At 62.4% G+C, this 49,724-nt stretch carries 17 protein-coding genes (1 of these 17 cut by a window edge); 7 read left to right on the plus strand and 10 right to left on the minus strand.

The window, feature by feature from the left end:
* The 3 genes from def to HU766_RS14745 all read right to left on the minus strand — a co-directional run.
* A protein-coding gene (def, locus tag HU766_RS14735) for a peptide deformylase (RefSeq protein ID WP_033699698.1) crosses the window boundary here: on the minus strand, positions 1 to 222 show its start. It extends 315 nt beyond the left edge of the window; the window shows 222 of its 537 coding nt (coding positions 1-222); the start codon lies at positions 220 to 222; the stop codon falls past the left edge of the window.
* Positions 219 to 1,178 carry a YihY/virulence factor BrkB family protein gene (locus HU766_RS14740; RefSeq protein WP_186658118.1) on the minus strand — a complete coding sequence of 320 codons (960 nt, stop codon included), beginning with the start codon at positions 1,176 to 1,178 and terminating at the stop codon, positions 219 to 221. Before HU766_RS14740 ends, def begins: the two co-directional genes overlap by 4 nt.
* A gap of 198 nt (positions 1,179 to 1,376) precedes the next feature.
* Entirely contained in the window at positions 1,377 to 1,556 is a 180-nt protein-coding gene (locus HU766_RS14745; protein WP_033699700.1) for a CsbD family protein, read from the minus strand.
* A gap of 244 nt (positions 1,557 to 1,800) precedes the next feature.
* Between HU766_RS14745 and HU766_RS14750 the strand changes: the two genes are divergently transcribed.
* Both HU766_RS14750 and HU766_RS14755 read left to right on the plus strand, forming a co-directional pair.
* Positions 1,801 to 3,273, plus strand: coding sequence for a NosD domain-containing protein (locus tag HU766_RS14750; protein WP_186658121.1), 1,473 nt, complete (start codon positions 1,801 to 1,803; stop codon positions 3,271 to 3,273).
* Between the two features lie 118 nt (positions 3,274 to 3,391).
* Positions 3,392 to 3,772 carry a hypothetical protein gene (locus HU766_RS14755; protein WP_186658124.1) on the plus strand — a complete coding sequence of 127 codons (381 nt, stop codon included), beginning with the start codon at positions 3,392 to 3,394 and terminating at the stop codon, positions 3,770 to 3,772.
* On the opposite strand, the gene HU766_RS14760 is transcribed toward HU766_RS14755, so the two are convergent.
* On the minus strand, positions 3,773 to 4,609 hold the full coding sequence (locus HU766_RS14760) for a S1-like domain-containing RNA-binding protein (protein WP_033699704.1): 837 nt from the start codon (positions 4,607 to 4,609) through the stop codon (positions 3,773 to 3,775).
* A gap of 129 nt (positions 4,610 to 4,738) precedes the next feature.
* Between HU766_RS14760 and HU766_RS14765 the strand changes: the two genes are divergently transcribed.
* Positions 4,739 to 5,599 (plus strand): DUF6279 family lipoprotein, encoded by an 861-nt coding sequence (locus HU766_RS14765; protein ID WP_186658130.1) that lies wholly within the window; start codon positions 4,739 to 4,741, stop codon positions 5,597 to 5,599.
* A 29-nt stretch (positions 5,600 to 5,628) separates the two neighbouring features.
* Here the strand turns inward: HU766_RS14765 and aceK are convergent, their stop codons facing one another.
* Complete coding sequence (gene aceK, locus HU766_RS14770) at positions 5,629 to 7,344, minus strand: bifunctional isocitrate dehydrogenase kinase/phosphatase (RefSeq protein ID WP_186658133.1); 1,716 nt, start codon at positions 7,342 to 7,344, stop codon at positions 5,629 to 5,631.
* A 149-nt stretch (positions 7,345 to 7,493) separates the two neighbouring features.
* On the opposite strand from aceK, the gene HU766_RS14775 reads away from it, so the two are divergent.
* Positions 7,494 to 8,369, plus strand: coding sequence for a DMT family transporter (locus HU766_RS14775; protein WP_186658137.1), 876 nt, complete (start codon positions 7,494 to 7,496; stop codon positions 8,367 to 8,369).
* 13 nt (positions 8,370 to 8,382) lie between these two features.
* Entirely contained in the window at positions 8,383 to 8,841 is a 459-nt protein-coding gene (locus tag HU766_RS14780; RefSeq protein WP_186658140.1) for a DUF4265 domain-containing protein, read from the plus strand.
* 4 nt (positions 8,842 to 8,845) lie between these two features.
* On the opposite strand, the gene HU766_RS14785 is transcribed toward HU766_RS14780, so the two are convergent.
* The gene (locus HU766_RS14785) at positions 8,846 to 9,727 is read right to left on the minus strand and encodes a DMT family transporter (RefSeq protein WP_047583795.1); all 882 of its coding nucleotides are present in this window, start codon (positions 9,725 to 9,727) and stop codon (positions 8,846 to 8,848) included.
* Positions 9,728 to 10,169: 442 nt separating this feature from the next.
* Between HU766_RS14785 and HU766_RS14790 the strand changes: the two genes are divergently transcribed.
* Both HU766_RS14790 and HU766_RS14795 read left to right on the plus strand, forming a co-directional pair.
* Positions 10,170 to 11,030, plus strand: a complete 861-nt coding sequence (locus HU766_RS14790; RefSeq protein ID WP_186658143.1) for a formylglycine-generating enzyme family protein — start codon at positions 10,170 to 10,172, stop codon at positions 11,028 to 11,030.
* Between the two features lie 129 nt (positions 11,031 to 11,159).
* Entirely contained in the window at positions 11,160 to 13,619 is a 2,460-nt protein-coding gene (locus HU766_RS14795) for a TonB-dependent siderophore receptor (protein WP_186658147.1), read from the plus strand.
* Between the two features lie 411 nt (positions 13,620 to 14,030).
* Here HU766_RS14795 and HU766_RS14800 read toward each other — a convergent pair whose 3' ends face one another.
* The 4 genes from HU766_RS14800 to HU766_RS14815 all read right to left on the minus strand — a co-directional run bounded on the left by HU766_RS14800 (position 14,031) and on the right by HU766_RS14815 (position 49,647).
* Positions 14,031 to 31,679: a non-ribosomal peptide synthase/polyketide synthase gene (locus HU766_RS14800; protein ID WP_186658156.1), complete on the minus strand. Its 17,649-nt coding sequence runs from the start codon at positions 31,677 to 31,679 to the stop codon at positions 14,031 to 14,033.
* A gap of 22 nt (positions 31,680 to 31,701) precedes the next feature.
* Positions 31,702 to 35,055, minus strand: a complete 3,354-nt coding sequence (locus tag HU766_RS14805) for a non-ribosomal peptide synthetase (RefSeq protein ID WP_186658166.1) — start codon at positions 35,053 to 35,055, stop codon at positions 31,702 to 31,704.
* Between the two features lie 260 nt (positions 35,056 to 35,315).
* Positions 35,316 to 43,169 carry a non-ribosomal peptide synthetase gene (locus HU766_RS14810; RefSeq protein ID WP_186658181.1) on the minus strand — a complete coding sequence of 2,618 codons (7,854 nt, stop codon included), beginning with the start codon at positions 43,167 to 43,169 and terminating at the stop codon, positions 35,316 to 35,318.
* Between the two features lies 1 nt (position 43,170).
* Positions 43,171 to 49,647: a non-ribosomal peptide synthetase gene (locus HU766_RS14815; RefSeq protein WP_186658191.1), complete on the minus strand. Its 6,477-nt coding sequence runs from the start codon at positions 49,645 to 49,647 to the stop codon at positions 43,171 to 43,173.
* Positions 49,648 to 49,724: the final 77 nt, after the last annotated feature.

Here is a 49,724-nt window from a genome sequence, read left to right on the forward strand (position 1 = left end):
GGCATCGGGGTAACGCTCGCTGCGTTCGAAGCCGAAAATCACCAGTTGCAGGTCGATGCCAATCTGCGGTGCGGCCAGGCCCACACCCCCGACATGGCGCATGGTCTCGAACATGTCGTCGATCAACTGCTGCAGTTCGGCGCTGCCGATCAGGTGTTCGGGCACGGGCGGGGCGATGCGCAGCAGGCGTTCGTCGCCCATCTTGAGAATGTCACGGATCATCTGGGGTTCGGCTCGGAAGGTTGATGCTGGCTCGGTTGCGGGTGTTCGTGGCCCAGCACGGTAAGGGTTTCCTGGGATTTTTCACCGTCGAAATCCTTCTCGCCAGGGTTCTTGCCCTCGGCCGACATGTGCTCGATCACCGCGTTCATTTCCGCGCCGAGCAGCAGCACAGCGGCGGAAATATAGAAATACAGCAACAGCACGATGATTGCACCGATGCTGCCGTACATGGCGTTGTAATCGGCAAAGGTTTTGACGTAGTAGGCAAACCCCAGGGAGGCGACGATCCACACCACCACCGCCAGCACCGAGCCTGGGGTGATGAAGCGAAACTTCTGCTTCACATCCGGCATCACGTAGTAGATCAAGGCCACCGCTACCATCATCAAGATGATGATCGCCGGCCAGCGCAGGATGGTCCAGACCGTGACGATGACCTCCTGCATGCCGACCTGGGCGGCAATCCATTCCATCACCTGCGGCCCGAGCACCATCAGCGCTGCCGCAGCCAGCAGCATGCCGGCGATGCCCACGGTGTAGAAGATGGACAGCGGTATGCGCTTCCACACCGGGCGGCCTTCCGGCACATCGTAAGCGGCGTTCATGGCGCTCATCATCAAGCGCACACCCGCCGAGGCGGTCCACAGGGCAATCACGATACCCACCGACAACAGCCCGCCCTTGGACTGTTGCAACTGGTCGATCACCGGGTTCACCTGCTCCAGCGCCTGGGGCGGCAGCACCAGTTCCGATTGCAGGCGCAACCAGGAGAAGAAGTCTGGCAAATGCAGGAAACCGATCAGGGCAATCAGGAACAACAGGAAGGGGAACAGCGAAAACAGCATCTGGTAAGCCAGCGCGGACGCATAGGTGGACATCTCGTCGTCAAGGAACTCCTTGACGGTGCGCACCAGCACGCGGTGCAAGGGCAGGCCCTGCAGGGCGGAAAATATCATAGCGTCTCCTTTCGCCGCTCGATCGATACAACAGGCAAGTCTAATAGACCACGCCGTTGCTGTGCTGCTCCCGAGGGTTATAAAGAAAATGCCTACGTAACTGGGCCCAGGCATTCACGGGCAAGCCCGCCCCCACCGGCTACGTGCTACCTGCAGGGGCGGGCTTGCCCGCGAATCGATGGAACGCTCAATACGGCATCAAGGCTTCTTCACGGCATCCTTGACGTCACCCTTGATCTGCTGCGCTTCACCCTTGAGTTCCTGGGCCTTGCCTTCAGCCTTGAGCTTGTCGTTGTCGGTCACCTTGCCGACGCCTTGTTTCACGTTACCGATTGCTTCGTTGGCCAAGCCTTTCGCTTTGTCTTTAGTACCGCTCATGGCAAAACTCCTGCAAATGGAGACACGTGAACCGTGTCGACAGTCTGTGGACCCAGGGCCTTTCGCAAGAGTTTCAACCAATTTCACCCGAACAAGCCGAGCGGCAAATCTGCGTGCGAATATCGCACCCATTTACCCCGCCCAACTGCCCAGTACCTGCCGGCTGCCCTAGAATCGCGGCATACGCCCGCCCACATAGGGCAGGCCAGTCATAAAAACAACGATTTTCGGAAAACCCGCCCCCATGCGTCTGATGCCTGTGCTCGTGGCCCTGCTGCCACTGCTTCCCCTGCCCGCCCTTGCCGCCTCGCCGGCCGTAACCGAAACCCTGCGCGTCGACCGCTATGCCGACGACGGCCAACCCGGCAGCCTGCGCTGGGCAATCGAGACCAACAACCAGAACCCCGGCCACTACCGCATCGAAATCGCTGCGGTCGGCCAGGCGCCTTATGTCATCCGCCCGACGCGCGCGCTGCCTGAAATCAAAGGGCCGGTGCGCATCACCGGCCAGGCGTGGGCCCGCGACGGCCAGTACATCGCCATCGACGGCTCGGGCTACATCAAGGACCAGGGTGTGCACACCTGCCCCGGCGCTCTGCCCGGCCAGTTCGGCACCAACGTGCGCACCACCACCCACCCTGGCCTGGTGCTGCGCGACACCCAGGGCGTGCACCTGAGCGGCCTGGAAGTGCGCAACTTCTGCATTGGCATCCTGGTCAATCGCGCCAGTGGCAACGTCATCGAAGACAACCGCGTCATCGCCAACAAGGGCGGTGCTGGCATCATGCTGACCGGCGACGACGGTGCCGGCAACCCGACTGCAACCACCACGGTCAACAACAAGGTGCTGCGCAACCAGCTGATCGACAACGGCGACGGCCTGGAACTGACCCGCGGCGCAGCCTTCAACCTGGTGGCCGACAACCTGTTCCGTTCCACGGCGGCCAACCCCGAGCCCTCCCAGGGCATCGAAATTCTGCTGGGCAACGACAACAGCGTGGTCCGCAACCGTTTCGAGAACTACTCCGACGGCCTGCAGATCAACTGGGGCAACCGCAACTATTTGGGCGCCAATACCTTCAGCGGCAACTCGATCGGTGTCAGCGTAACCGGCGAGGGCAACATGCTCGATGGCAACCTGATCCACGGCAACCGCATCGGCGTGGCCCTGCGCCCGGAGCCGGCAATCACCGCCACCCGCCTGAGCGCCAACCGTATCTGGGGCAACAGCCAGGACATCCGCCGCTGCGAGGCTGGCGGCTCTTGCGTACCAGACCAGCGCACCGGCGCTATCGTGTTCGGCGTGCCGGCGCAGGCGCATGCGTTGTACGTAGGGTCGCGCGGGGTGGGCGCGGAGCTGGCGAAGAAGGACCAGGCAATCATCTGCAATGCCCAGGGTGAACCCAAGCCGTGCCAGCCGTTGCCTAATCACAACCAGCAACCACCACGGCTGATGGCGCTGGAGGGGAATGTGATCCGCGGTGAGGTGCAGGGGCCGGCGTCGAGCCTGTTGCGCGTCGAGTTGTTCGGCAATGCGCAAGCAACGGGCAGCGAGGCGGAGCAGTATCTCGGGGAAGTGCTGGTGAACAGCGATGCCAAGGGGCAGGCGCGGTTTGCCCAGGTACTGGAGAACAGTGCCGGGCTGCACAGCTTCACGGCGACCGTGACCACGGCCGACGGGGCGACTTCCGAGTTGAGCCTGCCGGTTCGTCGCTGAGGCAACCGGCCTCTTCGCGGGTTTACAGACGAAGAGGCCGGCCCAGGCAAACCTTGCTCAGCCACCCGCCACCCCTCACAATGCAGGCCTTATCAAGCGTCAACCCGCAGGAACCTGCATGAAACTCGACAAACCCGCCGCCATCGCACGGCGTAACGAAGCACTGGCCCGGCCAGTACTGACCAGCAGCAACACCCTGTTCGCTATCCTCGACCCGAAACGCAACCTGTGGTGGTTCGAGGTGCCGGTAGCGTTGCTGGGCAAGGGCCAGCCCGATTGGGTCAACCTGCTGCTGCACACCCCCGACACCGATGAGCTACAGCACCTGAAGGTGCCGACCAACTTCCTCAAGGCTCACCTGGAGCAGATGGAAGTGCGCAAGCCCGGCAAGCGCCGCTCGACCATCAGCCTGGCCCTGAGCGCCGACCGCGATTCGCTGCTGCGCGACACCCGCCCAGGTGGCGAGCAGCTGGACTTCCGGACCTTCGTGCAGGCCTGATCAGGCCCGCTCGATGCGATCGTCATGGATGACGATGCGGCCTTGCTTGAACAACGCACCAATGGCCTTCTTGAAGTTGCCCTTGCTGACGTTGAACAGCTTGCTGATCACTGCCGGGTCGCTCTTGTCGCACACCGGCAGCATGCCGCCTTCGGCTTCAAGGCGCTGCATGATCAGCTCTTGCAGGCTGTCCGCCAGGGCGGCGCCCACTGGCTGCAGGCTCAGGGCGATCTTGCCGTCGTGGCGAATCTCTTTGATGAAGCCCTTCTCGTGCATGCCCGAGCGCAGGAACTTGAACACTTCGTTCTTGTGGATCAGGCCCCAGTGGCGGTTGTTGATGATCGCCTTGAAGCCCATCGGCGTCTCGCCCGCCACCAGCAGCTCGACCGGCTGGCCCACCTGGTAATCGGCCGGGGTGCGGTCCAGGTAGCGGTCCAGGCGCGCCGTTGCGGTGATGCGGCGGGTGCGCTTGTCGAGGTAGGCGTGCACCACGCAGTAGTCACCGATCTTTAGCGGCTGCAACTCTTCCGAGTAGGGCATCAGCAGGTCTTTGGGCAGGCCCCAGTCCAAGAAGATGCCGGCGCCGTTGATGTCCTTGACCTTGAGGCTGGCGAATTCACCGACCTGCACCTTGGGCTTCTCGGTGGTGGCAATCAGCTGGTCTTCGCTGTCCAGGTAGATGAACACGTTCAACCAATCGTCGACCTCGGTCTCGGCGTTCTTCGGGATGTAGCGCCCCGGCAGCAGGATCTCGCCATCGGCGCCGCCGTCCAGGTACAGGCCGAATTCCACGTGTTTAACGATTTGCAAACTGTTGTAACGCCCAAGCAGAGCCATTTCCGATGTTCCTCAAGACAAGACGGCTATTCTACACCCGAAGCCGCCGCGCTGCCTGACCGCTGATTCGGTGGAACCGCCACCTTACCCTTGCGTCTACTGATTGGCAGCCACTGCAAGGATCAGCACATGCTTTCACGCCTGTTCAAGCCCCTGCTCATCGCCGTGGCGTTCGCCCTGGCCCTGGCGGCGTGCAGCCGCATAGACTTGGCCTACCGCAACCTCGACCGCCTGGTGCCGTGGTCGCTGGGCGACTATCTGGACATGAACCGCGAGCAGAAAGTACTGCTCGACGAGCGCCTCAAGCAGCACCTGGCCTGGCATTGCAAAACCCAGCTGCCCAGCTACCTCGACTGGCTGGACCGGGTGCGCACCATGGTCGCCGAGGACCAGGTGACCGACCAGGCGTTGCAGCAACGCACCCGCGAAGCGCGCGCGGCCATAGGCCGTGTAGCCGAAGAGATCACCCCTTCCGCTACCGAATTGTTACGTGGCATGAGCGACGCCCAGGTGGCAGAAATGCGCCAGGCGTTCCGCGACGACATCAGCGAGCGACAAAAGAAGTATGTCGACACGCCCTTGCCCAAGCAGATTGCCCGCCGTACCGAACGCATGGAAAAACGCCTGACGCCGTGGTTGGGTGAGCTCAGTGCGGCGCAGCGGCTGCGGGTGCAAGCCTGGTCACAGGCGCTGGGCGACCAGAACCGCCAGTGGATCGCCAACCGCGCGCATTGGCAGCAACAGCTGGTGCTGGCAATGGACCAGCGTAGCGACGCCAGCTTCGAACCACGCCTGGCGCAATTGCTACAGCGCAAGGAGAGCCTGTGGACGCCGGCATATCGCATGGCCTACCAGAACACCGAGCAACAGGCGCGCACGTTGCTGGTCGACCTGATGCAACTGAGTACCCCAGCGCAGCGCCAGTTGCTGCAGCAGCGGCTGGGCAAGGTGCGGACTGACTTCAGTGAGTTGAAGTGTTTGAAGGGCTGACATGCTGGGGCCGCAAAGCGGCCCCGGGTTCACCGCAACTTGCGCCGATACGGAAACACATCGATCACCCTCCCCTCACGAATCGTCGCCTGCAGCCCCTTCCAGTAATCCGCGTCATACAACTCCCCATGCAACCGGCTGAACAGCCGCCGCTGGCCCATATCGGCAAACAGGAACGGCGGAAACTCCTCGGGGAACACATCATGCGGCCCGATCGAGTACCACGGCTCGCCCGACATCTCGTCCTCCGGGTAGCGCGGCGGTGGAATATGGCGGAAGTTCACCTCGGTCAGAAAGCAGATCTCGTCATAGTCGTAGAACACCACCCGGCCATGGCGGGTGACGCCGAAGTTCTTCAGCAGCATGTCGCCGGGGAAGATATTCGCCGCCGCCAGTTGCTTGATGGCCAGGCCGTAATCCTCCAGCGCCTCGAGCACCTGCCCTTCACTGGCGTGTTCCAGGTACAGGTTGAGGGGCGTCATGCGCCGCTCGGTCCAGCAGTGGCGGATCAGCACCGTGTCACCCTCCAACGCGACCGTGGACGGCGCCACCTCCAACAACTCGGCCAGGCACTGCGGCTCGAACTTGCTCTGCGGAAAGCGGAAATCAGCGAATTCCTGGGTATCGGCCATGCGCCCTACCCGATCGACACTCTTCACCAGGCGGTACTTGTCGATCACGGTGGCGCGGTCGACCGTCTTCGACGGCGCGAACCGGTCCTTGATGATCTTGAACACCGTATTGAAGCCCGGCAGGGTGAACACGCTCATGACCATCCCGCGCACCCCCGGGGCCATGATGAAACGGTCGTCGCTGCTGGCCAGGTGGTTGATCAACGCCCGGTAAAACTCCGACTTGCCATGCTTGTAGAAACCAATCGAGGTGTACAGCTCGGCAATGTGCTTGCCCGGCAGGATGCGCTTGAGGAAGTTGACGAACTCCGCCGGCACCGGCACATCGACCATGAAATAAGACCGGGTGAAGGAGAAGATGATCGACACCTCGGCCTCGTCGGTGATCAGCGCATCGGCCTCGATGCCATGGCCTTCGCGGTGCAGCAAGGGGATCACCAACGGCCACTGCTCGTCGGGGGTGTACAGGCGGCCGACCAGGTAAGCGCCCTTGTTGCGGTACAGCACCGGCGAGAACAACTCGACCGCCAGGGCCGGGTCTTTGCACACCCAGTCCGGCAGGCATTCGCGCAGTTGTTCTTCCAGGCGCGTCAGGTCGCCTTCCAGGTCACCATAGGGCACATCGAACGGGTAGTCGGCGAAGATCGCCCGCAGCAAGCCTTTGAGACCATCGCCAAGTGCGTAGGTGCGGGTTTGTGCGGCGCGCTCGTGGCTGCGCATCGACGGCCGGGTGGTGTGGATGAACATGCAGCCGTCGCTGATCTGGTCATGGCTGAACAGGCTGCAGAACAGCGAGTTGTACCAGGTCTCGGATAGCTCGTCGTCGAGCCGTGGGTCGATCAGGCGAATGTAGGCGCTCTTGACCAGCGGCCACTGCTCCACCTCCAGCAATACATCCTCGGCGAAGCGCTGGCGTAGCCAGCCGTTGGCCTCGGCCACCTTCTCTTCATACAGGTTGATACGCGCCGCTGCTGCGCGCTGGATGTCTTGCCAGCGCGCTTGCTCGAAGCGCTCACGGGCACCAAGGGTGATGCGCCGAAAGTGCTCGCGGTAGTCATCGAAGCCGTCGAGGATCATCCGGGCGATTTCGCCGGCGGGCCAGTGCTGGTGCATGCGAGGCATCTCGTTGCAGGGTGAGATACACAGCTTAGCCGGTCCCTTGCCCGCGAAAGGGCGCGCACCGATTCACTGCGCAAGAAAGCACAAGAATCCCGCTCCCCCCTGGCGTAAACTCGCGCCCTGCCCAAACCCCGGAGACCGTTGTGAGCCCCATCGCCCTAGCCCGCCTGCTGACCCTTGCCGCTGTCTGGGGGGCGAGCTTTTTGTTTATGCGCATCATCGCCCCCGAACTCGGCACCGTGCCGACTGCGTTTTTCCGGGTGTCGATTGCCTGCCTGGGGCTGATCGCCATCCTCGCCGCCGCGCGGGTACGCTGGGACTTCCAGGGCAAACTCGGCGCCTGCCTGGTATTGGGCATGATCAACTCGGGCATCCCGGCCACTTTCTACTCCGTGGCCGCGCAAGTACTGCCCGCCGGCTACTCGGCGATCTTCAACGCCACCACACCGCTGATGGGCGTGCTGATCGGCGTGCTGTTCTTCCGCGAACCGATGACCCTGCCCAAACTCTGCGGCATCTTCCTGGGCCTGTTCGGCGTCGGCATCCTCAGCGGCGCCGGCCCCGTCGCCCTGGACATGGCCCTGCTGCAAGGCGCCCTCGCCTGCCTGGCGGCCACCACCTGTTATGGTTTTGCCGGCTTCCTCGCCCGCCGCTGGGTCAGCGGCCTGGACAGCCGCCTTTCGGCCCTGGGCAGCATGCTCGGCGCAACCTTGCTGCTGAGCCCGCTGTTCGCCTGGAGCGCACTGACCCAGCCACCTGCCAGCTGGGGTGGCTGGAACGTGTGGCTGTCGCTGCTCGGGTTGGGCCTGCTGTGCACCGCATTCGCGTATATCCTGTACTTCCGTCTGCTGGAAGAAATCGGCCCGGTCAAGGCCAGCACCGTGACCTTCCTGATCCCGGTATTCGGCGTGTTGTGGGGCGCGTGGTTGCTGGACGAGCCGCTGTCGATGGCGCACCTGTACGGCGGCCTGCTGATTGGCGCCGCCCTGTGGCTGGTGCTGCGCCCGACACGTAAATAAAGCAGGAGCCACGATGAGCGATGCATACAAGAAGGTGTTGTTCCGCCTGCAGCAGGACGCGGACGGCTACCCGCCCGCCTCGGTCGAGGGCCTGTGGGCCAAGGCAACAGAGGGCGGCTACGAAGTCGACAACATCCCGTTCTATGTCTACGGCATTGCACCGGGCGACATCATTGGCACACGGGACGAAGCAGGTGAAACCTGGTTCGACGCCTTGCGCAGCAGCGGCGGCCGCTCGGTGTTCCGGGTCATCGTCAAGCCACCGGAAACCCTCGACCAAGTGCGCACGGCACTGGAGGATTTCGGCTGCAACTGCGAAGCGGAACAGGCAGTGAGGATGCTCGCTGTCGAAGTCGCCACACAGCGCTCGCTCGACACCTTGCTCTACTACCTGCTGACCCAGCGCGAAGCCGACCTGCTGGACTTCGAGGAAGGCGTGCTACGGCACACCATCCCCGAAGAATTCCGCTGAGGGCTTACGCCTCGGCCAATTGCGCAGCCGGCTTGCGGAACACGAACAGCAAGCCCACCACGATCAGCCCCATCCCCAGCAGGCTCAGCGGTGCCAGGCGGTTACCGAAGATCAGGAAGTCCATCACCGCCGTCACCGCAGGCACCAGGTAGAACAGGCTGGTGACGTTGACCAGGTTGCCCTTGGCGATCAGGCGATACAGCAGCAAGGTCGCCAGCAACGACACCACCAGCCCCATCCACAACAGCGCACCGACGAAACCACCGCTCCACTGCACCTGCAACGGCTGCAACGGCGCGAACAGCGCGCACAGGGCAAACCCTGCCAGGTACTGCAGCGGCAGCGTGCCCATGGGGTTGTCGGTGATGCGTTTTTGCAGGATCGAGCCAAAGGTCATGCTGCCCAGGGCCAGCAGCGCAAACAGCATACCGGCCAGGGACACCCCGCCAAGGTTGATGCTCTGATAGACCACCATCACCAGCCCGGCAAGGCCCAACCCCAGGCCGAACAACCGGCTCCAGGAGCGCTGACGCTCCATCAGTACCACAGTAAGGATCGGCTGCACCCCCATCACCGTGGCCATGACGCCGGGGGTGACATGGGTATTGAGCGCCAACAGGTAGAAGATCTGATAGGCCCCCAGCAGCACACAGCCGGTGCCCAGGGCGCGCACAATCGCCCCGCGACTGCGCGGCCAGCGCAAGCCCAGCAACGGGCCGATCAGCAACAGGCCGGCGAGTGCCAGCGCCGAGCGCAACAGCAGGAAGGCGAACGGGCTGGCGTGCGCCAGGCCCAGCTTGGAGACGATTGCCCCGCTGCTCCACAGCAGGACGAACAGGCTGGTGGTGGCCGCCGAGGCCACGGATGCTTTGGAAATGACAGACATGTAGTGCCACCTTTCGGGCGAATAAGCCGAACGGAGGGCGTAACTTTCAGCGAGGGAAGTAGCCGACCGTGTTCAGTAGGTTGCGGGTGCGGTGGGATGCGGCAAAAAGCCGATCAGCCCAGCACGACCACGCAGCGAGGCGGAGCTACGCCGCCTACAACGCCACTGACAGGTGGTGGGTAGTGACTGATCATGGCCGGCTGCTGGCTGCCACGCACGACACTGCCCGCGACTGGCGCGAGGGCAAAGCATGTGGTGGAAGGGATGGCAGGCATGAACAGGTCTTCGGATGAGATCAATGGCCTGGACTATAGCCCGGCGTTTTCTGGTTGGCAACTCGCTAAACCGACCGATGCAGGGGCGGCCGCTGGTTAATTTTTCACCGCCTTGGCTCGTCTGAATGCGAAACGCCGCACGCATTCACCCGCTCCGAGGACCCCCAATGAACTCAAAAACCTGGCTCTACCGGCCAGCCCAGATCACCTGCCTGCTGCTGGTCAGCGCCTACGCCCACGCGGCCAAGCCAGGTGACGTATTCCAGGACTGCAAGGACTGCCCAGAGATGGTAGTGCTGCCCGCCGGCAGCTACGTGATGGGCGCCCCCGACGACGAAGTCGGCCGCCAGCCCGACGAAGGCCCGCTGCATACCGTGACCTTTGCCAAGCCATTCGCCATGAGCCGCTACCAGGTCACCGCTGGCGAGCTGGACGCTTATATCAAGGCCACCGGCACCGTCATCAAGAGCGGCGACGACCGCCCCGGCCGCTGGTGCGAGGCCAGCAAGCCAACCTACAAACAAACCGCCCGCCAACCTGCGGTGTGCGTCGACTATGACGAAGTCCAGGCCTACAGCGCATGGCTGGCGAAAAAAACCGGCAAGCCGTACCGCATGGTCAGCGAGGCCGAACGCGAATACGCCGCCCGCAGCGGCTCCACCGGCCCGTTCCCCTTCCCCTTCGATGAGCCGGGCAAGTACGAAATCAGCAAGCACGCCAACACCTATGGCCCCCGCGATGGCTACACCTTCACCGCCCCCGTGGGCAGCTACCCGGCCAATGCCTTCGGCATGTACGACATGCACGGCAACGTCTACGAATGGGTCGCCGACTGCTACCACGAAAGCTACGAAGGCGCCCCCAGCGACGGCAGCGCCTGGGTCCAGGACCCCACGTGCATCCGCGCGCACATGCGCGGCAACGACTGGGGTGAGCCACCGATCTTCTCGCGCTCGGCCAACCGCAATGACCGGCTGAAAACCACCCGGGGTGACTTCCTCGGTTTCCGCGTAGCACGCGAACTCTGAAACGTGTGACACGGTTAACGCTGCGCCTGCGAAAAAAGCAGTCAATAAGAATCGTTCCGGTTTTTCGCAGGTGCTGCGTCACATACAGCACATAGAAAAAAACCCCTCTGCCAACGAGAACGCAACCCGATGTCCAAGCCCTTGCCCAGTGCGCTCAACCCGCTCGCCAAAGCCTTACTGATTCGTCATTCGCTTCGTCCCCAGCGTGCCCTGTCACGCATCGGCATGGGCCTGGCGCTGTCTAGTGCGCTGGTTTTCCAGGTGCAGGCGCAGGAGTGGACGCTGGATATCCCGGCGCAGTCGATGAACTCCGCGCTGCAGGCGCTGGCCAAGCAGACGGATACGCAGCTGCTGTACAGCCCGGAAGACATTGGCGGGCTGCGGTCTTCGGCGCTGAAGGGGCGGCATGATCTTGCGTCGTCGTTGCGTATTCTGTTGCAGGGGACGGGGCTGCGGTATCAGATTGATGGTAATACCGTGACCGTGACGGCCAGCGCGGCGGCAAAAGACGGCCAAATCGAACTGTCAGCGACCAATGTGAACAGTGCCGGGCTGGGCGAAACCACGGAAGGAACGGGCTCCTACACAACGGGAGTTACCAGCACGGCCACCAAGATGAACCTTTCTATTCGCGAAACGCCCCAGACCATTACAGTGGTTACGCGTCAACGCATGGACGACCAGCATCTGGGCAGCATGAACGAGGTCCTGACCCAGACCCCTGGCATCACCATGTCGCAGGATGGTGGCGAACGCTTCAACATTTATTCTCGCGGTAGCGCTATCAATATCTATCAGTTTGATGGTGTGACGACCTATCAGGATAACCAGACGCGTAACATGCCCAGTACGCTTATGGACGTGGGGTTGTACGACCGTATCGAAATCGTCCGTGGCGCAACCGGCCTGATGACGGGGGCAGGTGACCCCAGTGCCGTGGTCAACGTGATCCGCAAGCGTCCAACACGCGAATTCAAATCTCACATTCAGGCAGGCGTTGGCTCTTGGGACTACTACCGCGCAGAAGCTGACGTCTCTGGCCCGCTGACGGATGACGGTCGAGTTCGGGGGCGCTTCTTTGCCGCCAAGCAGGACAACCACACGTTCATGGACTGGTACACGCAAGACCGAGATGTCTTGTACGGTGTTGTTGAAGCTGATGTCACAGACACCACAGTGGCTCGGTTCGGGATTGATCGCCAGACTTACAAAGTCAACGGTGCACCGGGTGTACCTATCATTTACACCAACGGCCAACCCACAAACTTTTCCCGCTCGACCAGTTCTGATGCACGTTGGGGTTACGACGATTACACGACGACCAATTACACATTTGGCCTTGAGCAGCAATTGGCCCACGACTGGCAATTCAAGCTGGCGGCTGCCTACATGGATGTTGACCGTGATTCGTTTTCATCCTATTACTCGACTACGACCAACCGCTCTTATCTGGAGCTCGATGGTTCAACCGAAATCAGCGCAGGTATCGTGACTGCCAAACAGCACCAAAAAGGCGTCGACGCCACGCTCCAGGGGCCATTCCAACTGTTGGGGCAAACACACGAACTGATAGTTGGGTATAACTATCTCGAGTACGAAAATAAACACCGGGGTGATTCTGGACCCGATGTGGATATCAATTTTTACGATTGGGATAACCAGACCCCCAAACCGGGTGATGACGAAATCATTCCCGGCATTCAGTACAATATTTCCAACCGCCAGTCCGGCTATTTTGTGGCGAGCCGCTTTAATTTGACCGATGATCTGCATCTGATTCTCGGGGCACGGGCGTCCAATTATCGGTTCGACTACGCCCTGTGGCGTATTGGTAATGAACCCGCGCCTTACAAAATGGTAGAACGCGGTGTCGTCACGCCGTATGCAGGCATCGTCTATGACCTGACGAATGAGCAATCCGTCTATGCCAGCTACACCGACATTTTCAAGCCACAGAATAACGTAGATATCACAGGCAAACCGCTTGATCCTGAAGTCGGAAGGAACTACGAGTTAGGTTGGAAAGGTGAGTTCCTCGAGGGCCGGCTGAACGCCAACATTGCGTTGTACATGGTCAAGCGAGACAACCTGGCCGAGTCGACCAATGAAGTGGTTCCTGACTCGGGTGGTCTCATCGCTTCTCGCGCAGTTGACGGTGCAGAAACCAAAGGTGTGGACGTAGAATTGTCGGGCGAAGTGCTGCCAGGCTGGAATGTCTTTACCGGCTATAGTCATACCCGCACCGAAGATGCTGACGGCAAGCGCCTGACCCCGCAACTACCGATGGACACATTCCGCTTCTGGAACACTTACCGACTGCCTGGCGAGTGGGAAAAACTGACCCTGGGCGGTGGTGTGAACTGGAACTCGAAATCCACGCTGAACTTTGCCCGCTACAACAGCCATGTGACCCAGGATGACTACTTCGTCACCAGCCTGATGGCGCGCTACCGGATCAATGAGAGCCTTGCCGCCACCTTGAACGTCAATAATATTTTCGACAAGAAGTACTACGCTGGCATGGCTGGCAGTTATGGTCATTACGGGGCACCACGCAACGCCACGGTAACACTGCGCTACGACTTCTGAGGCTCGTTGGCCAGAACCTGGGCTTGCTCCTGGGTCTGGCCATACTCTGCTGCTCTACCCCCTCTCTGATCTTCTCGTCCTCTCTTTATCAATCCCTCCTGTTACTGTGTCGACTGTTCGAAAGGCCGCGCACTAAAATCCTCCCCACCAAGCGCCGCCTCACCTGAGCTTGCTTGCCATGCGATAGGACTTTAGTGACGTCAGGCTGCGGGGAGCTCACAGCAAGCGCTTAACGAGCGTGCCCGCGAAATTCATAAGACACTGTCCGTTCCATAGCCAATCACTCTGCTGTGCTAGTGGATTGCTCTCGTTTTTCGTGGTGCCTAAAAAGCACATGGCCCCGAACCCGCAACCTCAAGGTGCGGGATCGGGGCCATGTCAATTGACGCTGGATAAATCAATCAACCTCGCTCAATCGATGATGGAGCCCTCCAACAACCACTGCGCCGCTAAGCCCTCAATTACGTCAGCATGCTTGAGAATGTCGTAATGCCCTGCAGCCACCGACTGACTTGTGCGAACAGTGATGTTCCATGCAGGCGTCACATGCCCCGCCCACCAGCATGTCGCACGAGCCTTGAGCCGAGGCAAGCTTGAAATGTTGAGCGACAACGCTTTCAAACGCATCGCCACCTCGAACGTATGAGCCAGTTCAGAGCTGTCGATATCGGCGTACATAGATTGCCCGAGCGGGTTAGAACGAATCTCCTCAATAAGCAGCTGCAGTGACGCGCCCCCCATGCCAGCGGGTACAGGTGGAACCTCCAGCGCGTCCTTGGAAACGCCCAGCAACACGCTGAGGAAGCCGTGCAAGTCATCGCTCCAATCCTCTGCCGTCTGATCATCAGTTGCTTGAGGAACAAAACTGTCCACCAGACCAAGCATTGCAACTGTCTCGCCTTGGATTTCCAGTTCCTGAGCCACCAATATTGCGAGCGTGCCACCCAATGACCAGCCTGCAAGTCGATACGGCCCTTCTGGCTGTTTCTGACGGATGTACTGCGCATAATCGATGGCCATCGCCTGAAGAGACTCGTCCTTCCACTGACGATCAAGCAACATACGGCACTGCACGCCATACACACTGCACACACCTTCTAGACGACGCGCCAGTGGCTCGTAGTCAAATACAGTGCCAAAGCCTGCATGCAGACAGAAAAGCGGCGTAGCCGTCTCAACACGAGCATTGAGTAACAGCACGGGGTCAAGATCCACCTCTACGCTTGAGTAGCCCGACAGCTCACCAATAGTCGGCTTTGCCATCACATCGCGTAGCTTCAGATCCAAATGCAGACCGACATGCGAGCGAACCTTGGACAGCATTTTCAACACCCGCAGAGAATCGCCACCCAGCTCGAAGAAGTTGTCATTGATGCCGATCTGATCAACGCTCAACACCTCTTGCCAGATCTGCGCCAAGGCCTGCTCTACGTTGTTGCGCGGAGGAAGGTGCATCCTATGGCCGACAAAGTCGGGCGCCGGCAACGCATTACGGTCAATCTTGCCGTTCGGTGTAAGCGGCATCGCCTCCAGTACCACAATCTGCGCGGGTACCATGTAGTCAGGTAGCTCGCACCGCAAAGCTTCACGAAGCTGCGTAGCAGTGGCTGCCTGAGCGCCACTTACCACATAGCCTACGAGTTGTTTGCCGATGGCGCCTTCACGCGCAACAACCACCGCGTCGCGGACATCCACCTGATTGCGCAGACGTGCTTCGATCTCGCCCGGTTCGATTCGGAAGCCACGTATTTTCAGTTGGTTGTCCAGGCGGCCAATGAAATCGATAACGCCATCGGCACGCCTGCGAACTCGGTCACCTGTACGATAAAGGCGTGCACCCACGGCGAACGGGTCCGCGACAAAGCGTTCGGAGGTGAGCGCCGCACGCTGGTGATAACCACGCGCCAGTCCATGGCCCCCAATATACAACTCGCCGGCCACACCATCAGGCAATGGGTTCAGGTTCTGGTCCAAGACGTGCAAGGTTCGCTCGCCGACCCGCTCACCGATCGGTGCATACACCGCCTGACAGGACTGTTCTGCCGACACTTTCCACAGCAAGGGTGTTACCACCGTTTCTGTCGGTCCGTAGCCATTGGCCAAGTACTGCGGACGCAATGTGCGTTTGACCAACTCGAACAAGGCATCTGGCACCGCATCGCCACCGAAACAGTAGATCCGAACAGGTGGTGCTGCTTGCTGTTGGGTTTCGCCGAACTCTGCCAACTGCTGGAGATAGGCCGGAGGGAAGCAAGCGATATCGATGCGTTGTGCATGCAACACTTGCCACGTCTCTTCAGCGGTCCAGAGGCGGTTTTCGCGAATGACCAGGCATCCACCCGACGTCAGCGTCGACAACCAACGCTCTTGAGCACCATCAAAAGCGAATGACATGAACAGCAACTCGCGCGTGCGTTCATCCATCTCGTAGAGTTTGGCAATGGCCAGGCAATGCATGCGGATCTGCCCATGGCTGACCGCCACGCCTTTGGGCTTACCGGTCGAACCGGAGGTGTAGATCAGGTAGGCAAGATTGTCATCTTGCACCTGCACCTGCGGCACGCTCGCCGTGAGGCCCACCGTGTCCAAAAGGTCCAGTTCTACACATTGCGCCACCTCGGTGAAGCGCTGACGCAAACCACTACTGGTCAGCAGCAAGTGCATTGCCGAATCTTCGACGATCCACTGCAGTCGATCCTGAGGGTAATCGATGTCCAGAGGCACATAAGCAGCACCGGTTTTCATCACTGCGAAGAAAGCGATGATCACTTCCACCGAGCGCTCCAGTGCAACACCCACCGTTGTTTCAGATTTGGCACCCAACGCTATCAAGTAGTGGGCAAGACGGTTAGCGCGTTCCTCCAGTTCGCTGTAGGTCAGTTGCTGCTCGCCGCAGATCAGCGCCACTGCGTCAGGCTGTGCCTGAGCCTGCGCGCAGATGCGCTTGGCCAAAAGCGGCATGTCGACTGGGTTCGTGTGCAACTCGTTGCGCTGGCTGGCTTGCTTTATCTGGGCAGGGCTAAGCATGTCCAGGCTACCCACGGTAGCCTGCGGATTCGCCAGAATCGCGTTGAGCAAGCACTCGAAACTATCGCGAATCGCAGCAGTACCGGCCTCACTGAAACTGTCGCGTAAGTACATGAATTCGACCGAGAAGGTATCAGTCAGGTGCACAGCCAGATCCATCGCATAGTTTGTGACATCGCGATCGTTGGCCTCACCAAATTGCAGAGCGTTGTTGTTGCTACTGTTCAAGCGCTCATCGATTGGGTAGTTCTCGAACACCAGAATGCTGTCGAACAATGCCTGGCCTGGGCGCCCGGCCCAACGCTGAACATTGGACAACGCCGCATGCTCATGATCGCGTAGTTCCAGGTTGTAGCTCTGCAGTTGCTGTAACCAGTCACAGACTCGCTGCTGGGCAGCAGGTGCTTGCACCACAGGCAAGGTATTGATGAACAAGCCCAGCATTTCGTCAGCACCTGGCAGGCTGGCTGGCCGACCAGCTACAGTGGCACCAAAGCATACTGCCTCTTGTCCGCTGTAGCGCTGCAACAGCAGCAGCCAAGCTGCCTGCACAAGCGTGTTGGGCGTCACACGTAGGCCTTGCGCTGTCAAGCGCAGCCGCTCCGTACGCTCTAAATCCCAATGCAAGTAAAGCGCCGCGTGCCCTGACAAGTCGGAGTCCGGCCTTGGTAATACTGCCTGGGCGAGCAGTGTCGGGCTTTCAATCTGGCTCACCTTGGCCGTCCAGAACGTCTCCAGTTCCTTCTGCGATTGTGCTTCAAGCCAACGAATGTATTCACCGAAGCGCCCAGCAGCCCCCACCAAGGCTTGGCCATGGTAAGCCTGGAACACTTCACCCAGCAGACGTGAATTGCTCCAACCGTCCATCAAAATATGGTGGCGCGTCCAGATCAGCTGCATCCGCTGATCGTCCAGCCTCACCAGTGTCACCCTCATCAATGGCGCCCGCAGCATGTCGAAATCTTGCGCCGCATCGCCATCTACCAGCACTTGCAGCGCGCTTTCGGCAGCATCCCGGTCCCGCCAATCGAGTACGCGTACAGGCAAGTCCACTTGTCGATGAACAATCTGCAGGGGGTGTCCCAACTGCGCAGACGACCAGAATCCGGTGCGCAGAATATCGTGACGCGCAATCACTTGATTCCACGCTTCAACGAATCGCTCGACTTCCAACCCTTCGACAGCGACCGAAGTCTGGTTTATGTAAAGCCCCGTTTCGCCACCCTGACCGCTGTAGAACAACATGCCTTGTTGCATCGGTGACAACGGATAGATGTCGGCTACTTGCGCCACAGGCACAGGCAGGCTGTCCATCTGTGCCTGTGTAAGGCCGGCCAGCGGGAAGTCCGATGGGGTCGCGCCTTGATGCGGCTTCTGGCAGCAATGTGCGATCAGCGCTTTCAATTCCTCGGTATACGCATCTGCCAGCCCCTGGATGGTCGATTCATCGAACAGCTCGCGGCTATAGGACCAGGAAAGCTCCAGCGCCCCCCCGAACACTTGACCATTCAAAGTCAGCAGGCTACCTAGAGACGAGTTCGGGTCCTGCGTAGAGCCCGCATTTTCTTTGGCCGGCACGAATAACCCTGATGGCTCATCGAAGCTGCCGTCGAACTGTCCCAGATAGTTGAAGACGATTTCGCCCTGCGGTAATGCCGCCAGCGTCGCCGCGCATTCCTCGCCCCCAAGATAACGTAGCAGGCCGTAGCCCAGCCCCTTGTCTGGCACTGCGCGCAGTTGTTCCTTGATGGCCTTGATCGAGTTGTCGATTTTCAGCTGCGGGCTGAGACGGACCGGGTACATGCTGGTAAACCAGCCGACCGTACGGCTCAGGTCAACGTCGTCGAATATATCTTCGCGACCATGGCCTTCCAGGCGTACCAGCACGTTGGAGCGTCCAGTCCATCGTCCGACCACGCAGGCCAAGGCTGTTAGTAGAAGATCATTGATCTGCGTCCGGTAGGCTGCGGGTGCATCCTGCAACAGCTTTCGCGTCCACTCAGCATCGAGTCGACTGCTTACGCTGGTGGCACACTTGATCTGATTACTGCCTTGGGGGTGATCACAAGGAAGCGCATCGTCCACATTTCGCAACTGGTCTTGCCAATAATTCAATTGCTCTTGCAGTACGGGGGCTGTGGCATATGCCTGCAGACGCTCAGCCCATGCCTTGAACGAGCTGGTCTTCGCTGGCAGCGTCAGCGGCTGTCCGGTGCTTTGTGATTTATAGGCTTGCTGCAAGTCTTCTAACAGTATCCGCCACGACACGCCATCAACCACGAGGTGATGGATCACCAGAAGTATTCGCTGTGTAGCATCCGGCATTTCGATCAGCACTGCTCGCAATAACGGGCCTTGTGCCAGATCCAGACTGCGCTGGGCGTGCTCCAGTAATGGAGCAAGCTCTTGTGCCGTTTCCAGCCTGCGCACCCACACCAAATCCTGATCGGTGTCAGTGGCAAACTGCGCCTGCCAACTGCCCTGCTGTGATGCAAAACGCAGACGCAGCGCGTCATGATGCGTAAGCAATGTTCGCAACGAAGCTTCCAACCACTCGGCCATCACAGGCTCTCGGGTCTTGAGCAGCACCGATTGATTCCAGTGGTGACGTGATGGAATGTCCTCCTCAAAGAACCACTGCAGGATGGGCGTCAACGCGTTAGACCCGGTGACAGGGCCTTGGTCGATCGATGTCCCCTCTTCACGGCGTGCGACAGCCGCCAGTTGGCGTACCGTCTGATGCTGGAACAACTCTTTCGCAGAGAATTGGATACTGACCTGGCGGGCCCGACTTACAACCTGCAGGGAAATGATCGAGTCGCCCCCTAGCTCGAAGAAGTTATCGGTGACCCCAACTTTTTCGAGTTTGAGTACAGCCGCCCAGATATCCGCCAAGTTCTGCTCAATCTCATTACAGGGCGCCACGTATTGGTTGTGCAACTGGCTTTGATCGACGCTAGGCAGACGCTTGCGGTCAAGCTTCCCACTCGGCGTCATGGGCATCTTATCTAGCACTATGAGGTAGCTCGGAACCATGTAGTGCGGCAAGCTGCTCTTGAGCGACTCCCTTAACGCGTCGCGCAATGCAGGTTCATCGGGCGCACCCTCCGCTGGCACTACATAACCACACAGCTGTTTGCCGCCAGCGTGATCCACGGCAATCACCGCCGCCTCGCGCACCTGTGGATGCGCTTGCAGATGTTGTTCGACCTCACCAAGCTCGATGCGGAAACCGCGTACCTTGACCTGATGGTCGGCGCGGCCACGATAGGCAAGTTCACCCTGCTCATCGAAATAACCCAGGTCACCCGTGCGGTACAACCGTGCGCCACCTTTTTCAGCCAGCGGGTCAGGGATGAACCGTTCGGCAGTCAGCGACGGGCGCTGGTGGTAACAGCGCGCCAGGCAGCCATCGCCACCGATGTACAACTCCCCCGGAACACCGATCGGTGTAGGCGACAGGCTGTCATCCAGCACCCGCATCACCCGCCCGCCAATTGCGCGACCAATCGGTACCCCGCTCTCCGGCAAGGGTGCTTGCGCCAGTCTCGAGCAGTCATAAGTCGTAGCAACCACAGTGGCCTCGGTCGGCCCATAAGTATTGAGCAGCCGCACATTCGCCGGGCCATCTGCCAGCCACGCCTGCAGACCATCTAGTGCGACAGCTTCACCACCGACATGGATCTGCTTCAACTGGCCATAGGCTTGCGGTTCACGTCGATCCAGCGCCAGCAGACGCCAGTAGGCCGCCGGTAAATCGGCCACCGTGACGCCATGACGTATGACCTGCTCGCTGAAGGTGTCGGTGTCCCAGAGCTGCTGATCACGCATCACCACGCACGCCCCACGGGACAATGGCGGGAAGAACTGCTCGATGAATCCGTCAAAGCTGAACGTGGCGAATTGGAGCACCCGGTCATCGGCAGTCAGCCGCGAGTAGCCGCTGGCGACCTCGCAGAAAACCGAGAGGGCATGATGAGGTATGGCCACGCCTTTAGGCATACCGGTGGAGCCGGAGGTGTAGATGACATAGGCCAGGCTGTCCGGCGTGACCGCGCATTGCAGGGGCGCGGCGCTGAATGTTTCCAACCACCGCGTTCCAGGTTCGAGGCCAACACAAGGCAGGTCGGCAGGAACCGGCAGTCGCTTCATGGACACTGCATCTGCCAACAGCAATCCAATACCGCTGTCCTTGATTAGATAGGCCAGGCGATCCTGCGGATACTCAGGGTCGAGCGGCACGTAGGCTGCTCCCGCCTTGTGAATGGCGATCAATGCGACGGCAAGCGCAAGGCCACGCTCCGCAGCGACCCCAACCAGGCTGTTGGCGGTAACCCCACGCGCGATCAGCAGGTGGGCCAAACGATTGGTTTGCACGTCCAGTTCACGGTAGCTCAGCTGCTGCTCACCGAATACCAGCGCCGCAGCATTCGGCCGCTCATTGGCTTGCGCCTCGAAGCGTTGATGGGCACATTGGCCCGACAAGGCAATTGCCTCGCTGCGATTCCAGTCATCGAGCAGCAACTGGCGTTCGGCGCCCCCCAGGAGCGACAACTCTCCGATCGCTACGTTGGCATCTTCGACCAGTGCTCGCAGCAGGTTTGCGAAGTGCTCCGCCAGGCGCTCGACGGCAGCATCGCCCCAAGAGGCACGGGCATGGCTGTACTGAATCGACAGTGTTTCACCCATGGTAGCCGCCAGGGTGAGGGCATAGTTGGTCTGTTCCAGGTTGGCGACCTGCCCGAAGCGCAAGCCGTCTGGCGCACCCTCCTGCAAGGCTTGTGACACCGGGTAGTTCTCGAATACCAGGAGGCTGTCGAAAAGTGCTTCCCCCCCGAGGCCCGCCCACCGCTGAACAGCATTCAGCGGCGTATGTTCAAACTCGCGCAACGCCAGGTTGCACGCCTGCACCTGTGCAATCCACTCGGCTACAGTCTGCTCGCAACGCGGCGACCCGATTACCGGCAAGGTATTGATGAACAGACCGATCTGTTCCTCCACCCCTGGCAGGTCCGCCGGGCGCCCTGCCACTGTGGCGCCGAAGCAAACAGTGGACTGCCCGGTATAGCGTTGCAGCAACAGCAACCATGCCGATTGCACCAGGGTATTGACGGTAACCCGGTTGGCGCGAGCGAAGGCCTCGATGCATTGGGTCTGCGCGGAGTCGAACACCTGATGGTATTCACCCTGGCCATGCAGCTCGCCAGCACCGTGACGCACCACTTGCGACAGTCGTGTCGGCTCTTCCAACGTGGACAGTTGAGCCTTCCAGAAGGTTTCAGCGGCCGTTGCATCCTGGCGCTGCAGCCAAGCGATGTAATCGCGATAGGGCGCCGTCAGCGCCGGTACATGTTGCCCTGCATATCGCTGCAGAACTTCACCCAGCAAGCGCGAGGTGCTCCAGCCGTCCATCAGAATGTGATGGTTGGTGTAGATCAAGTGATGACAATTGTCGTCCGTGCGCACCAGCGTAAGACGCTGCAACGGTACCTGGTCGAGCTCGAAGCCAGCTTGTCGCTCACTTTCAGCCAGCGTTTGCACGGCCTCCTGCAACGCCGGCTGGCCGCGCCAGTCATACTCGACGAGCGCTTGCACGACCTGCTTGTGCACCACCTGAACCGCCCGGTCCAGTTCGCCCTGCCAGACAAAGCCGGTCCGCAGGATGGCGTGAGTATCCACCGCCGCCTGCCAGGCCTGCTTGAAACGCTCCACATCCAAGCCGTGAACATCGACCCGCAGCTGGTTGATGTAGTCACCGGACTGCTGCTCGTACAAGGTATGGAACAACATGCCCTGCTGCATCGGCGATAGCGGATAGATATCGGCAATCTGCTCGGCAGGCAGCGGCAGGCTGTCGAGCTGCAACTGTGTAAGCTCGGCCAGCGGGAAGTCCGAAGGCGTCACTCCACGGTGCTCAAGCTCGCTGCAATGGGTAATCAGCGCCGTAAGCTCTTGCGCATACTCGTCGGCAAGGCGCTGGATGGTGGACTCGTCGAACAGTGCCCGACTGAAGCTCCAACCCAGTTTCAGCTCACCGCCGTAAACCTGGCCATTCAGGGCCAACAGGCTGCCTAGCGGTGCATGCTCGTCCTGAGTGGCGCCAGCATATTCCTTCGCTGGGACGAACAAGCCCGACTGCTGGTCGAAGCTTGCGTCGAACTGCCCGAGGTAGTTGAACACAATCTCGCCACGCGGCAAGGCCGCTAAGGTCGCCTGCGCCTCCGGGCTGCCCAGGTAGCGCAACAGACCGTGGCCGAGGCCTTTATTAGGCACCGCTCGCAACTGCTCCTTGATGGTCTTGATCGAATCGACAAGGCTGGTTTTCGGGCTGAGTTTTACCGGGTACACGCTGGTAAACCAGCCCACGGTGCGACTCAGGTCGACGCCGTCGAAAAGGTCTTCACGTCCATGGCCCTCCAGACGCACCAGCACATCGGAGCGACCGGTCCAGCGGCCGATCACCCGTGCCAGCGCGGTCAGCAGCAGGTCATTGATCTGCGTACGATAGGCTGCCGGTGCTTCCTGCAGGAGTTGTCGCGTGAGTTCCCGGTCCAGACGGATACTGACCGACGCCGAGTCGCGCTCCAGGTTACTGCCGTGCGGATAATCCCAGGGCAGCTCATCACTCGTCCCTTGCAACTGCGCCTGCCAGTAGCTCAGTTCTGATCGCAGGCTGTCGCTTGTGGCATAGCCTTGCAAATGCTCGACCCAGTTTTTGAATGAACTGGTCTTGGCCTGCAATTTCAGCGGATGGCCAGCTTGCTGCGCCTGGTAAGCCTGTTGCAGGTCCTCCAGCAGCACGCGCCAGGAGACGCCATCCACCACCAGATGGTGAATTACCAACAGCAGCCGTTGAGTTCCATCAGCCAACTCCGCCAGTACTGCCCGAAGCAACGGCCCCTGTTGAAGATCAAGGCTGCGCTGGGCTTCGACCGCCAGGTGCTGCAGAGCCTGCGCATCGTCGACCTTGCGGCACCAGAGTACTTCGCACATGGCATCGCTGAATGAACCCTGCCAACCATCATTGCCCTGTTCGAAGCGCAGACGCAACGCATCGTGATGCGCCACGACAGCCTGCAGAGCCTTGTTCAACGGCTCCGGCGCCAAGGTCTCGTGCGGCATCAGCAACACGGACTGGTTCCAATGATGACGCTGAGGAATATCAGCGTTGAAGAACCAATGCTGAATCGGCAACAGCGCAGTAGCGCCGATAACTGCCCCTTGGTCGATAGCTGTACTGGTCGAACGCTGCGCAACCGCAGCCAGTGCTTGCACAGTCTGATTCTGGAACAAATCTTTGGGCGTAAACTGAATGTCCTGCTGACGCGCACGGCTGACCACCTGCAATGACACGATGGAGTCGCCACCCAATTCAAAGAAGTTGTCGTTCAGACCGACCTTGTCCAGCCTCAGCACATCGGCCCAGATACCTGCTATCTGTTGCTCAAGCGCGCTCTGCGGGGCGACATATTCGCCCTGCAGCAGGCTCGCATCCGCTTGGGGCAAGGCCTTGCGGTCCAGCTTTCCATTGCCGGTCAACGGCAAGCTGGCGAGGAACAGCACATGAGCCGGTACCATGTATTCCGGCAAGCTCGCCTTGAGCGTTTCGCGCAAGGCATCGCGCAGTAAAGCCTGGGCTGTGAAACTTTCCAGGACCGCGCTATCGGCCGGCACCACGTAGCCCACCAACTGTTTGCCACTTGGGCCATCCTGGGCCAGTACCACGCCTTGGCGCACAGCAACCTGGTCTTGCAGACGTGCCTCGATTTCCCCCAGCTCAATTCGGAATCCGCGAATCTTCACCTGATGGTCAATCCGCCCCAGGTATTCGATCACCCCGTCGCCGCAGTAACGTGCCAAGTCGCCCGAACGATACAAGCGCCCTCCTTGGGTATCGAACGGGTTCGGCACGAAGCGTTCAGCGGTCAATGCCGGCCGACCGTGATAACCGCGAGCCAACCCGTCCTGACCGATCATCAACTCACCCTGGCTACCCGGTACGATCGGATTCAGAGCATCGTCGAGCAGGTACCAGGTCAGGTCGGGAATAGCCTCGCCAATCGGGCTGCTGCCGACATTTTTCAAGTCATCCCGGCAGATCGGGCGGTAGGTCACATGTACAGTGGTTTCGGTGATCCCATACATGTTGATCATGCGTGGGTGGGCATCACCAAACACCTCGAACCACGGTTTGAGGCTGCTCACATCCAGAGCCTCACCGCCAAACACAACGTGACGTAAAGCCAACTGATTGCCGGCCTGTGCTGCCTCGCAGGCGATCGGTATAAGTTGCTGGAACGCCGAAGGTGTCTGATTGAGCACCGTCACCTTCTCGCTTACCAGCAAGGCGTGGAAGTCCTGCGAAGAACGCGCCACATCCTGCGGGACAATGACGGCCTTGCCGCCATACAGCAATGCGCCATACAACTCCCAGACCGAGAAGTCGAAGGCATAGGAATGGAACACTGTCCACACGTCGCTAGCGTCGAACTGGAACCAATCCTGGGTTGCCGCGAACAAGCGCACCACGTTGTGGTGAGCGAGCAGTGCCCCTTTGGGCTTGCCAGTGGAACCCGAGGTATAGATCACATAGGCCAGGTTGTGTGGCGAAACAGCTACCTGCGGATTGGCTTCGCTGTAGTCGGCCAGCGATGCGTCGCCGAGGTTCACACAGTGGATACCGGCAGGAATTGGCAAGGCTTCACGCAGGTGCCCCTGGGTCAGCAGCAGATCAATGCCGCTGTCTTCTAATAGGTAGCTCAGGCGATCCTGCGGGGATTGCGGGTCCAGCGGTACATAGGCGCCACCGGCCTTCAGGATGCCCAGCAAACCTACGACCATCTCCAGGCTGCGTTCGACAGCAATGCCCACCAGACTGTCCGGGCCTACGCCAAGCTCACGTAGCTTGTGCGCCAGCTGGTTGGCGCGACGGTTCAATTCATCATAGCTCAGCGTCTGTTCGCCAAAGCTCAGCGCGGGCGCATGTGGTGAGGCTTCGACCTGGGCCTCGATCAATTGATGAAGCGTACGATCACTTGGGAAACTCTTCTGGCTGTGGTTCCAGTCCTTTATGACCAGAGCTTGCTCCTGCGCCCCCATCAACGGCAGGTCGCCGATTACTCGTGTTGCATCAAGGACCAAGGCATGCAAAAGATTCTGGAAGTGTTCCGCTACCTGGCAGATGGCAGGGTTGGCCCATAGTGCTTGATCATAGCTGTACTGAATCGAGAGCGTCGAACCGAGGTTAACCAGCACGGTAAGCGGGTAGTTGGTCTGTTCGCGATTCGCGACTTCACCAAAACGCAGCCCCTGAGGTGCTCCCTGCTGCAGGGCTTCGGATACTGGGTAGTTTTCGAACACCAAGACGTTATCGAACAGGGACTCACCGCCCAGCCCAACCCACCGTTGCACTTCGTTCAACGGTGTATGTTCGTATTCACGCACTGCGAGGTTGCCCGCCTGGACCTGAGAAATCCAATCCGCGACGGTTTGCTCAGCACGCGGTGTGCCCACCACAGGAAGGGTGTTGATGAATAGACCGATCTGCTCTTCCACGCCTGGCAGGTCTGCGGGGCGACCTGCCACAGTCGCGCCGAAAGCCACGCTAGCCTGACCAGTGTAGCGCTGTAATAGCAGCAGCCATGCCGACTGCACAAGCGTGTTGACCGTGACCCGATTAGCCCGGGCAAAGGCTTCGATCGACAAAGTCTGTGCACGATCGAACACTTGGTGATGGGCGTCATACCCAGAAGCGCTCGCTGGTGGGGAAATTCGTGTTGCCCGGAGCAGGCGAGTGGGTTCCTGCAGCTCGGCCAGTTGAGCCTTCCAGAAGGTTTCGGCAGCGCCAGCGTCCTGGCGCTTCAACCAGGCAATATAGTCGCGATAGTGCATCGTCTGGGCCGGCAGATGGTGGCCAACATAGCGCTGGAGCACTTCACCCAACAGACGCGAGGTACTCCATCCATCCATCAGGATGTGATGATGGGTGCATATTAGGTGATGTCGATTTTCAGCTGTCCTTACCAGCACCAGGCGCAGCAAAGGTGCTGCATCCAACACAAAACCGCGCTGTCGCTCGCGTTCGGCCAACGCCTCAAGTGCATGATCTTCTGTCGCTTGATTACGCCAGTCATGTTCTTTGAACGGCAGCTCGACATGCTTGTGCACGATCTGCACCGCTTGGTCCAGATCCCCCTGCCAGACGAAACTGGTTCGCAGAATATCGTGCGCACCCAGTGCCCCCAGCCAGGCCTGCCTGAAACGCTCCACGTCCAAGCCGTCCACGTCCACCCGTAGCTGGTTAATGTAGTTGCCGGCCGCCTGCTCATACAGTGTATGGAACAACATGCCCTGCTGCATGGGTGCCAACGGGTAGATATCGGCGATGTCGGCAGCGGGTACGGGCAGGCTATCCAGTTGAGCCTGGCTCAAGCACGCCAGAGGGAAATCCGACGGGGTAACCCCACGATTCGTTCTCTGGCAGCAATGAGTGATGAGCGCCTTGAGTTCCTCGGCGTACTCATCAGCCAACCGCTGAATGGTCGACTCGTTGAACAGTTCCCGGCTGAAGGTCCACCCCATCTTCAGCTCGCCAGCGTAAACCTGCCCGTTCAATGCCAACAGGCTACCCAATGGCGCATCGTCGCTTTGATTGGCCCCGCCGTACTCCTTGGCAGGCGTGAAGACGCTGCCTTCTTCCTGGAAACTGCCGTCGAATTGCCCCAGGTAGTTGAAGACAATTTCGCCCTGCGGCAGGTTATCCAGAACCTGCCGACTGTCATCGCTGCCAAGATAGCGCAGCAGCCCGTAACCAATACCTTTGTTGGGTACTGCCCGAAGTTGTTCCTTGATGACTTTGATCGAGCTATCCAGTTGCGCCTGAGCGCTCAGGCTCACCGGATAGATACTGGTGAACCAGCCCACGGTGCGTGTCAGGTCCAGGTCGTCGAACACGTCCTCACGGCCATGTCCTTCAAGGCGTACCAGCACGTTGGAGCGCCCGGTCCAGCGAGCCACCACCCGCGCCAGCGCTGCAAGCAGCAGGTCGTTGATCTGGGTACGGTAGGCCATGGGCGCTTCATGCAGAAGCTTGCGGGTCCACTCCGCGTCCAGATGGGTGCTCGCATAGGCGGCGTGACTTACTTGATTGCCACCTTGCTGATGATCCCGCGGCAAATCATCGTCAGCATGTTGCAGTTGTGCATGCCAGTAGGTCAGCTCCTGGGCCAGATCGGCACTCTTGGCATAAGCCTGCAACCGTTCGGCCCACGCCTTGTAGGCGCTGGTCTTGGCAGGCAGTTCGGCAGGCTGGCCGGCCGAGGCTGCCAGGTAGGCCTGCTGCAGGTCCTCCAGCAGCACGCGCCATGACACACCGTCAACGACCAGGTGATGGACGACCAATAGCAGTCGCTGTTCACCCTGCGGCAGCGTGCCCAGTAGCACCCGCACCAACGGGCCGCCGAGCGCGAAACTGCGCTGCGCCTCACCGGCTGCGTGCAAAAGCGAGTCCATGTCGCTAAACGAGCGATCCCACAGGATGCCCTGCGTATCGACCTCATTGAACGTGCCTTGCCACTGTCCGGCTGCCTGATCGAAACCAAGGCGCAGGGCGTCATGCTGCTGCAGCACGCGTTCCAGCGCCGTAGCCAGATGCTGCGGATCAATGCTCACGCTTGGTGCCAGCAGCACCGACTGGTTCCAGTGGTGAGGTTGCGCCATCGCCTGATCGAAGAACCAGTGTTGAACCGGAGTCAGCGGCGTGGTGCCGGTGACTGCACCCTGGTCGATGACAACGTTGTCCGCACACCGGGCAACCGAAGCCAAACCTTGTACGGTCTGGTATTGGAACAGTTGCTTGGGCGTGAAGTGGATGCCCGCCTGGCGCGCACGGCTGACCACCTGCAAGGAAATGATCGAGTCGCCACCGAGTTCGAAGAAGTTGTCGGTAAGCCCTACCTTGCTTAGTTTCAACACGCCGGCCCAGACAGCCGCAATATCCCGCTCCAGTTCAGTACGAGGTTCAAGGTATTCCACTTGGAACAGGCTGATATCGGGCTGCGGTAGTGCCTTGCGATCCAGCTTGCCATTCGGCGTCAGCGGCAGCGCCTCAAGGAATACCAACTGCGCTGGCACCATGTACTCCGGCAGGGTTTGCTTGAGCTGGCCACGCAGCGCATCGCGCAGCGCTGATTGCCGCGCGAGGGTGGCCATCACGGTCTCGTCGGCCGGCACCACATAACCTACCAGCTGTTTGCCAGTTGGGCCGTCCTGAGCCAACAGGACCGCTTCGCGGACAGCCTCCTGAGCCTGCAGACGTGACTCGATCTCCCCCAGTTCGATACGGAACCCGCGGATCTTCACCTGATGATCGATGCGACCTGCGTACTCGATCAGCCCATTGTCCTGATAACGGGCAAGGTCCCCGGTGCGGTACATCCTGCCGCCGCCCTGCTCATCGAACGGATCAGGAATGAAGCGTTCGGCCGTCAACCCAGGGCGGCCGAGATAGCCCCGTGCCAACCCAGCACCGGCCATGTACAACTCACCGTTTACCCCTACCGGTACCGGCGCTACGGCCTCACTCAGCAGATAAACCGCACTGTTGGCAATCGGCCGGCCGATGTTCGCCCTGCCATTGGCGCAACGCAGGGTAAAGGTGGAGTAGGTGGTGTCCTCGGAGGGGCCGTACAGGTCATAAACCTGCTGCACATGCCCGGTCGCATACAACTCGTCGACCAGCGACTGCTTCAGCGCCTCCCCAGCAAGGTTGATGGTGCGCACGGTCGCCGGCAGTTCGCCGGTCTCAAGCAGCATCTTGATCGCCGATGGCACGGTGTTGACCAGACGCACCCGGTCTTTGGCCGCCAGGTGCGGCAGCTCGAGGGCGTTGGCAGCGAGCACCGCGTAGCCTCCAGCCGACAGCGTGACGAACAGCTCCCACACCGACAGGTCGAAACAGATCGAAGTAGATGCCAGCACACCACACAGGTCCTGTTGGCTATAGACCGTCAGCGCCCAGCCAATCAGCGCCGTTACGTTTCGATGCTCGATCAACACGCCCTTGGGCTTGCCCGTGGACCCGGAGGTGTAGATGCTGTAGGCCAGATTGCCCGGTTCGGTCATGCAGACCGGATCGGTTACCGGGTAGCCCTCCAGCGACAACTGATCGAGCAACAAGGTCCGGGCATGAAACGCTTCAGGCATGCGCGCAAGCAGGTGCGACTGGGACAGCAGCAAGATCGACTGGCTGTCCTCGAGCATGTACTCGATACGGTCCTGCGGGTACTCAGGGTCGAGCGGCAGATAGGCGCCACCCGCCTTCAGGATCGCCAGCAGGCCAACCACCATTTCGGGGCTGCGTTCCATGGCGATGCCCACCAGCACATCCGGCCCCACCCCCTGCTCGCGAAGTCTGTGTGCCAACTGGTTGGCCCGTTGATTCAACGCCGTATAGCTCAGCACCTGCTCGCCGAACAGCAATGCCGGCGCATCGGGTGACACCTTGACCTGGGCCTCGAACAACTGGTGCAGGCTGCGTTCGGCAGGGTAATCGGCTTGGGTACTGTTCCAGTCTTTGATGACCAACTGCTGTTCGTGCGGGCTCAGCATTGCCAAACCAGCAACAGGCTGGTGCGGCTGCCCTGCGATGCTGACGAGCAAGTTCAACCAGTGCCCTGCCATGCGCTCGACGGTGGCCGTATCGAACAGATCGGTCGCATACGTCAACGCCGCGCTGATACCGGCTTCGTGCTCGAACGTGTCCAGTGCCAGGTCGAACTTGGCCACGTGGCTGTCCGAGGCGATCTCTTCCATCACCAGGCCAGGCAGGTTGCGCCCTTCGCCCTTTTTGGTCTCGGTCTGGTGGTTGTACATCACCTGGAACAACGGGCTGTGGCTGAGGCTGCGCTCTGGCTGCAAGGCCTCGACCAGTTGTTCGAACGGCAGGTCCTGGTGCGCCTGTGCGCCCAATGCACGTTCCCTGACCTGCTCCAGCAGCTCGGTAAAGGTGGTGCTCAGTTCGAATTCGGCACGCAGTACCTGGGTATTGACGAAGAAGCCCGCCAGGCGCTCCGTCTCGGCACGGTTGCGGTTGGCGATCGGCACACCCACGCGGATATCCGCCTGCCCGGAGTAACGGTGCAACAGCGTTTGAAAGCTGGCGAGCAACAGCATGAAGGGTGTCACGCCCTGCTGCTGTGCCAATTGCTTGAGCGAACCGACCAGTTCCCCGCCCAACGGGATTTCCAGCCGTGCGCCTTGCTGGCTGTAGACCGCCGGGCGCGGGCGATCAGTCGGCAGCTCCAGCACCGGCTGCTGGTCCCCCAACTGCTCTTTCCAGTAGGCCAGTTGCCGGTCCTGTTCACCGGCCTGCATCCAGGCCCGCTGCCAGATGGCATAGTCGGCGTACTGGATCGGCAGCGTCGGCAACAGCACGTCGTGGCCTTGGCTGTAACCCTCATAGAGCCTGACCAGGTCATCCACCATCACCGGCAAGGACCATCCATCCGCCACGATGTGGTGCAACGTCAGTGTGAGCACGTGCTCTTGCGCACCCAACTGCAGCAGCCTGGCCCGCATCAGCGGCCCATGCTCCAGATCGAAGGGTTGCTGGGCCTCATCTTCCAGGCTGGCACGAACACCGCTCGGCGCTGTGGCCTCGACAGCCTGCACAACCAGCTCGAACGGCATGTGCGGGTGAATGACCTGTACGGTCTGCTCACCCTCCAACCGGAAGGTAGTGCGCAACGTTTCGTGGCGGGCGATCAACGACTCGAAGCTGCGCTGCAAAGCGGCGATATCCAGCGCACCAGTGAACTTCAAGGCAGCGGGAATGTTGTAGGCAGAACTTTGCGGCTCAAGCTGCCACAGAAACCACTGCCGCTGCTGAGCGAAGGAAAGCGGAACTTGGTCGAAATCACCACGGCTTTGTGGGATCGGCAACTGCGCAAGGCTCATGCCTTTCGATGCGAGCTTTTCAAGAAACAGCTTGCGCTGCGGCAGGGGCAGGCCAATGAAGCGTTTTACCAGTTCCATGTTTCTGTTATCCGTTTGCATCTCAAACTGCCTCAAGCTCGCTCATGAAGTCCTGGAGGTCGTCCAGGTCCGCATCGGTATTGGTATTCAAGCCACTGATCATGGCTGCGTATGCCTGCAGGTTTTCCGCCTGGAACAGCAAGGCGAGCGGCAGGTTGATGCCCAGCTCAACCTGCAGGCGAGCCATCACCTGGGTCGCCAGCAAGGAGTGGCCACCCAACTCAAAGAAGTTGTCGTGAAGGCCCACTTTGTCCAGCTTCAGCACATCGGCCCAGATCGCCGCAATCCGCTGCTCTAATGCATTTTGCGGCGCAGTGAACTGGCCCTGCAGCAGGCTGGCATCCGGTTGCGGCAGCGCCTTGCGATCCAACTTGCCGTTGCCGGTCAGCGGCAAGCTGGCCAGGAACAGCACATGAGCCGGCACCATGTAGTCCGGCAGGCTTGCCTTGAGCGCTTCGCGCAGGGAACCCCGCAGAAGAACCTGGCTTTCGAGGCTGTCCAGGACCGAGCTGTCACCCGGCACCACATACCCCACCAACTGCTTGCCTTGCGGGCCATCCTGAGCCAGCACCACGCCCTGACGCACAGCGCCCTGCTCCTGCAGGCGTGCTTCGATCTCACCCAGTTCGATACGGAAACCACGAATCTTCACCTGGTGATCAATTCGCCCCAGGTAGTCGATGACGCCATCACCGCCATAACGGGCCAAATCGCCCGAGCGGTACAGGCGACCGCCTTGGCTATCGAAGGGGTTCGGCACGAAACGCTCAGCCGTCAACGCCGGACGACCGTGATAGCCACGCGCAAGGCCATCCTGGCCAATCATCAGTTCACCGTGGCTGCCTGGCACGATCGTGTTCAAGGTGCGGTCGAGCAAGTAGCAACTCAGGTCTGGAATGACCTCGCCAATGGGGCTGCTGCCAACATTCTTGAGATCATCTAGGCTGATCGGCCGGTAGGTCACATGCACCGTCGTCTCGGTGATGCCATACATGTTGATCAGGCGTGGCTGACGGTCGCCGAATACGTCGAGCCATGGCTTGAGGCTGCTCACATCCAGCGCCTCACCGCCAAACACCACATACCGCAATGCCAACTGGCTGCCGCCTCGCGCGGCTTCGCAGGCAAGCGGAATCAGTTGCTGAAATGCCGATGGCGTCTGGTTCAGCACCGTTACCTGCTCGCTGAGCAACAACGCATGGAAATCCTGCGAAGAACGCGCCACGTCTCGCGGCACGATGACCGCCTTGCCGCCATGCAGCAGCGCGCCGTACAGCTCCCACACGGAAAAATCGAACGCGTAGGAGTGGAACACCGTCCACACGTCACTGGCGTCGAAGCGGAACCACTCCTGGGTGGCCGCGAACAAACGCACCACGTTATGGTGCGTCAACAGTGCACCTTTGGGCTTGCCAGTGGACCCGGAGGTGTAGATCACGTATGCCAGGTTCTGCGGCGATACCGCGCCAGCCAGGTTGGCTTCGCTGTAGTCGGCCAGTGCCGTGTCGTCCAGATTCAGGCGTTGGATGCCTGCCGGAATGGGCAAGGCGTCACGCAAGTGGCTTTGGGTCAGCAACAAGCCGATGCCACTGTCCTCGAACAGGTAAGCGAGGCGATCCTGGGGGGACTCCGGGTCCAGCGGCACATAGGCGCCGCCCGCCTTGAGGATGCCGAGCAGGCCCACGACCATGTCCAGACTGCGCTCTACGGCAAGCCCCACCAGCACGTCGGGCCCCACGCCCAGTTCGCGCAGCTTGTGCGCCAGGCGGTTGGCGCGGCGGTTCAATTCGCCGTAGCTGAGTGTCTGAGCGCCAAAACTCACGGCGGGTGAATCAGGCGATAACTCGACCTGGGCTTCAATCAACTGATGGAGCGTGTGCTCGCTGGGGAATTTAGTCGGGTTGCGGTTCCAGTCCTGAACGATCCGAGCCTGCTCATGCTCTGCCAACAGAGGCAGGTCGGTAATGCGCTGCTCTGGTTCGCGGACGATCCCCTGCAGCAGCTTCAGCCAATGATTGGCCATGTGCTCGATGGTCTTGGCCTCGAACAGGTCGGTGGCATAGGTCAGCGCAGCACTGATGCCTTGCTCATGCTCGAAGGTGTCCAGAATCAGGTCGAACTTGGCCGTGTGGCTATCCCAGGCCAGCTCTTCCATTTCCAGCCCTGGCAAACTGCGGCGTTCGCCCTTGGCCTGGGTCTGGTGGTTGTACATCACCTGGAACAGAGGGCTGTGGCTGAGGTTGCGTTCGGTCTGCAGGGCCTCCACCAGCTGTTCGAACGGCAGGTCCTGATGCGCCTGAGCGCCCAGCGCACGCTGCTTGACCTGTTGCAGCAGCTGATTGAAGGTCATCTGCAGGTCGAATTCGGCGCGCAGCACCTGGGTGTTGACGAAGAAGCCGATCAGCCGCTCGGTCTCGACCCGGTTACGGTTGGCGACCGGCACACCGACGCGGATGTCGGACTGCCCGCTGTAGCGGTGCAGCAATGCCTGGAAGCTGGCCAGCAACACCATGAAGGGCGTGGCGCCCTGTTGCTGGGCCAATTGCTTCAGCGCGCCAGCCAACGTGTTGTCGATGGCCACGGTAACTCGGGCGCCCTGATAGCTGCTTATCGCTGGCCGCGGTCGATCGGCAGGCAACGCCAGCACGGGTTGCTCGTCACCGAGCTGCGCCGTCCAGTAGGCCAGCTGTCGCGCCTGCTCGCCGGCCTCCATCCAGTTACGCTGCCAGGTGGCGTAGTCGGCGTACTGCACCGGCAGCACGGGCAGGTCCACCTTCTGCCCTTGGCTGTAGCCGTGGTAGAGCTGCACCAGCTCATTGATCATCACGGGCATCGACCAACCGTCGGACACGATGTGGTGCAGGGTCAGCACCAGCACATGCTCGTCCTGCACCATGCCCAGCAACTTCACCCGCAGCAGCGGGCCGGTTTGCAGGTCGAAAGGCAGATGAGCTTCGTGCTCGACATGACTGCGCACGCTGGCGTCATCGGTCTGCTCCAACTGCTCGAACATCAACTTGAAGGGGCTGTGCGGATGGACCACCTGCACGGCCTGCTCCCCTTCCAGGCGGAACGTCGTGCGCAGGGTCTCATGACGGGCGATCAAAGCCTCGAAGCTACGCTGCAGGGCACCCGTGTCCAAATGCCCTTTGAAGCGCAGGACGGACGAGAGGTTGTACGCGGTACCCACCTCGCCCAGCTGTGACAGAATCCATAGCCGCTGCTGGGCATAGGAAAGCAGTACCGGCGCTTCTGGATCCCTCGGGAAGATCGGCGTGACCCCATACAGGTTGACGCCTTGTTTCTTGAGCAAGGCTGCCAACGCCTTACGTTTTTGGGTGGACAACGATACGACTGTATCGAGCAGCTCTTGCACAGGGAATCTCCTAAGAAATCAGCTCTTCAATTTCCTCCGTAGTTAGACGATTGAGCACTGCCAAGGATTTAGGCCCCCCCTCGTGCACGATTCCAGTAGGAGCGGCCTTGCGTCGCGAAAGGGCTGCGTAGCGGCCCCTGGGTCTCAGCTTCGCCGCATAAATTGCTGGGCCCGCTACGCAGCCCTTTCGCGACGCAAGGCCGCTCCTACACCGTTTGCGCCATGGGCAAGAGACGCGTTTAGTCTGCCGACCGCAAAGACTAGGAAATCAGCTCATCGAGCTCCTCCGTGCTCAAGCTTTCGAGTAATGCTAGCGACTTGGCCAATTGGTCCTGGGTGGTGTCGACGACTGGCGCCTTACCTTCGAGCTGACGACTGAAGTCGGCCAGTACAGGGAACTCGAAGAGTTCTTTCAGTTCGGCCAAAACACCGGCTTGCTCCTGTATGCGAACGATCACCGAGGTGGCCAGCAGGGAGTGACCGCCCAGCGCGAAGAAATTGTCGGTCAACCCGACCCTCTCCAGCTTCAGCACATCCGCCCAGATCGTCGCGATCTGCTGTTCCAGCTCGCTCTGCGGCGCCACGTACTCGCCTTGCAGCAAACTGGCATCCGGTTGCGGCAAAGCCTTGCGGTCCAGCTTGCCGTTCGGTGTCACTGGCAGTTTGCCGAGCAGCAGCAGATGCGCAGGCACCATGTAATCCGGCAGGCCGACCTTCAGCGCCTCCCGCAGGCTTTCGCGCAGTGCGCCCTCGTCTTGCGTGCTGTCGGCCGGTACCACATAACCCACCAACTGCTTGCCGCTCGGACCGTCCTGGGCCAGTACCACTGCCTCCTGCACACTCGGCAGCTCCAGCAGGCGCGCTTCGATTTCACCCAGTTCGATACGCAAACCGCGGATCTTCACCTGGTGGTCGATACGCCCGGCGTAGTCGATCACGCCGTCGGCGTCGTAACGTGCCAGGTCACCGGTGCGGTACAGACGCCCGCCGTTGTCGCTGAACGGGTCTGGCACGAAGCGTTCGGCAGTCAGCGCTGGGCGCTGGTGGTAACCACGGGCCAGGCCCACGCCACCCAGGTACAGCTCGCCGGCACTGCCGCGTACCGCAGGTTGCAGGCTGCCTTCGAGGATGTGGGCCTTGAGGTTGTCGATCGGCTGGCCGATCGGCACGCTGATGCTTTCGTCCGGCTGGCAGGTCCAGTGAGTGACGTCGATGGCAGCTTCGGTCGGGCCGTACAGGTTGTACAGGCCGGCCGCTGGCAGGCGCTGCAGGGTCTGGCGGGCCAGCTCGGCAGGCAACGCTTCACCGCTGCAAACCACGCGCTTGAGGCTGACACAGCTCTCGACTGCTTCATGGGTCATGAACGCCTGCAGCATCGACGGCACGAAGTGCAAGGTGCTGATGGCGTACTGGTTGATGGTGTCGACCAGCAGTTGCGGGTCGCGGTGGGCACCTGGCTGGGCCATGACCAGACGGGCGCCGGTCATCAGCGGCCAGAAGAACTCCCACACCGACACGTCGAAGCTGAACGGGGTCTTCTGCAGCACGTTGTCGCTGGCATCCAGGCCGTAGGCCTTCTGCATCCACCACAGGCGGTTGACCAGCGCCTGATGGCTGTTGCCGGCGCCTTTCGGGCGGCCGGTGGAGCCGGAGGTGTAGATCACGTAGGCGAGGTTCAGCGGCGCCACGTCGATGTTCGGGTTGGCGTCGCTGTAAGCACCGAGCTGCTCGGTGTCCAGGTCCAGGCTGCGCAGGCCGGCCGGGATCGGCAAGGCATCGCGCAGGTGCGACTGGGTCAGCAGCAAGGCGATGCCACTGTCGGCGAACATGTAGCTCAGGCGGTCTTGCGGGTACTCCGGGTCCAGCGGCACGTAGGCGCCGCCAGCTTTGACGATGCCCAGCAGGCCGATGACCATCTCCAGGCTGCGCTGCATGGCGATGCCCACCAGCACGTCCGGGCCAACGCCCAGTTCACGCAGCTTGTGCGCCAGCTGGTTGGCTTGGCCATTGAGCTCGGCATAGCTCAGGGTCTGCTCGCCAAACACCAGTGCCGGGGCGTGTGGGGTGGCGAACGCCTGGGCTTCGATCAGCGAATGGATGCTGCGCTGATCCGGGTACGCCGCTTGGGTGTCGTTCCAGCGCTCGACCATCAGTTGCTGTTCTTGCAGGCCCAGCATCGGCAGCTCGCCGACCACTGCCTGCGCATTGGCAACCAGCGCCTGCAGCACGTTGGCGAAGCAACCCGCCAGTCGGCCAATGGCCTCGTCGCTCCACAGCGCACGGTCGTGGCTGTAGTGCATCGACAGGGTCGCGCCCAGTTCCACCACCAGGGTCAGCGGGTAGTTGGTCTGCTCCTGCACGGCCACGTCGCCAAAGCGCAACCCGCCAGGCGCGCCTTGCTGCAAGGCCTCGGACACCGGGTAGTTCTCGAACACCAGGATGCTGTCGAACAGCGCATCACCGCCCTGCCCTGCCCAGCGCTGCACGTCATACAGCGGGGTGTGCTCGAACTCGCGCACGGCCAGGTTGCTGGCCTGCACCTGGCCAATCCATTCGGCCACGGTCTGTTCGGCACGGGGTGCGCCGATCACCGGCAGGGTGTTGATGAACAGGCCGATCTGCTCTTCGACCCCAGCCAGGTCTGCCGGGCGACCCGCTACCGTGGCGCCGAAGCACACGCTGGCCTGGCCAGTGCAGCGCTGCAACAGCAGCAGCCAGGCCGATTGCACCAGGGTATTGACGGTGACCCGGTTGGCGCGGGCAAAGGCTTCGATGCGCGCCGTCTGCTCCGCATCGAAGGCCAGGCGATGATCACCGTAGCCGGTGCCTGCAACCCCCGCGCTACCGGCAATGGCCTGGGCCAGCCGGGTCGGCTCGTCGAGCCCGGCCAGCTGGGCCTTCCAGAAGCTTTCGGCAACCGCTGTGTCCTGGCCTTGCAGCCAGGCGATATAGTCGCGGTAATGCGTGGCTTGGGCCTGTGGCGCCAGCCCCGCGTAACGTTGCAGCACTTCGCCCAGCAAACGCGAGGTGCTCCAGCCATCCATCAGGATATGGTGGTTGGTGTAGATCAGGTGGTGGCGCGCCTCGCCCGTGCGCACCAAGGCCAGCCGCAGCAGCGGCGCCTCGGCCAGTTCGAACCGGCGCTGGCGCTCGCCCTCGGCCAAGGCCTGCAAGGCGGCTTCCAGCGCCGGCTGGCCACGCCAGTCATGCTCGCTGCACGGCAACGCTACCGACTTGCGCACCACTTGCACCGCCTGCTCCAGCTCGCCCTGCAGCACGAACCCGCTGCGCAGGATGTCATGGGCATCGAGCGCGGCCTGCCAGGCCTGCTTGAAGCGCTGCACATCCAGCCCTTCGACATCGACTCGCAACTGGTTGATGTAGTTGCCGGCCTGCTGGTCGTACAGGGTGTGGAACAGCATGCCCTGCTGCATCGGCGACAGCGGGTAGACATCGGCGATCTGCCCCGGGGCCAGCGGCAAGCTGTCCAGCTGAGCCTGGGTGAGTGCCGCCAGCGGGAAGTCCGACGGCGTCACGCCCTGGTGCTGAGCCTGGCAGCAATGCTCGACCAGCTCGGCCAACGCCTGCTCGTAGGCCTGGGCCAGGTGCTGGATGGTTTCCGGGCGGTAGACGTCTTCGCTGTAGGTCCACTCCAGGAACAGCTCGCCGCCGTACACCTGGCCGGTGATGCTCAGCCAGTTGCCCAACTGCGCACCGGCGCATTGGGTGCGGCCGGCGCTTTCGCCGCTAGGGCTGAACGATGCCGCGTCGTCGGCGGTGAAACTGCCGTCGAACTGGCCCAGGTAGTTGAAGGTGACGCGTGCCTGCGCGGCGCCGCTGAGCCGCTCGCGGGTCTGGGCATCGCCCAGGTAGCGCAGCAGGCCATAGCCGATGCCTTTGTCCGGTACGGCGCGCAGTTGCTCCTTGATCGCCTTGATCGACTCGCCAACGGCCTGGCCAGGGGCCAGACGTACCGGGAACAGGCTGGTGAACCAGCCGACCGTGCGGCTGAGGTCAAGGTCGTCGAACAGGTCTTCGCGGCCATGGCCTTCCAGTTGCACCAGCACCTCATCCTGCGCGCTCCACTGGCACAGCGTGCGCGCCAGCGCGGTCAGCAGCAGGTCGTTGATCTGCGTGCGATAGGCAGCGGGGGCCTGCTTCAGCAACTGCGCGGTACGCGCGGCATCCAGGCGCGACGCAGCAGTGCGGGCGTGCTGGTTGCCCAGGCTGCCCTGTGGGTTGTCACGCGGCAGTTCTGCCGGGCTGCCTTGCAGCACCTGCAGCCAGTAGTCGCCCTGTGCCTGCAGCGCCGAGCTGCTGGCATGCGCAACCAGCCGCTCGGCCCAGGTTTTCACCGAGCAGGTCTTGGCTGGCAGGCTTACCGGCTGACCTTTCAGGCGTTGCTGATAAGCCTCTTGCAGGTCTTCGAGCAGCACCCGCCAGGACACGCCGTCCACCACCAGGTGGTGAATGACCAACAGCAAGCGCTGCTGGCCATCGGCGAGGTCGAACAGTTCGGCACGCAGCAGCGGGCCTTGCTCAAGGTTCAAGCTGGCCTGCACCTCGGTGCCAGCGGCGTCCAGTTCGCCCAGCGCTGCGAGGCTGCGCTGGCGCACCAGCGGCGCACTGTCCAGGGCCTGGAAGCGGGCCTGCCACTGGCCGTTCTGGCGGCTGAAGCGCAAGCGCAAGGCATCGTGCTGCTCCAGCACCGCACGCAGGGCCGACTCCAGGTGTTCCACCTGCACGCGCTGGGCAGGTTTCAACAGCACCGACTGGTTCCAGTGCCCTGGCTGGGCGATGTCCATCTCGAAGAAGCGCGCCTGCGCGGGCAGCAGCACCACTTCACCGCTGACAGCGCTGTCCACCGGGGCTGCGGCTGCCGGCTGCTTGGCTTCGATGCGCTTGGCGACCTGGGCCAGTTGGCCGACGGTCTGCTGTTCGAACAGCTGCTTGGGGGTGATCTTGATGCCCTGGCGCTTGGCCCGGGCGATGATCTGCAGGCTGAGGATCGAATCGCCGCCCAGCTCGAAGAAGTTGTCGCTGCTGCCCACGCGTTCCAGCTTGAGCACGTCGGCCCATACCGCGGCCAGCTTCTCCTCGATGTCGCCTTCAGGCGCCACGTAACCACGGCTTACCGCGCCCGGCGCCGGCAAGGCGCGCTTGTCGAGCTTGCCGTTGGCGGTCAGCGGCAGACGCTCTAGCAACAGCACCTGCGCAGGCACCATGTAGTCGGGCAAGCGGGCCTGCAATTGCGCCTGCAACTGCGGCACGGTCACGCCTGCTTCGGCCACCACGTAGGCCACCAGTTGCAGGCGCTCGGCATCGCCTTCCAGCGGCAATGCCAGGACCACGGCGTCGCTGACATCGGGCAGCCCGGCGAGCACGCGACCGATTTCACCCGGTTCGACGCGATAGCCACGGATTTTCACCTGGTCATCGGCACGCCCGATAAATTCCACCAGGCCTTCAGCGCTCAACCGCGCCCGGTCGCCGGTGCGGTACAGGCGGGCGCCATCGGCCGCCGGCACGAAGCGTTCGGCCGTCAGCGCGGGCTGGCCCAGGTAACCCTGGGCAACGCCCTGGCCACCCAGGTAGAGCTCGCCGACCACCTGCGGCGCCAGCGGGTTGAGGTAGCCATCGAGCACTTCGGCGCAGGCATTGCCCAGCGGGCGACCGACCGGCACCGTGCGGCAGTTGGCCAGGCGCTGGTCGGGTTCGAAGGTGAGCACGCCGACCGTGGTCTCGGTCGGGCCGTAGTGGTTGATGACGCGGCATTCGGGGCGCAATGCGCGGATTTTTTCCAGCAGGCTCCAAGGGCACGCTTCACCGCCCAGAATCAGTGCTGCAGCAGGCAGCACATCGGCGGCGCGGGCAGCCTGCAGCAGGCCCTGCAGGTGGCTTGGCACCAGTTTCACCACGCCCACCTGATGCTGCGCCATGTAGCTGGCGAAACCATCCGGGTCGAAGGCCAGTTCCTGCGGTAGCAAATGCAGCAAGCGGCCCGAGGCCAGGGCACCGAACAGTACGGTGTGGCCAAGGTCGGCGGCGGTGGTGGACACCATGGCCATGCTCGCCCCGGCCGGCAGTTGCAGGCGTTCGAGCACAGCCTGGATATAGCTGGCCAATGCCCCGTGGCTGACCACCACGCCTTTGGGCTGGCCGGTCGAACCCGAGGTGTAGATCAGATAAGCCGGCTGCTCAGGGCTGACCGCGACCGCCACCGGGCTGTCGCTGCAGGCCGCCCACGTCGAGGGCTCGCAGGCAACCGCCTGCAAGCCGTCGAGGCCAGCGAAGCGGGTATCGCCAGGCTCATGCAACAGCACGGCGGCGCCGCTGTCGACGACCAACTGCTGCAGGCGCTCCTGCGGCTGCTGGGTATCCAGCGGCAGGTAGGCGGCGCCGGTCTTGAGCACCGCCAGCAAGGCCGTGACCCAATCGATGGAGCGCGGCAGGCACAGGGCAACGATACTGCCGGCACCGACGCCACGCTGGCGCAGGTAGTCGGCTACGCGGTTGGACGCAGCGTCCAGCCCGCCCTGGGTCATGAAGCGCTCACCAGCGCGCACGCCGCCCTGGGCCTGCCCTTGCGCCATCGCCTGGTGCCACAGGGCGAGGAAGTCGCGGTGCGGGTAGGCGTTGGCTGCGGCCGGCTGCTGCGCCGCCACCTCCAGATGGTCGACGATCGGCTGCTGCTGGGCATGGCTGAGCACGTCCAGCACCCGCCGCAGCGAATCGGCGAGGCGCTGGATGGTGGCGGGTTCGAACAAGTCGGTGGCGTAGGTGAAGTACCCCTCGATGCCATCGGGTTTATCCGAGAAGTCGAACGCCAGGTCGAAGCGCGCATCGCCACCTTCACGGGCAAAACCTTCCACCTCCAGCGCACCCAGGCGCTTGCGCGACGCGTCGCCCGCCGCCACGTGCTGGTTGATCTTGAACTGGAACAGCGGGTTGTGGGCCAGGTTGCGCTCTGGCAGCAAGGCATCCACCAGGTGCTCGAACGGCAGTTCCTGGTGCGACTGGGCGCCGCCGATCACGTCCTTGACCTGCTCCAGCAGCTCGGCGAAGGTCGCGCGTTCGTCTACCTGCACGCGCAACACCTGGGTGTTGATGAAGAAGCCGATCAGGCCTTCCAGCTCCTTGCGGTTACGCCCCGCATTCGGCGCGCCGATGCGGATGTCCGACTGCCCGCTGTAGCGCGACAGCACCACCGCCATGGCCGCCAGCATCAGCACGAACAGCGTGTGCCCGCCCTTGCGCGCCTGGCTGCGCAACGCATCGGCCTGCTCGGCGCCAATCTGCAGTTTGAGCACCGCGCCGCGGTAGCTCGGCGTGGCGGGCCGTTCGAAGTCCAGCGGCAGGCTCAGCAGCGGCTGCTCGTCACCCAGTTGCGCCTGCCAATACGCCAGCTGGCGCTGGGCCTCACCGGCCTCGAGCCAGGCGCGCTGCCAGATCGCATAGTCGGCGTACTGGATCGGCAGGGCCGGCAATTGCGCCTCGCGGCCTTCAGCCAGCGCGGTGTACAGCTGGATGAACTCCTGCACCAGCAAGTCGCTCGACCAGCCGTCGGAGATGATGTGGTGCATGCTCAGGGCCAGCACGTGGTGCTCGGCACTCAGGCGCAGCAGGGTGACCCGCATCAGCGGCCCGGTCAGCAGGTCGAACGGTTGCTTGAGCGCGGCATCGACGGCTTCGCTCAAGGCGGCTTCATCGTCGCCCGCCTGGAACTCGACCACGTCCAGCACCAGCGGGCAGGCGCCGAGAATCTCCTGGTGGAACTCGCCTTCATCCGAAACGAAGCGCGTACGCAGCGACTCATGGCGGCTGACCAGCGCATCCAGCGCCTGCTGCAGCACCGTTAGCTCCAGAGCGCCCTTGAGGCGCACGGCCATCGGCACGTTATAGGCCGGGCTGTCGGGTTCCAACTGCCAGAGAAACAGCAGGCGCTGCTGGGCAAACGACAAGGGAATGCGCGCCAGGCCCTGGCGTGCAGGCACGATGGGCAGCAGGCGGAAGCTCTGCCCGGTGGCCTGCATTTTCGCCAGGATCTGCTGACGCTGCTCCACAGGCAGGCTGACGAAGCGTTGGGCAATGCGTTGTGCGGGGGTGAGTTGCATGTCAGGCCTCGGTGAATTCGTTCATCATTTTTTCGATATCGCTCAGGCCGTCGTCGCTCAGCGACAGGCCTTGTTCATCCAGTGCCTGGGCGAACGCGCGCAGCTCGGGGTGGGCGAAGATCAGCCGCAGCGGTATGTCCAGGCCCAGTTCCACGTTGATGCGCGATACCGCTTGCGCCGCCAGCAGGGAGTGGCCGCCGAGTTCGAAGAAGTTGTCGTTCAGGCCGACCTGACCGAGGTTGAGCAACTGCGCCCAGATCTGCGCCAATTGCTGTTGCAGTTCGGTCTGCGGCGCTTGGTAGTCGTGCTGTGGCTGGCTGGGGTCGGGCAATGGCAGCGCCTTGCGGTCGAGCTTGCCGCTGGGGGTCAGCGGCATGCTCGGCAGGGTCACCAGGTAGGACGGGATCATGTAGTCCGGCAGGCTGGCCTTGAGGTACTGCTTGAGGGCCTGGCGCAGATCGCCGCTGGCGCCTTCAGCAGGTACCGCATAGGCACACAGCTGCTTGCCGCTGGGCAGGTCGATGGCCAGTACCGTGGCCTCGCGAACGTCCGGGTGCGCGCGCAGGTACTGCTCGATCTCGCCCAGTTCAATGCGGAAACCGCGCACCTTGACCTGGTGGTCAGCCCGCCCGCGATAGGCCAGTTGCCCATGTGGGTCGTAGTAGCCCAGGTCGCCGGTACGATACAGGCGGCCACCGCCCACGCTGTCGAACGGGTCGGGGATGAAGCGCTCGGCCGTCAGCGACGGGCGCTGGTGGTAACCCCGCGCCAGGCACCCTGCCCCGCCAATGAACAGCTCGCCAGAGACGCCCACTGGGGTCGGCGCCAGGCCATCGTCCAGCGCGTGCAGGGTACGGCCCGGCAGCGCTCGGCCAATCGGTACACCGCCCTGGCTGATCTGCGCGGGTGTCATCTGCGAGCAGTCGAAGGTGGTGGCCACCACGGTCGCTTCGGTCGGCCCGTAGGTGTTCAGCAGACGCACCGCCGGCGGCCCATCGGCCAGCCAGGCGCGCAGGGCGTCTTCCGGCACCGCTTCACCGCCAACGTGGATCTGTTTGAGCCGGCCATAGGCCTCTGGCCCGCGACGCTCCAGGGCCAGCAGGCGCCAGTAGGCGGCGGGCAAGTCGGCCACGGTCACACCGTGGCGGTTGATTTCGTCCAGCAGGGTGGCGGTGTCCCATAGCCGCAGGTCGCGCAGCACCACGCAAGCGCCTTGCGCCAGCGGCGGGAAGAACTGCTCGATAAAGCCGTCGAAGCTGAAGGTGGCGAACTGCAGCACGCGATCACTCGGGCTCAGGCGTGAGTAGTCGGCGGCCACCTGGCAGAACACCGACAGCGCATGGTGGTCGATGGCCACGCCCTTGGGCATGCCGGTGGAGCCCGAGGTGTAGATGACGTAGGCCAGGTTGTGCGGCGCCGCCAGGTTAGGCAGCGGCTCGGCCGGCCAGGCCTGCAGCCACTGGGTGCCGGGTTCGAGCACCAGGCAAGGCAGCTGCGGGTCCAATTGCAAACGCGCCAACGACGGCGCATCGGCCAGCAGCAGGCCGATGCCGCTGTCTTCGACCATGTACGCCAGGCGCTCTTGCGGGTAGTCCGGGTCCAGCGGCACATAGGCACCGCCGGCCTTGTGGATGGCGATCAACGCCAGCGCCATGCCCAGGCCACGCTCGACGGCCACACCCACCAGGCAGTCAGGGCCTACGCCCATTGCACGCAGGCGATGGGCCAACTGGGTGCTGCAGCGGTCCAGCTCGGCATAGCTCAGTTGCTGATCATCGAAGATCAGTGCCACGGCGTCTGGCTGCGCACGCGCCTGGCGCTCCAGCAACTGGTGCGCGCACAGGCCGCTGCTGGCTGCTGGCGCGGGGTTCCAGCCATGGGTCAGTTGGCGACGCTCATCGTCGCCCAGGAAGTCCAGCTCGGCGATGCAGCGCTGCGGCTCGGCGCAGATGGCTTCGAGCAGCGCTTGCCAGTGCCCGGCCATGCGCTCGATGCGCGGCGCATCGAACAGGTCGGTGGAGTAGTTGAACGAGGCGGTCACGCCGTCGGAGCGCTCCAGGGTATTGAGCGAGATGTCGTACTGCGCGCCCGGCTCCAGCAAGTCCACTTCGCGGACCTTGAGGCCCTGCAGGGCATCGCTGGACACCTGCTCGCCCAGGTCGCGCAAATGGTTGTAGAGCACCTGGAAGAACGGGTTCACGCCCTGGTCGCGCTCTGGGTACAGGGCCTCGGCAACCTCCAGGAACGGCACGTCCTTGTTGGCCTGCGCCTGCAGGGTGGTTTCCTTGATCGCCGCCAGCAACTGCGGGAACGGCAGGCTGCCATCGACGCCGACCCGCGCCACCACCACGTTGATGAAGAAGCCGATCAGCCCTTCGAGCTCCAGGCGATTGCGGTTGGTCACTGGGACACCGATGTTGATCGTGTCCTTGCGGCTGTAGCGCGACAGCACGATGGCGTAGGCCGCCAGAAACACATGGAACAGCGTGGCATTGGACGCCACCGCCAGGGCCCGCAGGCGCTCGGTGAGGGCCAACGGCAGGCGCAGGTCGAAGCGGCTGCCCTGGTAGCTCTTGGCCGGCGGGCGAATACGGTCGGCGGGCAGTTCGAGCACTTCGAAATCGTCCTCCAGGCGCGCCTTCCAATAGTCGATCTGTGCCTGCATCTGCCCCTCGGCCAGCCATTTGCGCTGCCAGGCGGCGAAGTCGGCGTACTGCACCGGCAGCGGCTCGATGGCCCTTGCCTGGCCGCTGGCAGCCGCGTTGTAGGCGGCAGCGAACTCGCGTACCAGCAGGCTCATCGACCAACCGTCAGAGACGATGTGGTGCAAGGTCAGCGACAGCAGGTGCTCGTGCGCATGCACCTTGAACAGGCGCGCACGCAGCAGCGGGCCGTGCTCCAGGTCGAACGTGGCAAAGGCTTCGGCTTCGAGCTTGCGCATCTGCGCGGCCTCGTCCTGGCCGCTGAGGTCTTCGAAGCCGATCGGTACCGAAGCGGCGGGCAGAACGCGCTGCCACGGCAAGCCGTTGGCTTCGACGAACACCGTGCGCAGTGATTCGTGGCGTGCCACCAGCGCATCCAGCGCGGCCTGCACGGCTGCGCGGTCGAGGGCGCCTTGCATGCGCACGGCCATCGGTGTGTTGTAGGCCAGGCTTTGCGGGTTGAGTTTCCAGAACAGCCATTGGCGGTTCTGCGAGCGGGACACCGGCAGCGGCTGCTGGCGGTCGAGGATCTCGATCTCCAGGCCCGCGCCCTGCTCGCCCTCGGCCACGGCCTGGGCAAAGGCCTGCAGGTCGAGCGTGTCGAACAGCGTGCGCAGCGGGATGTCCAGGCCCAGGTGCTTGCGCACCCGCGACACGGCCTGGGTGGCCAGCAGCGAATGCCCACCCAGGGCAAAGAAGTTGTCGCCCAGGCCCACCTGCGGCACCTGCAGCACCTCGGCCCAGATCTGCGCCAGCTGCACCTGCAACGGGGTTACCGGCGCCTGGTAGGCCACCTGGGTGGCGACCGGCGCGGGCAGCGCCTTGATGTCGACCTTGCCGTTGACCGTCACCGGCAGGCGCTCCAGCACCATCAGGTGGGTGGGTACCATGTGCTCGGGCAGCAGCCCTTTGAGCGTGGCGCGAATCGCCTCCTGCCAGGCCTGGCTGTCTGCCGGCATCTGGCTGGGCACCAGCCAGGCCGCTAGTTGCAGCTCCGGTGCCTGGCCCTGGACCCGCACCAGGGCATTGGCGACGCCCTCCAGCCCACGCAGCGGGTTCTCGATTTCGGCCAGCTCCACGCGGTAGCCACGGATCTTCACCTGGCCGTCCATGCGCCCGGCAAACTGCAGCTCGCCGGTAGCGCTCTGCCGTACCCAGTCGCCGCTGCGGTACAAGCGCTCGCCATTACCGTTCGGGTCGGGCACAAAACGCTCAGCGGTCAACGCCGGGCGGGCGAGGTAGCCACGGGCAAGGCCTGCCCCGCCGATGTACAGCTCGCCTTTGGCCTTGGCCGGCAAGGGCTGCAGGCAGCGGTCGAGCACGCTGAGGCGTGCATTGGCCAGCGGTTGGCCGAGCGAAGCCTGGTTGTCCAGTTCGGCCACCAGCACGCCGACCGTGGTCTCGGTCGGGCCATAGTGGTTGAACACCTTGAGTGCCGGCGCCAGCGCGCGGATCTTGCCGAGCAGGCCCGGGCTGATGGCTTCGCCGCCCAGCACCAGGCACTGCCCCGGCAGCGCCGAGCGGCCGGCGACCAGCATGGCCTCCAGGTGCGAGGGCACGATTTTCAGTGCATCCACCTGGTGCTGCGCCAGGTAGGCCGCGAAGCCTTCGGCATCCAGTACCTGATCGCGCAGCAGCAGGTGCAAGGTCTGGCCGCCACACAGGGCGCCGAACAGCATGGTGTGGCCGAGGTCCGCAGCCGGGGTCGAGACCTGCGCCATGCTGTGGATCTGGCTCATCGGCAGGCGCGCGGCGATGCCCTCGACATAGTTGCCCAACGCGCCATGGCTGATTGCTACGCCCTTGGGCTGGCCGGTGGTGCCGGAGGTGTAGATCACGTAGGCGAGGTTGGCCGCTGCAACGGCACGCCGTGGGGCGCTTTCACGAGCGGCCTGGGTGTGTTCCCAGGCCAGCCGATGGACGCCACCTGGCAGCGCTGCCTGCCAATTGCCGGGCGCCAGCACCAGGCGGGTGCCACTGTCGGCGAGCATGTAGGCCAGGCGTTCGGCCGGTTGCTCGGGCTCCAGTGGCAGGTAGGCGCCGCCCGCCTTGAGCACGCCGAGGATGCTGGCGAGCATGCCGACGCTGCGGTCGGCCAGCACGCCGACCAGGGTGTCCGGCTGCACGCCAGCTTCGACCAGCCTGTCGGCGATGGCTTCGGCACGGGCATCAAGCCCGGCAAAGCTGGCCGCCTCGCCTGCTGCCATCACGGCGGTGCGCTCGGGGTGGCGCTGGGCAGCCTCGGCAAAGCGCTGGTGGACCAACAACGGCTCGGCGGCCTGCCCATGCGCATTCCGGGTGGCGGCCAGGCCTGGCAACGGCAACTCGCCCACCGCACCGGGGGCCTCGTCGGCCAGCGCCTGCACCAGCGCCAGCCATTGTTCGCCAAGGGCTTCGACAGTGGCCGCATCGAACACATCGAGGGCATAGGTGAAGGCAGCATGCAGCTGGCCGGCCCGCTCGTGGGTATCGAGTGCCAGGTCGAAACGGGCGCTGTGCTTTTCCAGGGTGATCGGTGCCAGGCTCAGCCCGGAGCGGGTCTTGATGGCTTCGACATCCGCCACCTGGGCCTGGTGGTTGAACAGCACCCGGAACAGCGGGCTCTCGGTGCTGCGCGGCAGCTCCAGGGCCTCGACCAGTTGTTCGAACGGCAGGTCCTGGTGGCTTTGCGCGCCCACGGCGGTTTCGCGCACGCGCTGCAGCAGGCCGGCGATATCCAGCAGTGGGTCGATTTCGGTGTGCAGCACCTGGGTATTGATGAAGCAGCCGATCAGGCCCTGGCTTTCGGCACGGTTGCGGTTGGCAATGGGCACCCCGACGCGGACGGCGCTCTGCCCGCCATAGCGCTGCAGCAGCAGCTTGAAGGCTGCCAGCAGGACCATGAACAGGGTGACGTTGTGCCGACGCGCCAGGCCGCGCAGGCGTTCAGCGACATCGGCGGCAATCGGGAATTCGTGACGCGCGCCGCGGTAGTTCGGCCGGCCGCTGCGGGCGCGGTCCAGTGGCAGCTCCAGCGGCGAGTGATCGTCGCCCAGGCGCGCCTGCCAGTACGCCAACTGGCGGTCCTGCTCGCCAGCCTGAAGCCAACTGCGCTGCCACAGGGCGTAGTCGCGGTACTGGATCGGCAAGGGTTCGAGTGTGGCTTCGGTGCCGGCCACGGCGGCATCGTAGAGGTGCAGGAACTCGTCGATCAGCACGTTCATCGACCAGCCATCGGCGACGATATGGTGCAGGGTCAGCAGCAGCACATGGTCCTGTTCTGCCAGTTGCAGCAGGCGCACGCGCAGCAGCGGGCCGGCGGCCAGGTCGAAGGGGGCCAGGGCTTCTTCTTCGGCGATGGATTCGAGGGCGTGATGGCGGGCCTCTTCGGCCAGCTCGCTCAAGCCGTCCTGGCGCAACTGCAGCGGGGCGGCGGCTGCATCGACTTGCTGACGCACATCATCGCCGTCGGCGACGAAGCGGGTGCGCAGGGTTTCGTGGCGGGCCACCAGGGCATCGAAGGCGTGCTGCAGGGCCACCCGGTTCAGCGGGCCATGCAGGCGCACGGCCATGGGCAGGTTATAGGCTGCGCCTTGGGGGTCGAGCTGCCAGAGGAACCACATGCGCCGCTGCGCGTAGGACAGCTGGTCACGCTCGTCGACCTCGACACCTGGCGCGATCGGCAGCACGGAGAAGTCCATGCCCTCGCCCTGCAGCGCCTTGAGGAACAGGCGGCGCTTGTCGGGGCTGAGTTCGATGAAGCGGCGAGCGAGTTTGAGCGTCTGTTCAGCATTCATGTCGAGCGATGTCCTGGCAGTCGAGCGGTAACTGTCAGACGAAGGCATGGGGGGCTGATTTAGGGGCGGGGGGATTT

Source organism: Pseudomonas sp. SWRI77 (assembly GCF_014269105.1).
Taxonomy (GTDB): Bacteria; Pseudomonadota; Gammaproteobacteria; order Pseudomonadales; family Pseudomonadaceae; genus Aquipseudomonas; species Aquipseudomonas capeferrum.

Excerpts from the sequence above, each read along its gene's own strand:
- HU766_RS14740 (WP_186658118.1), bottom strand. The coding sequence starts at position 1,178 with ATGATATTTTCCGCCCTGCAGGGCCTGCCCTTGCACCGCGTGCTGGTG.
- HU766_RS14745 (WP_033699700.1), bottom strand. The coding sequence starts at position 1,556 with ATGAGCGGTACTAAAGACAAAGCGAAAGGCTTGGCCAACGAAGCAATC.
- HU766_RS14750 (WP_186658121.1), top strand. The coding sequence starts at position 1,801 with ATGCGTCTGATGCCTGTGCTCGTGGCCCTGCTGCCACTGCTTCCCCTG.
- HU766_RS14755 (WP_186658124.1), top strand. The coding sequence starts at position 3,392 with ATGAAACTCGACAAACCCGCCGCCATCGCACGGCGTAACGAAGCACTG.
- HU766_RS14760 (WP_033699704.1), bottom strand. The coding sequence starts at position 4,609 with ATGGCTCTGCTTGGGCGTTACAACAGTTTGCAAATCGTTAAACACGTG.
- HU766_RS14765 (WP_186658130.1), top strand. The coding sequence starts at position 4,739 with ATGCTTTCACGCCTGTTCAAGCCCCTGCTCATCGCCGTGGCGTTCGCC.
- aceK (WP_186658133.1), bottom strand. The coding sequence starts at position 7,344 with ATGCACCAGCACTGGCCCGCCGGCGAAATCGCCCGGATGATCCTCGAC.
- HU766_RS14780 (WP_186658140.1), top strand. The coding sequence starts at position 8,383 with ATGAGCGATGCATACAAGAAGGTGTTGTTCCGCCTGCAGCAGGACGCG.
- HU766_RS14785 (WP_047583795.1), bottom strand. The coding sequence starts at position 9,727 with ATGTCTGTCATTTCCAAAGCATCCGTGGCCTCGGCGGCCACCACCAGC.
- HU766_RS14790 (WP_186658143.1), top strand. The coding sequence starts at position 10,170 with ATGAACTCAAAAACCTGGCTCTACCGGCCAGCCCAGATCACCTGCCTG.
- HU766_RS14795 (WP_186658147.1), top strand. The coding sequence starts at position 11,160 with ATGTCCAAGCCCTTGCCCAGTGCGCTCAACCCGCTCGCCAAAGCCTTA.
- HU766_RS14800 (WP_186658156.1), bottom strand. The coding sequence starts at position 31,679 with ATGGAACTGGTAAAACGCTTCATTGGCCTGCCCCTGCCGCAGCGCAAG.
- HU766_RS14810 (WP_186658181.1), bottom strand. The coding sequence starts at position 43,169 with ATGCAACTCACCCCCGCACAACGCATTGCCCAACGCTTCGTCAGCCTG.
- HU766_RS14815 (WP_186658191.1), bottom strand. The coding sequence starts at position 49,647 with ATGAATGCTGAACAGACGCTCAAACTCGCTCGCCGCTTCATCGAACTC.